The organism is Rossellomorea arthrocnemi (assembly GCF_904424705.1).
Classification (GTDB): domain Bacteria; phylum Bacillota; class Bacilli; order Bacillales; family Bacillaceae_B; genus Rossellomorea; species Rossellomorea arthrocnemi.
On the sequence record NZ_CAJGBF010000026.1, the window covers coordinates 1 to 47,538 of the forward strand.

Below are 47,538 nucleotides of genomic sequence, written 5' to 3' on the forward strand. Positions count from 1 at the left end.
TTATTTTGAACAAATGATAAAAAAAGGAAGATATTTAGCCGAGATGATTTTTAAAAAATTTTAATAGAGAAATAAAACGGTTGTAAGACCTGATATTATAACTTTTCCCGAGGGAGTCGAGCACCTTGCGCTCCAATCAACTCTGCTTATTCATGAGTTACTTCTGTACCAACCAATAAACAGAACACTCTTAAAATATTTAAATAAAGATAATGAACATTTTTTCTTGTTTCTGGCACTTCTATTTCAATTTCTCAACCAATTCCTTGGCTACGGCTTCCGGTATACCTATTTCAATAAACTCCTCCACGGTTGCTTCTTTCATCTTCTTCATGGATCCGAAATGTTTTAGAAGCTGTTTCTTCCTTTTCGGACCGATGCCGTCGATATCGTCAAGGGTCGACTGGAATGCGCTCTTTCCTCGGAGCTGACGGTGGAAGGTGATGGCGAACCTGTGGACTTCATCCTGGATACGCTGGAGGAGATAGAATTCCTGGCTGCGCTTTTCAAGGGGGATGATCTCCAACGGATTCCCGTAAAGCAATTCAGACGTCTGATGCTTATCGTCTTTCGCCAGGCCGCCAATCGGGATGTCGAGACCCAATTCGTTCTCGATGACATCCCTTGCCGCTTCAATCTGCCCCTTCCCCCCATCGATAATGATGAGGTCCGGTAAAGGAAGTCCGTCTTTCAAGACTCTCGTATATCTTCTGCGGACAACCTCCCTCATGGAGTCATAATCGTCAGGACCCTTCACGGTTTTAATCTTGTATTTACGGTACTCCTTCTTTTCAGGTTTCCCGTCTACAAAGACGATCATCGCCGATACAGGATCCGACCCTTGAATATTTGAATTATCAAAGGCTTCAATTCTGAAAGGAGTATAAATGCCCATGTGATCCCCGAGGCGCTCAATGGCTTTAATCGTCCGTTCTTCATCTCTTTCGATCAGGGCGAATTTCTCTCCGAGTGCCTGTTTCGCATTTTTCTCGGCAAGCTTTACAAGCTCTTTCTTTTTCCCCCGTTTCGGCTGGATCATTTTTACCTCCAGAAGCTTTTCAGCCAGATCCATATCAATCTCTTCTGGCAATAAGATTTCTTTCGGCTTAAAGTGATTGGATTTTAAGTAGAACTGACCTAAAAACGTCAGGAACTCTTCCTCAGGTTCATGATAGAGAGGAAATAAGGACACATCCCTCTCAATGAGCTTTCCTTGTCGGACAAAGAATACTTGTACACACATCCAGCCTTTATCAACTGAATATCCGAACACATCTCGGTCGGTGAAATCGGTCATGGTCATTTTCTGCTTTTCCATCGTCGCTTCTATATGAAGAATTTGATCGCGGAATTCCTTCGCCCTTTCAAATTCCAAATTTTCCGAGGCTTCATTCATTTTCGTCGTAAGCTGCTTCTTGATGTCTTTGTATCCACCGTTCAGAAATCTGGCTATTTCATCTGTCATTTCACGGTACGTGTCTTTGCTCACTTCTTTGATACAGGGAGCTAGACATTGGCCCATATGATAGTAAAGGCAGGCACGGTCAGGGAGGGTCGAGCATTTCCGTAAAGGATACAAACGATCGAGAAGCTTCTTCGTTTCATTTGCAGCTCCTACATTTGGGTAAGGACCGAAGTACTTTCCTTTTCCCCGTTGGACTTTACGGGTGGTAATGAGCCTTGGATGCCTTTCATTCGTTAATTTAATGAACGGATAGCTTTTATCATCCTTTAACATGACATTATATTTAGGATCATATTTTTTGATTAAATTCATTTCGAGGACAAGTGCTTCCAGGTCAGATGACGTCATGATGTATTCGAAGTCTTCTATTTCTCCTACCAGGCGCTGTGTTTTTGCATCATGAGAACCGGTGAAATAAGAACGCACCCGGTTTTTCAACACCTTTGCTTTTCCCACATAGATGATTGTACCCTGCCTGTCTTTCATTAAATAACATCCAGGTTGGTCAGGCAGCAGTGCCAGCTTATTCGAGATATTTTGATTCATCCATTTTTCCCCTCCCTCGGTTTCTCCCAAATTTAGTGTGTAAGGTCATATATTAGCGGTACTATAAGTTCACCGGGATAATAATTATTCGCCTGAACTTTCTATTTACATACCTGCGACTTCTTTATACATCAGGCAGTTCTCCCGGTCAGATTAATATTCCGTTTCAGTGGCAAATCTCATTTCTATATTGTACCTTACCTTTAAGAGAAGTAAAAAAGGATTGACCCCGTTGTGTTAAAGGAAGGACTTTACACAATTGGACAGGGTCAACCCCAAAGATTATTCATTCATTTTGTCCTCAATTTAAATCATTTCAATTACATATAAATTTTATCGAGAATGATTTCAGCAGTCAACGTATTTGAACATGTGTGTTTTCTGGTATGAATTCGCCACACTGTGAACTACAATACCTAAGTGTCCCAAGATATATAGTTCGTCGTTCCGGCTTTCAAATCCAGACAAAAAAAGACCGCGGAAACCGCGGTCTTTCATCAGCATTTCTTATACGTGTTTATTTAATAATTCAGCAAGTGCTTCCTTAGGTTGGAAACCGATTACTTTATCTACCACTTCGCCGTCTTTAAGGACCACTAAAGTCGGGATACTCATAACCCCGTATTTACCTGCTGTTTCCTGGTTCTCATCAACGTCCACTTTAACGATTTTTACTTTATCGCCCATTTCACTGTCCAGTTCTTCAAGCACTGGAGCGATCATTTTACAAGGTCCACACCAAGGTGCCCAGAAATCCGCCAGTACCAGTCCGGAATTTGTATCAGTTGAAAATGATTGGTCAGTTGCATGTGTAATTGCCATATATATGCGCCTCCTAAAATCTTTGAATGTAACGTAAGTATATCACCGTTTTTTTGCGTATGCTATAAATCTGCTCGTAGGTAATATTCCCTTCATAAAACGGAATATACAACGGAAGAAAAAATAAGGAGCAGCCCATGTTGCAGCTGCGCCCTTATTTGTATTCTATATTATGTTCATACCCTCTGTCCGTGACTGCTAAACGTCAGCAAGGATCAAGAAGAGGATACTTTAAGCTTTTTAAACTCTTCTGTCAGCATCGGTACCACTTCAAACAGGTCTCCAACGATTCCGTAATCCGCTACGTTAAAAATATTCGCCTCAGGATCTTTGTTGATCGCAACGATGACTTTTGAATTCGACATACCCGCTAAATGCTGGATAGCCCCAGAAATACCACATGCAATATAGAGGTCAGGCGTTACGACTTTACCCGTTTGACCAATTTGCAGAGAATAGTCACAATAGTCGGCATCACATGCTCCACGTGATGCTCCTACAGCTCCACCAAGAACATCCGCCAGTTCTTGAAGAGGGTTGAATCCGTCTTCACTTTTCACTCCTCGTCCGCCGGCGATGATGACTTTCGCTTCAGACAGGTCCACCCCTTCGCTTGCCTTACGTACGACTTCTTTAATGATTGTACGTAAGTCTTTAATATCAACGGAAAGGGAAGAAACTTCTCCTGTACGTGACTCATCTTTCGCTAACGGCTCGATGTTATTAGGACGGATTGTGGCAAAAATCACTCCGTCAGTCACGATTTTCTTCTCAAATGCTTTCCCTGAATAAATCGGTCTTGTGAAAACAAGGTTACCGCCGGCTTCCTCAAGATCCGTTGCATCGGAAATCAGTCCTGAGCTGAGTTTACTTGCCACTTTAGGAGACAGGTCTTTTCCAAGTGCCGTATGGCCAAAAATGATTCCTTCAGGCTTCTCTTCATCGATGACTGAAAGGATGGCTTGTGAATAACCATCTGACGTATACTGTTCCAGTTTATCATCTTCTACGACCACTACTTTGTCCGCGCCATATTGTATCATCTCTTGTCCTAAAGCGCTTACACTTTTGCCGATTAAAACACCGACAACTTCTCCGCCTTCAGATACCGTTTTACCTGCCGCAATCGCTTCAAAGGAAACATTACGTAATGATCCGTCTCGAACTTCTCCAAGTACTAATACTTTTCTCGCCATGTTAAATTACCCCCTGAATGTTAGTTATTACTATGACTTTGCCTTATATAACTTTCGCTTCATTGCGAAGAAGTGAAACAAGCTCGGATACTTGAGCATCCAATTCGCCTTCTAATACTTTTCCGGCTTCCTTCTTCGGTGGAAGGTAAATTTCAATTGTTTTGGTTTTCGCTTCTACTTCATCTTCGTCTAAGTCGATATCATCCAATTCCACTTCATCCAAAGGCTTTTTCTTTGCCTTCATGATTCCTGGAAGGGATGGATAACGCGGTTCGTTCAATCCTTGTTGAGCTGTCACCAACAGTGGAAGAGATGTTTCGATTACCTCTGAATCCCCCTCTACATCACGGGTGACTGTTACAGTACCGCCATCGATTTCTAATTTAGTGATTGTTGTTACATAAGGGATATCAAGCTGCTCTGCCACACGTGGTCCTACTTGTCCAGATCCACCATCAATGGCAACATTACCTGCAAGGATCAAATCTACTTCCTGTTCTTTTAAGTATTGAGCAAGGATCTTAGCCGTAGTGAATTGGTCTCCATGGTCAAGGTCATCTTCCGTGTTGACCAGTACTGCTTTATCAGCACCCATTGCCAGAGCCGTTCTCAGCTGCTTTTCACTTTCTTCTCCACCGACTGTCACGACGGTCACTTCTCCACCATGTGCATCACGAACTTGAATCGCTTCTTCGACAGCATATTCATCGTAAGGATTTATGATAAATTCAGCTCCGTCTTCGGCAATTTGACCGTTTTGGATCGAAATTTTCTCCTCAGTATCAAACGTTCTTTTCAAAAGTACATAGATGTTCATTCGTAAGTCCCTCCTAATAATGTAAACATTCTTTCCCTTAAAAAGATTTCGACAATTTAACCCCTTTGAATGGGCAGCTTGAATGGAGATCATTCAATACTGCCCCTCAATAAGAGTTTACTATATTACAAGAATGTATTCTAGCCTTTAAAGTGCGGTTCTCTTTTTTCAACGAAAGCTGCAATGCCTTCTTTGGCATCAGTGGATACAAATATTTCACCGAATAGATCCGATTCTCTCATTACACCTTCATAGAAACGGTCATCTTTCGTATAGCTCAACAGCTCAATGGCAGCCTTCATGGCACCTGGGCTTTTCTTTGCAATTTTAACAGCCATTTCCTTTGCTTTATCGAAAAGCTCGTCTTCAGGGTAGGCCTTATTGGCGAGTCCCCACTGAACCGCTTCTGTGCCGCTGATTGGATCACTCGTTAACAACATTTCTGCTGCTTTCGCTCTTCCCACCAGCTTCGGAAGGCGTTGGGAACCGGCAAATCCAGGAACTAGCCCGAGTTGAAGCTCTGGTAAACCAAGTTTGGCATTTTCACTTACCAATCGAATGTGGCAACCCATTGCGAGCTCCAATCCTCCACCTAAAGCGGCTCCATGAATAGCTGCAATGATCGGTTTCGGGAAATTCTCCATCCGTTCAAAAACGTCCTGGCCTTTTTTGGCAAGCATTGAGAATTCCTCACCACTTTCTATCGTCGTGAATTCTTTAATATCGGCACCTGCGGAGAAGAAGCGTCCCTCTCCTTTCAATAAGATGACCCTGACATCGGAATTCGTTTCCAGCTCATCAAGAACCGCGTCGATTTCCTTGATAAGTCCACTTGCCAATGCATTTGCTGGAGGTCTTTGAATCAGAACCGTTGCTACCTGACCCTCTATGACCCATGATAAACTTTCCATCTCTCATCCCCCTAAACTAATTTAGTTCCTGCCGCCACATCCATGAAGTAATAGTTTGTGAATAGCAGGGACTTGAGCTACTAAATCATATTTCTGATCATTCATCACCCACGTTGTCACCATCTCATCCAGTGTACCAAAGATCATTTGGCGGGCGAGGCGAATATCCAGGTCTTTTGAAAATTCCCCAGATTCGATTCCGCTGACCAGGATTTTATCGACCAATTGGAGATAGCCCTTCAGAACATCATTGATCTTCAGACGGATATCTTTATTGGACTGCCTGAGCTCCAGCTGCGTGACGATGGCGAGGTGATGATCATCCGACAGAATCCTACAATGATTTTCAATCATCACTAATAATTTCTCTGAAACTGTCTGTTTTCCTGCTATCACTTCCTCGATTTTTTCGACAAAGAGAACCATTTTCTCTTCGAACAGTGAAATCAGGATGTCTTCTTTATTCTTAAAATAAAGATAGATGGTACCGTCAGCGACACCAGCCTGTTTCGCAATCTTTGAGACCTGGGCCTGATGGTAACCGTTTTCTGCTATAACAATAACAGCAGCATCAATAATTTGCATATATTTAGGTTTATTTCGTTTCATAAGTTCTTGACCTGCCTTAACAAAATATGAATGATCGTTCATTCATATTTTAATAATAAAAGGTTTCTCATTGATTGTCAAGAATGGATCCTTGTCCAATTTACAGTCAAAAAGAAAAAGCTCAATGGTGTTCATTTAACTTGTTTTCTGTTCATCCTCTATTTTTTGTCGCTCCTCTTCCACCAGGGCTCTCCGGAGGATTTTTCCTACAGCTGTTTTAGGGAGTACTTTCCTGAATTCATAAATCCTCGGCACCTTATATGCAGCCAGGAATTTTCGTGAGTATTCATTGAGCTCTTCCTCTGTCAGTGATTCTCCATCCTTCAATACCACGTATGCCTTGACGGTTTCCCCTCTATAAGCATCCGGTACGCCTGCTGCGACAACTTCCTGGATGGCAGGGTGTTCATACAGGACTTCTTCAATTTCACGTGGATAAATATTAAAGCCCCCTGCAATGATCATATCTTTCTTCCGATCTACTACGTAAAAATAGCCCTTCTCATCCATATACCCTAAATCTCCCGTTAATAGCCAGCCGTCCTTTAACGTTTGTTCCGTTTCTTCCGGACGGTTCCAATACCCCTTCATCACCTGGGGGCCTTTGACGACAATTTCACCGATTTCATTTGGGGGGAGGGGTTCTCCCGTCTCCAGAGAAAACACCGCACTGTCCGTACTGGGCCAAGGGACACCGATGCTTCCCTTTATCCTCGCTTTGTCCCAAAGGAAATTAGAGTGAGTGACAGGGGATGACTCAGTTAATCCGTATCCTTCAACGAGCTTCCCACCGGTTACTTCCTCAAATTGCTGCTGCACCTCTACCGGTAATGGGGCACTTCCACTTAGACAAGAATCAATGGATGACAGATCATATTTTTTTAATTCAGGATGATTCAAAAGGCCAATATAAATGGTAGGGGCACCTGGGAATAAGGTCGGCTTTTGTTTTTGTATCGTCTTCAACGTTGTTTCTGGATCAAACTTAGGGAGAAGGATCATCTTATATCCCTGCATGACAGAAAGAATCAGCACTGCAGTCATGCCATACACATGAAAGAACGGAAGAATTCCGAGCATTCTTTCCTCACCCTTTTTACACTTATAAAGCCAGGCATCACACATGGAGGCATTCGCTACCAGATTCTTATGGGTCAACATGACGCCTTTCGGGAAACCTGTCGTACCTCCGGTGTATTGAAGCAGGGCAAGATCATGTTCAAAATCAAAATCTTCAGGTGTTACTTCAACCTTCTCCATTTTCATGATTTCCGTGAATAAATGGTTCTGACCTCTATGATCCACTTTCACGACAATACCATATTGCTTCTTCTGGATAAATGGGTATATAAGATTCTTAGGAAAAGGAAGATAATCTTTGATAGCGGTTACAATGATGTGCTCAAGGTCGGTGCTTTTCATCACTTTTGACACCCTCGGATAAAGAATGTCCAATGTGAGGATCACCTTGGCGCCAGAGTCTTTCATTTGATATTCTATTTCTCTTTCCATATATAATGGATTGGTTTGTACCACCACTCCGCCTGCATAAAGAATACCATAATAGGCAATGACGGATTGAGGGGTATTTGGGAGCATGATGGCCACCCTGTCTCCTTTATTGATCCCCAATGTTTTAAGGTAGCCGGCGAATTTAAGAGCCGATTCATATAATTCGCGGTAACCGATCTCCTTGCCCTGGAAATGTATCGCTGCTTTGTCTCCATAAAGAGAAGAGGCTTCGGTCAGATAGGATTGTAAGGGTTTTTCGATTAGGTCGAGCTCCTTTGATATTTCCGCCGGGTATTCAGCAAGCCATGGTTTATTCATCGTAATCCCTCCTTTTTAATTTTTAGAAAATTTCTTCTATTCATTATTATAATATAAGGGGACTTCAGTTACAATTTGAAATACACGCCGCCAATACTTTATACCCATCTGGAAAGGATGACCTCCGTTAAGAATCATTTTGTTAAAAGAATCTTGTTTTTATTAGGTTTGCGAATGCTTTGACAACGGGAATGGACCCGGGGGAAAAGGGAACTGCTCCGCTTCCCGGATCTCGGCACGCTGTTTCTCCTCAGAATTCTACTCAGCAGTTCCCCTCACCATCCAAAGAAGTTTTTAGGAACGAGCAAAGGTTTGCGCGACTGGCTTTTAGAAAAGAAAAAAGACTGCCTATTCCACCATATGACAGTCAGTTTGTACAATATTATCATTTCGGGATTGTGTTTTCCCCTTCAATCTGTTTTTACTTCAAGTAAAGAACAGCATATAGATGATGCCAACGACAATAAAGCCCCCGCATAGGGTGAGCAGAACTTTCGCCAAAGTTTCCATATTCCCTCTCCTTATGATATACCGGCTCCTATGACATAGGATAATCCAACTGAAATGACCAGTGAAATGAAGCCTACCGCCCGGTTATCATTCTCAATTTCTTCATCGATCCTAAATTTGGGTGTTAGAAATTCATAAATGAAATATCCGATTAATAATAGAACAAAGCCAAACACACCCCATCCGATTGTCGTAATGATGGTATCATTATGACTGATGGAATGCCGAAAAATATTCGCTATCCCGAATATTTTTCCGCCTGTTGCCATGGCCACAGCCAAATTCCCCTTTTTGATTTCTTCCCAGTTCCGATACTTGGTTACCAGTTCGAAGATTGCTAAGAACAAAACCAGGCACAGAATAACCACACTATAATTCCCCGCCGTTTGAACAAATTCATTTTCCCAAAAGTTCTCCATCGTAAAGCTCCCTTTAATACGATTTTAAATACTCTCCAGTCCCAATGAGAGAAACTTACTTAAATTGAACGACCGTTACGCCCGTTCCACCTTCGCCTGCATCCCCGAAACGGATGTTTTTAACGGACCGGTGATTTTTCAAATATTCCTGAACTCCCTGTCTTAAAGCACCAGTCCCTTTTCCATGAATGATGGAAACACGTGGATAGCCTGCAAGGAGGGCGTCATCGATGTATTTCTCTACTCTTGATAATGCATTTTCAAAACGTTCTCCGCGCAAGTCAAGTTCGAGGCTAACATGAAAATCTTTCCCTCTCACTGTAGCCAGGGGTTTGGTTTCTACCTTTTGTTGGGATTGGATGAATTCCAGATCTGATTCTTTCACTTTCATCTTCATGATCCCCATCTGAACCTGCCACTCTTTGGATGATACCCGTTCGACTAAATGACCCTTTTGATCAAAGCTTAACACCTTGACTTCGTCACCTGGCTTTAACTCATGTTTAGTCTGACTCATTTTCTTCTTTTGACCTGTTTTTAACTTCGGCGTCGCATCTTCAAGCTGCTTTTTTGCCTGGATCAATTCATGTTCTTTGATCTGAGCTGATTTTTCCTGTTGCATTTTCCGTAAATCTTTTATTACCTGCTCAGCTTCCGCCTTCGCCTTTTCCACGACTTCACTGGCTTTTTGCTGGGCTTTTTCGTAAAGGGTATCCTTTTTATCATAATACTCCACCATTTGCTTCTGCATATCTTTATGCATCTTTTCAGCCTGCCTTAGAAGCTCATGGGCTTCCTCGAGCTCCCGTTCACCCTGGCGTCTGCTGTCTTCAAGTGAAGCGATCATATTCTCGATTTCTTTACTATCGGTACCAATATGGGATTTCGCCCGATGGATGACAGAATCCGACAGGCCGAGGCGCTTGGAAATGTCAAATGCATTACTTCTTCCCGGTACACCCAGCAATAGCTTATATGTGGGACTTAAGGTTTCTACATTAAATTCCACACTGGCATTCACGACTCCCTCACGATTGTATCCATACGCTTTCAACTCAGGATAATGGGTAGTCGCTACGACCCTCGCCCCTGTTCCATGGACTTCATCGAGGATGGAAATCGCTAATGCAGCACCTTCCTGAGGATCTGTACCGGCGCCAAGCTCATCAAACAGCACTAGACTTTCATAATCGACCTTTTTAAGGATGTCAACAATATTGACCATATGAGAAGAGAAAGTACTCAAGCTTTGTTCAATCGATTGTTCATCCCCGATATCAGCGTAAATAGTGCGGAATACACCGACTTCGGATCCATCAAGCGCAGGGATCGGGAGTCCGGCCTGTGCCATCAGGCTAGTTAAACCCAATGTCTTTAGAGTAACGGTTTTCCCCCCTGTATTTGGACCAGTGATCACAATGGAAGAAAACTCATTTCCAAGCTCGATATCATTCGCCACTGCCTCTTCTATGGGAAGCAGAGGATGACGGGCCTTATTCAGCTTCACCCGTCGTTCATTATTGATCGTCGGTTTAGACCCTTTGATGGATCGTCCGAACTTTGCCTTGGTAAACATGAAATCAATGTCTGAAAGAACATTGACAATCAGGAGCAGTTCTTCCCCGGATTCCTGGACACGTTCAGACAGTCCCTGAAGAATCTTCTCGATCTCTGTCTGCTCTTTTAAACGAAGCTCACGCAGCTGATTATTCAACTGAACAATCGCTTCAGGCTCGATGAATAGCGTCTGTCCCGAAGAGGATTGGTCATGAATGATCCCTCCATATTGACCCCTGTACTCCTGCTTAACAGGTATTACGTACCGATCATTCCGAATGGTGATGATCGCATCAGATAACATTTTCTGGGCGTTTGAAGAACGGATCATCCGTTCGAGCTTCTCCCGTATCCGTCCTTCATTGGCACGGAGCTGCGTTCGGATCATGCGCAAAGTTTCACTGGCTGAATCCAGAATCTCACCGTTATCGTCCACCACTTTTCGTATTTCCTGTTCCAGCTGAGGAAGGGGAATGACCGTCCCCATTTTTTCTTGTAAGAGGGGAATATCCACCTCTTCCTCCAAGAGCTCTTCTACGAAGAGGGTCAGCTTCCTGCTTGCCCTGATCGTGCTCGCCACCTGAACGAATTCAGATGGGGAAAGCATGCCGCCTATTTGAGCACGCTTAACGTGAGGACGAATATCAAAAATCCCGCCTAAAGGGGCATGTCCCTTTATTCTGAGAATGGTCATGGCTTCATCCGTCTCTTCATGGAGAGCTGTAATCTCTTCATAATCGATAGACGGCATGAGGGAGGATACCCGTGCATGACCAAGTGCAGATGCTGCAAATTGCTTTAATAATTCTTTGATTTTATCAAACTCTAACGTTTTTAATACTTTAGAATTCACGGAATGTATTCCACCTTTTATCAGTTTCGCTTAATAAATTGTAATAACTCATTTTTATCCCACGTATTGATGACCGTGTCTCTTTTGATCCAGCCTTTACGCGCTGTACCGACTCCGACTTCCATAAATTCCAGATGTTCGATACTGTGGGCATCGGTATTGATCACAAGCTTCACACCCTGCTCCTGTGCTTTTCGGATGTTTTCAGCAGACAGATCGAGACGATTTGGATTTGCATTCAGTTCTAAAGCCGTCCCTGTTTCTTTGGCCAATTGAATAAGAAGATCTATATCGACGTCATATCCTTCCCGTCTGCCGATGATCCTGCCCGTTGGATGTGCGATGATATCCACATGGGCACTTTCCAAGGCGGTTGTCAGCCTCTCCATAATTTTTTCACGAGGCTGGGAGAAGCTTGAATGGATGGAAGCAATGACAAGATCCACTTTTTCCAGAAGGTCGTCATCATAGTCCAGTGTACCATCAGGAAGGATATCCATCTCGATCCCTGAGAGGACTTCTATATCATCGTATTTCTTATTAATTTCCTTTATTTCATCAATCTGCCTCAATAACCGCTCAGGTGTGAGGCCATTCGCCACCCGTAAATAGTGGGAATGGTCTGTGATGGCCATATATTGATATCCTTTGGCACGGCACGCATCCACCATTTCTTCAATGGAATATGCGCCATCCGACCATGTGGAGTGCATGTGAAGGTCGCCCCTGATATCTTTCAATGAGAGTAGAGAATAGTCCTTACTGAACTCTTCCACTTCTCTTCCATCTTCCCTCAGTTCAGGCGGGATCAAAGGAAGCCCAAAGTGATGATAAAACTCCTCTTCGGAATGAAACGTTTTCACCACACCTGTTTCACTATTTTCCACGCCATATTCACTGATTTTCTCCCCTCGTTCTTTGGCAAGCTGGCGCATGCGGACATTATGGTCCTTTGAGCCTGTGAAATGATGAAGCGTCGTCGCAAACTCCTCGGGCTTTACAATTCGGAAATCAATGCTCACGTCCCAGTAGTATGACAAGGTCAAAGAAACTTTGGTGTCCCCTGCCGCAATGATTTCAACGATATTCGGCATTTTCAGCAGTTCTTCCTTCACCTTATGAGGACTTTCTGTTGAAAGAATGAAATCAAGATCCTTGATGGTTTCCCTCATTCTTCTTAAGCTTCCGGCTCTTGAATAGGTATGGATGCTATTGATTCCTGAAAGAAAACCTTCTATTTCTTGTGCAATCCCCATCATAAATCCAATCGGGAGGCGGTCAGGTCTCTTTCCTGCCTGGTCAATGGACGCAAGTATTTTTTCTTCGGTCTTTTTCCCAAAGCCTGCAAGTGCTTGTACTTTGTTGGCTTTACACGCTTCTTCCAGGTCTTCTATACATTCGACCCCGAGTTCACTGTAAAGCTTTGCGATTTTCTTCCCGCCAAGACCCGGCAATTGAAGGAGGGGGATCAATCCCTGAGGGACCTCTTCCTTCAATTCTTCAAGAACGGAAGAGGTTCCTTCGTTTATGTACTCTTCTATCACACTGGCAGTCCCCTTGCCGATCCCGCTCAGCTTCGTGAAGTCACGGATCTCCTGCAAGCTCCGGTCATCATTCTCAAGTGCCGCAGCCGCTTTTCGGTAGGCGGACGTTTTAAAAGAATTTTCGCCTTTCAATTCCATATATATCGCAATTTGTTCTAATAATTTTATAATATCCTTTTTATTCAAGAGATTCACCCACTATCTTAGAATTAACGATTAGGATCTTTTCAGATCCACGTTCTATTAAAAAGCAATACCTCTCCATCTATATAGTAGCAAAATTGATATAAAAAGAAAAAAGACTGACTTATAAGATGACCAAATCGTTATGGTTTCCCTAACGAATTTGAGTTGCATACTTATAGTCAGCCCTTTTTCAGGCTACATATTCAATCCACCAGGATTTCACCATATCGGAGAAAACAGGAGTATGTTTCACCATCGCTTCAGCAATAAATGAGTTATTAATAAATGTTTGAACCGACTCGATCGGCAATAATACCGCAATGTACAAGAGAATGAATATCATTAAATATGCTTCAATAAAACCTAAAATTCCTCCGCCAAGAACATTCAACTGCTTTAAAAGGGGAAGATGGGCGACAAAGTCCAACATCGATCCAATAATTTGAAGAATGATCCGCACTGCGAAGAATATCAACGCAAACGCGATTACACGATAATACGCCTGGTCTAAATGGGTTGATTCAAAAATCATATTCAACGTGGATTGCTCATCGAGTACAGGATACGGAATCCATAAAGTCAGCTTAGGTGCAAGCTGATCATAATATATGTATGCTACAATAAAAGAAACAATAAATCCAAATATGTGGATGACCTGCAAAATGAATCCACGTTTTAAACCTATTAAAAATCCTATCACCAGGATGACTAACAAAGCTAAGTCCAGCATCTTTTTTTCAATCCTTTAATCGTTTAATTTCCCGTTCAAGCTCTTCAAACTTTTCTTGAAGTTTGAGATAATCATTTACAGCATTCACCGCTGTCAGAACGGCAAGCCTGCTTGTGTCGAGAGATGGATTCATGGAGTTGATCTCTCTCATTTTGTCATCCACTTTCGAACAAACAAACCGAATTTGACTTGTTGATTCAGTTCCAACAATCGTATATTGTTGACCATATATGTCCACAGTGGTGCGATTTTTTTGTTCTTCAGACAACCTGAAAGCCCCCCATTCATAAGAATCCTACACATAATCATACCATGAAATCTTTTGATTTTGGAAGGAATTTGTCATATAAGCTCACAATTTTTATTAAATTAAAGATTCTTGTCAGAAGGAGAGAGAAATTTGGCCAATACAGTCATACAAGCAAATAAGCAAACAATAGACAAAATGAAAGACCATTACAAAAGGGTATTAACGGAAAAACTGCCACCGGGAGCCGTATTTGTAGCTAAGCCATCGGGATGTACAATAACCGCTTATAAATCCGGAAAAGTCCTATTCCAGGGAGCAAACGGAGAAGGAGAAGCAAGCCTTTGGGGAAGCAGTGCCCCAGTTAAGGTGAAATCACCTTCGAAAGGAAACACGACCCTCCCTGAAAATTTCCCCAATTGGTCTGTCATCGGCTCAGACGAAGTGGGTACTGGAGATTTCTTCGGTCCGATCACCGTAGTGAGTGCCTATGTGAAGAAAGAGCATATTCCACTTATGAAAGAACTCGGGGTCAAGGATTCAAAAAACTTATCCGACCCACAGATTATTAGCATTGCCAGGGATTTAATCTCAACCATCCCTTATTCTTTGCTTATTCTCCACAACCCGAAATACAATGAAATGCAGGCAAAAGGAATGACCCAGGGGAAGATGAAAGCACTCCTTCATAACAAAGCCATCCTGAATTTATTAGAAAAGATGGCACCGGAACAACCAGAAGGCATCTTAATCGATCAGTTCGTCGAAAAAAATACATATTTCAAACATATATCTGCTCAAAAGCACATTCAGAAGGAACGCGTCTACTTCAGTACTAAGGGGGAAAGCATCCACCTTGCCGTCGCGGCGGCATCGATCATTGCCCGCTACGCCTTCCTGAAGGAAATGGACAAGCTTAGTGCAAAAGCAGGTGTGGAAATACCGAAAGGCGCCGGAAATCACGTGGATGTAGCAGCCGCAAAAATCATCAAACGAAAAGGTGTCGAGGAGTTAAAATCCATGACAAAATGGCATTTCGCCAATAGTGAAAAGGCGATGAAGTTAGCAAGGAAATAAGAAAGAGCCGCATCGGATGTGCCGATGCGGCTTTTTGCTTGTATGGGGCGGGGGATATTTGTGTTCAGCTGATGATTTCTCTTCATATTTCACGAGCTGAAGCTCCCCGGATAGGTATTCACCTGTTGAATTTCAGGAATATTTCAACAGGTGATTTATACAATTTTTTCTCCTGTTGAATATAAGGCATTTTTCACCTGTTAAATTCAATGCGTAATTCTCCTGTCAAAATCCCAGCATTTTTCAACAGGCAAACCACCCAATCCCATATAAAAAAAGATGCCAGACCAATGTCTGACACCTTTCATCCAGTACCGGATTACCCTCTCAATTCGGCTCCTGCCTTTTCCTTCACTGTTGAAAGTACTTTATCATGTACTTTCACTACTTCTTCATCCGTTAACGTTTTGGCCGGATCGAAGTATTTCAATGAGAATGCAAGTGATTTCTTGCCTGACTCCATATGCTCACCTTCATAAAGATCGAAGACGGAAACTTCTTTCAGAAGCTTTCCTCCAGCCTCTTTAATGATGGATGCAAGTTCCCCTGCTTTCACCTCGGTGTCCACGACAAGGGCGATATCCCTTGTAATCGATGGGTGACGAGGGATTGGCGTGTAGCTTAATGCCGGTTTTTCATAATGGAAAATAGGTGAAGCCTTCAATTCAAAAACATACGTTTCGTTAAGGTCCAATTCTTTTTCTGCCTCGGGATGAATCGCTCCGACAAAACCGATTACATTTCTGTCCAAGAGAATCTCAGCTGTTCTTCCCGGATGCATCCCATCTACTGTAGCCTGACGGAATGAAATTGCTTCAGAAACACCGATTTCTTCAAACATCCCCTCAAGGATGCCTTTTGCCACATAGAAGTCGACCGGCTTTTTCTCTCCTTGCCAAGAATGCTGGTGCCATAGACCCGTTAGTGCTCCTGCAATATGCTCTTCTTCCTGAGGAAGCTCTTCCCCTGATTCATTTAAGAAGACGGATCCGACTTCATAAAAGGCAAGTGAGTCATTTTGACGTGCCTTGTTATATGAAACCACTTCCAGAAGTTGTGGAATGATACTTAAGCGAAGATTACTGCGTTCCTCACTCATCGGCATCAATAAACGGACAGGTTCTCTAACGTCAAGTGCATATTGGGTTGCTTTCTTGTCGTTTGTTAAGGAATACGTGATCGCCTGCAGGAGTCCTGCTCCTTCTAAATAACGGCGAACCGTACGGCGTTTTAACTGGTGAGTCGAAAGTCCGCCAGCCGTTGCTTCTCCCTCGGGAAGAGTCAATGGAAGGTTATCATATCCAAATAGGCGCGCAACTTCTTCAAGTAAATCTTCCGGTATGGTGATATCTCCCCTTCTTGTTGGGGCAGTTACGACAAACGTTTCACCATTTACTTCAACATCGAATTGAAGTCGGCGGAAGATATCTTCCACTGTTTCTACTGTTATGGATGTTCCTAATGAGGAATTGATTTTTTCAAGGGTAATTTCAACTTTAGCCGGCTCAACGTCCAATTCGTTAAATAATACAGTCCCCTCTAGAACTTCCCCACCGGCATATTCAGCCATCAGTTGAGCGGCTCTTTCTCCAGCTTTCAGGACACGATTAGGGTCCACACCTTTTTCATAACGTGTGCTCGCTTCGCTTCTGAGTCCGTGATCTTTGGAAGCACTTCTGACAATGGCACCAGTGAAGTAAGCTGCTTCAAGAAGGACCGTCGACGTATCATTCTGGACTTCTGAATTTGCTCCCCCCATCACTCCGGCAAGGGCGACGGGTTCAGTGCCATTTGTGATGACAAGCTGAGTGCCCGATAGTGTTCTTTCCGCGTCATCCAGGGTTACAAAGTTTTCTCCATCCTTTGCACGACGGACAAAGATTTCCTTTGAACCTAGACGATCATAGTCGAAAGCGTGTAGGGGCTGGCCGTATTCCAAAAGCACGTAGTTCGTAATGTCGACAACATTGTTATGGGGACGGATCCCGGCAGATATCAGTGCATTTTGCATCCAAAGTGGAGATGGACCGATTTTGACATTTTTGATGATTTTAGCACCGTAAAGGGGATTATCTTCTTTCGCCTCCACTTTCACCGACACATAATCCGATGCTTTTTCCCCGCCTTCAGATAGATCTGTTTGAGGGAGTTTCACCTCACGATCCAGGATGGCAGCCACTTCATACGCCACTCCCAACATACTTAAGCAGTCTGAACGGTTAGGTGTTAAGCCCAATTCCAGAATCGCATCATCAAGATTTAATAATTCAACGGCATTTTTGCCTACTTCAGCAGCATCCGTGAACACATAAATTCCCTCTGCATGTTCTTTCGGTACCAGCTTTCCTTCTACACCAAGCTCTTGCAGGGAGCAGATCATCCCGTGAGAAGCTTCGCCGCGAAGTTTTGCTTTCTTGATTTTGAAATTACCCGGCAGAACTGCTCCTACTTTCGCAACAGCCACTTTTTGACCCTTGGCCACGTTCGGGGCTCCGCAGATGATTTGGACGGGTTCTTCTTCACCAACATCCACCAGGCATTTATTTAATTTATCTGCATCGGGATGTGGCTCACATTGGAGTACATGGCCAACGACCACATTTTTGATTTCTTCCCCAATCCGTTCAACACCTTCGACTTCAATCCCGCTTCTTGTGATTTTCTCTGCTAACTCTTCAGGTGTGACGCCCGATAAGTCTACATAATTTTCTAACCATTTATATGAAACAAACATGTGTTAGTACCTCCTACCCGATTTTCTATTCTTGAGTTCCGAACTGTGTAACAAAACGCGTATCGTTTGTGTAGAAATGACGGATATCATCAATTCCGTATTTCAGCATGGCAATACGTTCCGGTCCCATACCGAATGCAAAACCTGTATACTTTTTCGAATCGAATCCAGCCATTTCAAGAACATTCGGATGAACCATCCCTGCTCCAAGAATTTCGATCCAACCTGTACCTTTACATACCCGACAGCCTTTTCCCCCACAGATCTTACATGAGATATCCATTTCAACAGAAGGCTCCGTGAATGGGAAGAAGCTCGGGCGCAACCGGATTTCACGGTCTTCGCCGAACATTTTCTTGGCAAACACCTGCAGCGTTCCTTTAAGATCACTCATACGGATATGTTCATCAATGACGAGACCCTCGATTTGTGTGAATTGATGAGAGTGCGTTGCGTCATCTGTATCACGGCGATACACTTTTCCGGGACAAATGATCTTAATAGGTCCTTTCCCCTTAGCCAGTTCCATCGTTCTTGCTTGAACCGGTGAAGTATGAGTGCGCAGCAGTGTTTCTTCTGTAATATAGAAGGAATCCTGCATGTCACGGGCCGGGTGTCCTTTCGGAAGGTTCAGAGCTTCAAAGTTGTAGTAGTCCTTCTCCACTTCCGGTCCTTCGGCAACAGTGTAGCCCATTCCGATGAACAGGTCTTCAATTTCTTCCACGATCATCGTGAGAGGGTGATGATTCCCTTTTTTCACAGGTCGCCCAGGTAGTGTCACATCGATGGTTTCAGATTGTAGCTTCTTTTCGACCGCCTCTTTTTCAAGAACAGCCTGCTTCGCTTCTATCATTTCAGTAATGGCTCCACGAACTTCATTGGCAAGTGCCCCCATTTTAGGACGCTCTTCTGCCGAAAGCTTCCCCATCCCTTTTAAGGCTTCGGTTACTGGCCCCTTTTTCCCCAAATAGGCAACACGGATGTTGTTCAATTCTTTCAGATCTTGTGCTTCGTTCACTTTTTCAATTGCTTCTTGTTGAAGGGATCGTAATTTGTCCTCCATTGTTCTTCCTCCTTTAATGTATATCGTCCGAACGGGTACCCGGGAATGGTTAATAAACAAATAAAAAAACCCCATCCCAAAAGGGACGAGGTTTATATCGCGGTACCACCCTTATAAGCATATCCCCGGGGGGTTATACTCACTTCATTCGGATAACGGCTTTTGCCGGAGCATCTTTACATTCACACTGGAATGGTCCCGATGCCAACTCGAGAGGTGAAATATTCACACCATGCATTCTTAAGAATGCTTACAGTCCAGGGCATCCTCTCCCTTGAAGAAGGTCATGTGTTACTTTCCTCTTTCAACGTTTTTTAAGTTATATGTGCATTATTATAGTGAACTTCCAAGGGAATTTCAAACCTTTTCAAGAAATTCACTGCCCATTTTTAAAAAAGTATAATAAAACCCCTGCCGCAATCGCTACGTTTAACGATTCACTCTTCCCGTATATAGGGATGTACAAGTTCTGATCCGTTTCAGTTAAGAGATCCTTCGACATACCATTCCCCTCGTTCCCTACGATGAGGGCATAAGATGACCCGGGTGTGATTGTCGTATACTCCACCCCCTTTTCAAGGGCAGTCCCATATATGGGGATGTCCCGCTCTTTCAGGGCTGAAATCGTTTCAGTGAGGTCCTTTCTGACGATGGGAATATGAAAATGGCTCCCTTGTGCAGAACGCAATACTTTAGGGTTATAAGGATCCACTGTCCCCTTGCCTAACACGACCATATCGATTCCAGCTGCATCGGCTGTTCGGATGATCGTTCCGATATTTCCCGGATCCTGCAGACCATCCAGAAGCATAAAGGTGGTGGCCCTCTTGATATCATGCTCGTCTTCTTTTTGCTTACAAATTGCAAAGATTCCTTGTGACGTTTCGGTAGCAGACAGGACTTTTCCTACTTCATCCGATACCATGGTAACGTGAACAGTGTCCACCGTCCATTTCTGAGGCAGATCGATTCCTTCTACAAGGATCAGTTCAAGGAGCGTATCCTCCTGCTTCAATGCTTCTTCCACGAGGTGAAATCCTTCAATGATATATGTACGGGTAAGATCCCGTTCTTTTTTGGTTAATAACTTTTTCCACTGCTTCACAACAGGATTTTTCGAGGATTGAATATACTTCAACCGTATCCGCTCCTTTAAATGACTATTCAAGGTCTCATTATACCTTAACTTTCGTACATAATAAATTCAATTTGAGACAAGATAACAATGAATTCCTCATCCTAGCAAAAAGGAGAAATGTGTGATGAATCTTAACTTAAGAAAAGCAATCATACACAACGTATCTGGTAACAACCAGGACGAACTGAGAGACACCATTGTTGATGCCATCCAGGGAGGAGAAGAGAAAACCCTTCCCGGTCTTGGTGTACTTCTTGAAGTCTTCTGGCAAAATGCAGATCCCCAGGAACAAAAAATGGTCCTTGAAACGTTAGAGGAATCATTACAGCAGCAACAAACGCAGTAAATGCATGGGCAATCCTGAAAAAGGGTTGCCCTTGTTTTATTATACGACCATTTTTCCTGATTTGGTTTTAAGACCATGCTTTCAGTGGTAATGGAGAATACATACAAACGGAAGGAGAAACGAATGATGAGTCAGGGGAAAAGCGCATTATTGATCATCGACATGATAAATACATTTGATTTCCAAGGTGGAGAGGATTTGTACGAAAACACAATGAAAATTGTTGACAATATCCGTGAATTGAAGAAGAAGGCTAAGGCAGCCCGGTTGCCTGTCATTTATGTGAATGACAACTATGGCCTTTGGCAGGACAATATGAATGACATCATTGAGGAGTGTAAAAAAGGAAAAGGAAAACACGTGATTAAAAAACTTCATCCGGATACAGACGATTATTTTATCATCAAACCGAAACATTCCTGCTTTTTCGGTACACAGCTTGATATCCTGCTTCATCAGCTTGATGTAAGACACCTCATCATAACAGGAATCGCCGGCGACATCTGTGTTCTGTACACCGCCAATGATGCCTATATGAGAGAATATGACATGTCGATCCCAATGGATTGCATGGCTTCAGAAACAAATGAAGACAATGAAAGTGCCATTCGTATCATCCAAAAAACGATTGGTGCGGACATGGCTTCATCGGAGGAAATGACTTTTTGAGATACAGTTATTTTAAAAGATGCCTTTGGTTCAAAATGAACCAAAGGCATCTATTTTAGTGTTGTCTATTAATCAAATGTAATGTTCGCCACTGTATCCTTATCGAGCTTCTTGATCACTTCAGTAATCAATTTAACGGCGTTCTCGTAATCATCACGATGCAACATGGCTGCATGAGAGTGGATATAGCGTGTGGCAATGGTAATCGAGAGAGCAGGGACTCCATTCGCGGTTAAATGAATCGCACCGGAATCCGTCCCTCCGCCTGCAATGGCATCGAATTGGTACGGGATGTTATGTTCATCTGCTGTATTTGTAACAAAATCACGAAGTCCTTTGTGAGAAACCATGGATGCATCATAAAGAATGATTTGTGGTCCATCTCCCATCTTACTTGATGCTTCTTTATCAGAAACACCCGGCGTGTCCCCTGCGATTCCAACATCCACACCAAAGCCTATATCAGGCTGAATCTTGGCAGCCGCCGTTCTTGCTCCACGAAGACCAACCTCTTCCTGAACTGTACCGACACCGTAAACGACGTTTGGATGCTGTTCATCCTTCAGGTTTCTAAGTACATCGATGGCAATCGCACATCCAATGCGGTTATCCCATGCTTTCGCCAAAAGCATCTTCTCGTTGTTCATCACCGTGAATTCGAAATGAGGGACAACCATATCTCCCGGCTTCACTCCCCATTCCAGTACTTGCTCACGGCTTGAGGCACCGATATCAATAAACATATCTTTAATTTCAACCGGCTTTTTCCGAGCTTCAGGAGGCAGAATATGCGGCGGCTTGGATCCGATCACACCCGTTACTTCTCCTTTGCCTGTTACGATCGTCACCCGCTGGGCAAGCATGACCTGTGACCACCAGCCTCCTACAGTTTGAAACCGGAGGAACCCTTTGCTGTCAATTTGAGTGATCATGAACCCGACTTCATCTAAATGTCCGGCCACCATGATCTTGGGTCCGTTTTCATCGCCTACTTTTTTCGCGATTAAACTCCCCAGATTATCTGTCGTCACTTCATCTGCAAACGGCTCTATGTATTTCTTCATGACTTCCCTTACTTCTCTCTCATTACCCGGTACACCTTTGGCATCGGTTAAATCCTTGAGCATTGTCAATGTTTCATCTAATTTCGCCATTGTTTCGACCCCCTAAATATTTATTCCCTTTCATTATACTAAAACCTGTCCGATTCATCAAAATTTCCTGAATCTTCTTTACCATCAAAGGGAATAATTCTTTGTTAATATCCTTCTTTTTGACGATTATAATTCACTTCATTTTTTTTCACATACGCATCAAAAACCTCTTCATGAGAAAATCCGAGAAGTTCCCCCAGGTACACGTAGTGTCTGAATAACTCCTGAAAATGTTCAACCGAGCGTTCGTTAGCAAAGTGGTTGGCATATTTGAATACGTCCATGAATTGCTTTGTCACATCTTCGTTCGTATAGTTTGTCTCACCTACATCGAATTGTTGTATGCCAATTTCGATTCCCAATGACAGGATAAAATGTACTCCATCCACAAATTCTTCAAGAATCACTTCCTTTGAAGAAGAGGGCTTTGTACTCCAGAACTTAAAGCTTCTCGTTTCATTGGCCAGTTCCCCGATTTCAACGAGGAGAGCAAGGATTTTCTTGTCGATCAAGTCCTCCTTCTCCAACCCGTGTTCCTCTTCAATATGCTGATCCAGCTTTTTCTGCATGTCCAATAACGTTTCAATATTCATATTAAACTCCCCTTACGATCGCCTTTATTTCTTATGTACTCTCCTAGTATGACAAATTTTTAAACAAATTTATAATAATATGAAACCTTTTTCTGTTTTAATCGTAAATAATAGTGGAAGAAATATGCCTATGGAGGTAATGGTTATGCTTTGGCTTATTCGGTTAGTGATTTTTTTCCTTATTATTTACCTTTTATACAGCAGCGTCAAATACATTATAAACCCAAAGCGAAAACTGGAGCTTGCCCAGGAGCAGAAACGTTTTTATTTTCTCGATAATCAGGAAAATGTCCGAAAGAATTTTCACATAACGTACAAAGGAGTACGATTTGAAGGGGAAAAATACCTTGGTGCCACTGAAAAGTCATTCGATGTGGTTTCCATCTTCGTATGGACTAAAAATGTCTCTTCATTAAAAGGTCTGACCCGGGAGGACTTCGAATACCTGCAGAACGAAATCAAGGAAAGATACCCCAATGCCAAACTCGACTGGAAAAGCCCGATCCACGAATTCCTTCAAAAAGCACAACAAAAAAACGACTAGCTCTGCTGGTCGTTTTTTACTTATTATTTACTAGGAAAAAACTCTCTCCACTGAATGACACGTACTTTCTCCCTTAGCAGGTAAAATAAGACGATGAGTGCGATGAAAATCATGACAAGAATAGGCGGGGAAAATTGTTTGATGTATTGGCCGAATACTGTGTAAAAAAATGCTAGGGGGGTGTTTGAAAGGACAGAAGCACGAATAAAAGGTTTCAACTCTTTCTTCCTCTCAAGGAGGCATAGGTTCAGCAGTTGATAATGAACAAAAGGGATCAATCTGAGCACCGCAATCTGCCCGGTGGTCAGGGTGGCATTTCGTCCAAACCACTTCTCTTTCAGCCTCAGGAGCTTTTCATAAAACGATTTGAACCCTTTTATGACAAAATAAAAAGTGACAGATAAGAGCGTTAATCCAATCAATGAGTACAGTGTACCGAAGAGGCTCCCGAACAGAATTCCTCCCGCCATACATACAAGAGCGACGGGAATGAATAGAAACTGCCTCAGAATATGAAATAAGATAAACAGAACAGGAGCCATATATCCGCTTGCTTCCATCAGGGCGAATGCAGCAACCAACCGTTCGTCCATGGTTAACGCGACCTCCTTCTGCTTTTCTAAGCTGTTAATCCACACTCTTTATATAGTATGTCATGCAGACGGGTTAAAGAATGAAAACTTTGGTTTCACAGGTTCGCGTTCAGCCAGATAAACAGCAGACAGTGAAGCATGACGAGTAAAGGGAATCCTATGGAAAACCGTTTGTGTTTCGTTTTATGACGGTACACCTTCATTCCCAAAAAGGCGCCGACACTGCCTCCCACGATCGCAACCTGCCACAGTACCCTTTCACTTATGCGGTATTGATGTCTCTCTGCTTTTCTCTTATCCCTTCCCATAATGATAAAGCCGATGAAATTGATGACGACGGCATATAAATATAAGATTCCGGTTAGTGCATCCATGAATGTTACCTGCTTTCTGAAGTATTTGATATAAGAAAGGACCGGCCAGGGGCCAGTCCTTTTTCCACTAACGAGTTAGCAGTTATTATTTGTTTAGTTGAGCTTTAGCAGCATCAGCTAATTGGTTGAATGCTTTTTCGTCAGAAATCGCAAGCTCAGCAAGCATTTTGCGGTTTACTTCGATACCAGCAAGTTTCAATCCGTGCATTAAACGGCTGTAAGAAAGACCGTTCATACGTGCAGCCGCATTGATACGTGTGATCCATAGTTTACGGAAGTCACGTTTCTTTTGGCGACGGTCACGATAAGCATACATGTATGATTTCATGACTTGTTGATTTGCTACTTTATATAAAGTATGTTTGGAACCGAAATAACCTTTGGCTAATTTAAGAACTTTTTTACGACGTCTGCGTGTTACTGTTCCGCCTTTTACGCGTGGCATAATAATTCCCTCCTGTTTCTATTACTTCTTATTTTAGGTTGTCAAGCATATGACGAATGCGTTTGAAATCTCCTTTAGAGACAACAGCCGCTTTACGTAGCTTACGCTTTGCTTTAGTAGATTTGTTTGCGAATAAGTGGCTTGTGTAAGCGTGTGAACGTTTAAGTTTACCAGAACCTGTTTTCTTGAAACGCTTAGCTGAGCCGCGGTGAGTTTTCATTTTTGGCATGTGCTTTTCCTCCTCGGGTCCTTTATTTTTCGTTAACTGGTGCAAGCACCAAGAACATACTGCGACCATCCATTTTCGGTTTTGATTCAACGGTTGCTACATCTTTACACTCATCACTGAAGCGATCCAGAACACGTTGACCAATTTCTTTGTGCGTAATCGCACGACCTTTAAATCGGATTGACGCTTTGACTTTGTCTCCTTTTTCAAGGAACTTACGAGCGTTACGAAGCTTAGTGTTGAAATCATGCTCATCAATCGTCGGGCTTAAACGAACCTCTTTAAGATTGATGATTTTCTGATTCTTACGTGCTTCTTTTTCTTTCTTCTGTTGTTCAAACTTAAACTTACCGTAGTCCATGATACGAGCAACGGGTGGTTTTGCATTTGGAGCAACAAGAACAAGATCAAGATTTACACGTTCAGCAATTTCAAGAGCTTCATTCTTGGATTTAATTCCAAGTTGCTCACCGTTTTGATCGATAAGACGTACTTCACGGGCACGAATCGTTTCGTTTAAGATCATGTCTTTGCTAATAATTAGCCACCTCCAAGGTTTATTAAAAGAATACACGGCTTTGGCCGGCGCACCCGCTTCCCTTTTTGCGTGAAACACACAAAAAAAGATGCGAGTGTCGAAACACCCGCACCTGATTATTAAGCATATATAAATGGCTTTAATAGTCAATCACATACCTGTAAACAGCTGTAATGCGTTATTCAGGTGAGAAGCGGGTAGCTTCTTCTTGTACCAAACTGTATTCAATTCACCTTAGATAATATATCACATGACAATACCGCTGTCAAATAATCATTTAATATCACAACGTATTTCATAATATCAGACATCTATGGAGAGTGCAATAGTTTTTTTGTAAAATAAGAGAGGGACGGACCTCAATTGGGACTCCGAATTCGAGACATAACGAACAATTGGAGGTCCGTCCCTCTTCTTTTTTAGCGATTCGCTTCTTTTGTGATGTGTGTGATGAATTCGTCAAGGGATATGGTTTCTGATTTTTGCTCTCCGTATTTACGGACGTTTACTGCTGTTTCCTTGATTTCATTGTCACCCACTACAAGCATGTAAGGGACTTTGCTCATCTGTGCTTCGCGTATCTTATAACCGATTTTTTCATTACGGTCATCGATGTCCACACGCAGCCCTGCAGCCTGAAGCTTTTCTTTCACTTCTTTCGCATAATCGAAGTGAACATCAGGAGAAACCGGAATCACCTGAACCTGCGTTGGAGCGAGCCATGTCGGAAATGCTCCTTTGTATTCTTCAATCAGGAAGGCCACAAAGCGTTCCATTGTGGATACGACTCCACGGTGGATGACAACCGGACGGTGCTGCTTCCCGTCTTCCCCAACGTAAGTTAAGTCAAAGCGCTCAGGAAGTAAGAAGTCCAACTGAACCGTGGATAATGTTTCTTCCTTACCCAGGGCGGTCTTCACTTGAACGTCCAGTTTAGGGCCGTAGAATGCCGCTTCCCCTTCTGCTTCAAAGTACTCCACATCCAGTTCATCCATAGCTTCTTTGATCATTCCTTGTGCACGGGTCCACATTTCATCATCATCAAAGTATTTCTCAGTATCCTCAGGATCACGGTAAGACAGGCGGAACGAATAGTCATTCAGATCAAAGTCTTTATACACTTCCTGAACCAGGCGCACCACACGCTTGAATTCTTCTTTGATCTGATCCGGGCGGACGAAGATATGTGCATCATTCAGAGTCATCCCGCGTACACGCTGAAGTCCTGACAGGGCACCTGATAATTCATAACGGTGCATGGTACCAAGCTCGGCGATACGGATCGGAAGCTCGCGGTAGCTGTGGATGCCGTTTTTATAAATCATCATATGATGAGGACAGTTCATCGGGCGAAGAACGAGATCTTCATTGTCCATTTCCATGACTGGGAACATATTCTCCTGGTAGTGATCCCAGTGACCGCTTGTTTTGTAAAGCTCGACACTACCCATGATAGGAGTGTACACGTGATCATAGCCCAAACGCTCTTCTTTATCAACGATGTAACGTTCGATGATACGACGGATCGTGGCACCTTTAGGCAGCCACATCGGCAGGCCTTGTCCCACTTTTTGTGAGTTCATGAATAGATTCAATTCTTTACCGATTTTACGGTGGTCACGCTCTTTTGCTTCTTCTAAAAGACGCAAATGCTCTTCCAGATCTTCTTTCTTGAAGAAAGCCGTACCGTAAATACGTTGAAGCATTTTATTATCGCTGTTTCCACGCCAGTAAGCACCGGCAATGCTCAACAGCTTGAATTCTTTAATTTTATTTGTAGAAGGGATATGGACTCCACGGCACAGGTCGAAAAATTCACCCTGTTCATAGATGGAAACCTGTTCTCCTTCAGGAATGGCTTCAAGCAGTTCAAGCTTGTACTCGTCACCGATTTCTTCATACATTTTTTGAGCTTCATCACGACTTACTTCTTTCCGTACCACTTCCAGATTTTCTCCTGTGATCTTCTTCATTTCCTTCTCGATCAACGGTAGGTCTTCCGGAGTGAACGTGTGCTCTGAATCGATATCGTAGTAGAATCCGCCTTCAATGACCGGACCGATTCCAAGCTTCGTTTCAGGATATAGACGTTTGATGGCCTGTGCCATTAAATGGGCCGTACTGTGACGAAGGACTTCAAGGGCATCCGCTGAAGGAGGTGTAACAATTTCAATCGCTCCATCTTCCTGAATCCCTGTACGCAGGTCGATCATTCCACCATTTATTTTACCAGCCAACGCCTTCTTCTTCAGTCCGGGACTGATGGACGCAGCAATTTCTTCTGTTGTTGACCCTTTGGGAAACTCCTTGACATTTCCATCAGGGAACTGCATTTTCACTACTTCTGACATGTGATTTCACTCCTTAAAGTATCTTTATAAAACATAAAAAACCCCGCCCCTTCACGTTTGAAGGGACGAGGTTAATAAGTAAACTCGTGGTTCCACCCAACTTCTCATTGTGTGCAACAATACATACAATGACTTCATTGAAAACGAATAACGACATTTAGCCGTCAATCATTACTGTGAATCCATTATTGATTCCGTTCATGATTGAAGTTCCGAGGTGGTAAATATCACTATCGAATTAGGAAGCTTGCAGCCGGGAGACTTCCCTCTCTGTGAATGAATAGGAATATTATTGTCCTCATCATAACCTTTATTTATTGACTTATTATGTAGGTATTATAATCGGTTATGTTTTGAAAAGCAAGAGCTCCTAGAAAAAACCCTATTCATTCGCAATATCCCAGGAAGGATAAAGAAGCGTATCAGGAAAATAACTAAGCGGCAAAACATCCATTCGTTCTTCAAAAATGTTCTGAAGCGTCCTGATCAATTGGTGGTCACTGTTCCCGTATACATGTATCTTCTCAGGAGCAAGAGATAATAACGGAGCAATGGTGTATGAATCAACATATAACGGGTGATTCGTCAAAAGGCGCTTATCTATCACCTTCGTCAATTCCTGCCGCGTTACCTCTTTCATGTCTTCATCAAAGAAACGAAAGCCATACCCTGTTGAGTAAAGATGGATTGTGGACATTTTCTGCTCCCTGGATGCAAGATACTCCCGAAGCATATGAACGAACATTTGATATTCCTGCTCCATCTTATATTCATCTATGGCAAGATCCAGCATCAGGATCAGCCTTTCCTGCAGCTTCTTAAGCCTGAATTTGCTAAAGGAGTCGAATGATATTGGCGTCTTCCCTTCCAGCAAAGATTCCAAACTTTCACGGACATAACTTGCTTCGTCCCACCCTCCGATCAACTCCATCAGTTCCGGTCGTTCCCCCATCCTCATCTCTGACACGATTTCTAGTATTTGATTGATTTCATCAACATCTTCATAGAAGTAATTTTCTCTCAGGGCTGATTCGGACCAGTCCATGCATTTATCATTCATGACGAATTTGGAAACCCCGTTAAGCAGCTTTTCACTCTCTTTAAAGAAGGGGGAAACCTCTATTGTCAGATTGTAGTGAGTTGTATGTTGAAAGAGCGTTTCATGAAACCACGATTGGATGAATTCTTTATTGAGGTATTCTTGAAGCTTTATCGCATCATTTTTTTGCTTGAAAATAAATTCAATCAAACTTTCTCGCCTCCTTAAACCCAATTCCCTGATTTATATATATGGGAGGCTTGTATAAATTAGAAGTTGATGAGTGAATTTCTTTTCCGCGAGCCGGGATAGAGGTGGAAGCGGTGGTAAGGGTTTCGATTTCGTTTCCGTTACATATTTGGTGGGAATGGGTGTTGGCGAGGTCATTACCTATGGGCTGGTTGCGGCCGTTTGGTGAGCAATCTTACCTAGATTGGTGTCCGATTAACAATATATATATAAATCGCCGTGTGTACACACTTGCCCACCTAAAAAAAGAAAGGAAACCGCATTCGATTTCCTCTCCATCAAACTATTCCCTTCGATTCCGCCCATCAATCAACACAGGCTTAGACAAATATTTAATCCGCTCCATAATCCGTGCAGCCTTCAGCTTTTCTTCTTCCCCGCGCTGGCTATACGTTAAATGGTGGGTCAGCTCGTTGAAGTTAAAGTTGGAAGTGAAGAATGTCGGCAGGTTTTCAAGCATCCGGTACTGCAGGATCGTACCGAGGATTTCATCTCTCCCCCAGCTGGACATGGTTTCTGCACCAATATCATCAAGCATGAGGATTCGTGCTGATTTTACCATCTCAAGCTTTTCATTCACTGAATTATCACCGAGTGATTGTTTGATTTCCCTGAAGAACTCGGGAACGTAAACGATAAGAGACGCTATTTTTTTCTGAGCGAGTTCATTGGCCATGGCTCCAAGTAAATAGGACTTGCCCACTCCGAACTTTCCGTAAAAATAGAGACCTTTCATTTTAGTCCCTTCTGTATAGGTCTCCACGAAATTCTTCGCAAGGCGTACTGCTTCCAGACGGCTCTTCGAATCAAGATCCAGTGTCTGGAAGGATGCCTGTAAAATATCCTTTGGTACATACAGACTTTTGATTAGACGTTGAGCACTTGTTCTTTCATCATGGATGACTTTCCGGGGACAGCGATGGTAATCGATGTCGATGGTGTTCCCCCTGATGACTAAATGAGGATCATATCCCTCCATCATATTTTTACATTCCTGCAAAGAAGGACAGTACCGGCATTCCTTGCTTTGAGAGATATACTCGTATAACTTCATCAGACTTTCATTGACCATTTCACCCGTTACGCGGCCATCATTCTTTCGGATAAAATCTTTCACATCATTGTTTTCAAGAATCTCTTTTTTCATTTGTTCATATCGTTGTTGAAACGAACCAGAAGTCGCCAACCTTTTTAAGGTGTTATTGATTCTCTCCATCGTTATGTTCACCTACTTCCGAAAATTTTTAAGCTCTTCTTCGAGTTTTTTCTTTTCTGCTTCGAAATCGTATCCTTCTGCAGGAGTATCGGATTCTTCCGATACTTCGTCTTCTTTGAACCAGTCCGGCAGTTTCTCTGTACGAATCGGTTTTCTCCGCCTGTTCGATTTGGATTCTTTTTTACCTTCAGCCCACTCAAGATATTGCTTATGTTCCTTTTTCGCTAACTCCATTGCTTCATTTGCCGATGTCACTTTTTTTCTCGACCAGTGAGACGCAATTTTTTCCATATAACCCTTTGTCAGCTTCATGTCCGTTTTTAATAGCACATATTGTACCAGCACATTCATGACGCCGATCGGCAACTTCTGTGACATGAGTACTTCCTCGACGGCTTGCAGATCTGCTTTGGAAGGAGAGCCGCCATTGGATATGTCCGATAATACGTCCTTCGGTGATGTGGTTTCCAGGTATTCAATGAGCTCTTCTTCCTGAGAAAGCGGTTTATCCCGTGCGACAGGCTTCTTCGTTTCCATTCGCGTCGTCAAATCCGGCAGTTGATCCCCTGTCTGCATACCGTACCAGTCACGGGCAGTCTTACGCAGCAATTCAATATCAATCGTATCGTCCGCATCCAGTGAACTTAAGACAATATTCTTCATTTGAAGAGGATCGATCCCATACAGATAACTCAGCTTTAAAACGGTTTCCTTCACTTTCGGCGTAAAGGCTTTACGCGGGACCATGGATTCGGATAATCCGGCAAGTAGCAGTTGAAAATCAAAATCAACTTCGTCCAATGCAAGTCCATCATTCTTTCCGTATTTCATATATTGTTCACCTGATCCGGTTTCCGAATCCACATTTGCATCATGGTGAAGAAAATTGATTTGTTCAGATGTAAAGACATCTTGAAAGGAACGGGTAATATTGGTGTACTGTTTTTTATCAACGGACACATCCGTGAAAAATTTCTTCAAACGTAAATAATGAGTCCGGCCGATCTTACGGTAAAGATAGACATTCAACATTCCATCGTGAAAAAATTCCTCTGCTGACAGAGGAGGCTGCAGCTCATAGAGAAAACTCCGTGCCTCACCGTCCTTGTTTTCATAAGCCTTTAATAACCCTATTCCCTCAAGCTTCATCCTAGCCTCATACACATCCTGAAGATTGACAGAAAGAACGTTCATTAGATGATAATGGGTTGAATCTGTCGACCAAAGGCGGTTCTCTTCAACCTCTCCCCATAAACTCATATAGAGACTATAGCAAATGGAACCGATTAATGGCTGGTATAAAAATGTGATAATTTTCCTGTCGTATTCCTGAAGCATCCCGTTTGTCCCTACCGTGTAGTGATCGACTGGCTGTATTTCGTTCCAATGCTTCTTCATCATAGTTGGATTCTACCTTTCAAGAAATAAAGAGAAAAGAGCCAAAGAATACCATCTTCAGCTCATTCTTCTACTCTTTTTTTATTAATTCTTTTAATTCGTCTATAAATACATTAATATCTTTAAATTGTCGATATACAGATGCAAAACGGACGTATGCCACTTCATCTACTTTTGCAAGATGATCCATGACCATCTCACCGATTTTCACAGATTCCACTTCAGATGCTCCCTGATTTCGAAGGTCCTTTTCAATATCAGTGGAGATCCTTTCTAATCTTTCAAGAGGTACAGGGCGCTTCTCACATGCCTTGATCAGTCCTCTCAAAATCTTTTCTCGACTAAACTCTTCTCTTACCCCTTCTTTTTTCACCACAATTAAAGGAAGCTCTTCAACCTTCTCAAAGGTCGTGAAGCGAAAATTACATTCTTCACATTCTCTTCTTCTCCTGATTGAACGTCCTTCATCAGCAGGTCGGGAGTCCACTACTCGTGTACCATTATGCTGGCAAGACGGGCATTTCATAATATCAGCTCCGTTAAACATACTATTACCTTCATCATATAAAAAAGCTGCGACATACACAAGCTTCTATAGGATTTACCGTTATTTCACTTTCGTCAATTCGCTATCGAGCTGGTGATAATAATGGCTGATTTGCGCTTTTAATACTGTATATGTACCAAAGATCTTTCCTTTATCTGCACTGATCTTGAAATCGACCGCCGTTTCAAGGGGTCTCACCGTTATGACCGTGGCAACGATAAACAATTGAGGCGTCCCGTTTTTCCGGACCGTGATTTCCCCTCTGTCCTTGGACTGGGAGATCACCTCATACTCTGACGATGAGAATAATCCCAAAACTGCATTAAATGCCCCTTGATGCATGGATTTATAATAGCGTGATTGCAACTCTTTATCTTCATGCCGGTCGGATGTTTCACATTCCGATTGAAATCGCTTTAACAGGGTACGTATCCCACTCATATCAAGTTCCTCCCTTTAGTTACCCTTATTTTACACGAAAAGGCCCGATTGAAAAACCCAAAAGTGTACAATGAATCATCGCACAAAAAAAGAGATGCATAAATCACGCATCTCTTCTGAGTTATTATCGATTAAAGGGCTTGAGCCTGAGACTTTTTCACTTGTACCGGACCCATACCACGCGGCAATTCAATCGTTTCGCGTGTGTCAGCACCAAGAGCATCTGCAATATATTCAGCAGCGATATTAGGATCTAAATCACCGCAAGTATATACATCAATACTGGCATAGCCATGTTCAGGAAAGCTGTGGATGGTTAAGTGTGATTCTGAGATGATCACCACTCCACTCACACCTTGAGGAGCAAATTTATGGAAAGCTACCTCACGAACTTCTGCACCTGACTTAAGCGCAGCATCTACGAATGTTTTCTCAATTCCTACTACATCGTTTAATTTTTCAAAATCGCAACCCCATAATTCAGAGATTACATGACGACCCATTGTTTCCATTTTCGTATTTCCCCCTTTGACATGATTTTTTTCGTCAAAATGAACGAATCCTTTGGCAAAATCTTAACTACCACGGGGGAAAGTTAGTCCGAAGAGGTCCTAACCCTTTAAGTAGTTAAATCAGTATTCATTTGCTAATAAGAAGTTCACGAAAAATAGTATACTTTGTTTAAATCTCTTTTGCAATAAATTTTTATAAAGTTTTTCATATGGGTGGGTAATCGTTTGATTTGGCTATAGTGTAAAAACCATGACCGTTCCTTTCCGCTGCAGGCACTCGCTTTCCGCGGGGCTGGCGGTGAGCCTCCTCTGCATTTCGATCTGTCCAGCTTTTCCCGAGGGAGTCGAGTGCCTTCCGCTTCCATCCACTCTTTGGTACTACACTAGTTTCACATTTTTACAGATAGAGGAAATCAACTCTTTTAAAGGTTACAAACAGACTTTACACGATAGCATCTAGATTCCTTCACTTTAAGAGAACTTACCCTGCCCATTTATTAAAGTGTAATAAAAGAAAAGAACGCACCTGAAAAAGGCACGTTCTAATATGTCACTTTATGATTTATGTTGGTTCTTTCAAACGTTGACTTCTTGTTTAGCGTGCATTTTACTTGCGACGAATTTAGCCAGGTCGACGACGCGGCATGAGTAGCCCCATTCATTGTCGTACCAAGCCAGCACCTTCACTTTGCGGCTGCCCATAACCATCGTGGACAGTCCGTCAATGATGGCTGAATGAGGGTTTGTATTAAAGTCGATTGAAACCAATGGTTCTGTTGTATATTGAAGTACTCCATGGAGGGAACCAAGGGATGCCGTAATGAATGCTTCATTGATTTCTTCAACGGTTACGTCTCTTTTCACATCCACTACCAGATCGACTAATGAAACGTTGGGAGTCGGTACACGCAACGCCATTCCATGAAGCTTCCCGTTTAATTGCGGAAGTACCAGGGATAATGCTTTCGCTGCACCAGTAGTCGTCGGGATGATCGATTGTCCGCACGCTCTCGCTCTTCTTAAATCTTTATGTGGGTTATCGATATTCTTCTGATCATTCGTGTAAGCATGGACGGTCGTCATGAGACCGTTTTCAATTCCAAACTGCTCATCTAACACTTTCGCAACCGGAGCTAAACAGTTTGTCGTACAGGAAGCGTTGGAAATGACGCTGTGTTCTTCTATATTTAATGCGCTTTCATTTACACCCATCACAATCGTTACGTCTTCATTTTTACCAGGGGCCGTCACAATGACTTTTTTGGCTCCAGCTTCTAAATGAAGGCTCGCTTTGTCTTTTGAATTGAATTTTCCAGTCGCTTCAATCACGATATCGATGTTCAGTTCATTCCAAGGTAAAGCTTTAGGATCACGATTACTTAATAGTAGGACACGTTTCCCGTTGACGATGAGGGCGTCATCTTCTGTCACCACATCTGCCTGGAATGTACCATGATTTGTGTCATACTTTATTAAATGAGCTAATGTTTCAGCCGGGTAGCTTGCGTTAATGGCTACAACCTCTAAGTTATCCTCTAATATCGCTTTTCTGAAAACCATTCTTCCGATACGTCCAAAACCATTGATTGCAATTTTCGCCTTCATAAATCCGGCTCCCCTCTATATTAATGTTATACTTATATGTTTATTTGCTAAAAATAGTATAACATATTTAGAGAATTAGTTAATAAGTATTTTGCGGATTTTAAATGTTTTATTATTCTGATAAATAGGCTTATTGTATGTATATTTTTGTGGTGTGGATTCATACTTGATTTCAAATGTTACCGATTAATAACTTGACGGGTTTCATGTGCTGGTTGAGTTCCACTCCAGGTTCTCGCTTTCCGCGGGGCTGGCGGTGAGCCTCCACGGCTGCAGGTAGTGTCCTACCCTTGTCCAGCTCCGGCGGCTAGCCCCTCGAGGTCATAAGCTAAATGGGCCAAGAAGGCAAAAAACGCCTTCTTAGGCCCATTCATCTTATGCTTGTCGGGGCTGAGCAAGCCGCCTCCGCTTTTCGTTGTTTCCCGCAGGAGTCGAGCAACCTTCCGCTACACTCAACATGAATACCATGATGGTACCAATAATAAATATCAAATCATTCCATTCCAATTCCCCTTTTAGACAAAATAAAAAACCGACAAGGATTTCTTGTCGGTCATTTGTGATGCTATGGTTGTAAGTCCCACTCTGCTAATAGAGCCTCAAGTTGTTCTTTTGTCTCATGGAGTGATCCGTTGTTGTCGATGACTGCGTCGGCAAGGTTCACTTTATCCTTTAGGGGGAATTGGGAAGCGATGCGGGATGCTGCTTCTTCACGGTTGTAGTGATTCCGTTCCATTAAGCGAGATAGCTGGGTTTCTTCGTTCACATATACTACGAGTGTGCGATCGACCATCCACGTAAGGTCGCTTTCAAATAGTAAGGGAATATCCATGAAAATCGTGTGTTTGCCTGCCGCTATGGCTTCATCTTTATGCTGCAGCATCATGCTTCTGACGGCTGGGTGCACGATGGCATTCAGTTTTTTTCTTTTTTCTTCAGAGTTGAAGATGATTTGACCGAGTTTTTCCCGATTGATGGTTGATTCGTTTTCGTGAAGGATCCTTTCACCGAATTCCTCAACAATGGCAAGATAAGCCGGCTGACCAACTTCTACGACCATACGGGCAGCCAGGTCTGCATCGATGACGGTATATCCCTTTTCATTTAACATGGTTGAAACGGTACTTTTACCACTGGCAATTCCTCCAGTTAATCCAATAATGCTAGCCATGATCGTATCCTTTCCCATACTCGCCGGTTACTAAAACCGAAGGATACCGATCAGGATGAGCAGTACCCCCGGCAAGAAGGATACCCTGTGAATCCAGCGCAGATGAGAGAAGAATTCTCCCATTTTCAATCCGGAGAATAAAAACGCAAAGCTCATCATAAAGATCGCCAGGGTCAGTAATAGCGGCGAGAAGTGTAATAATGCAGCACCGATTCCGGCACCGAAGGCATCGAGTGACAGGGCAATTCCAAGCATGAATGCCTCGATCCCTGTAATCGTACCAGATTTATCAAAGTCCGCCGTGAGCGGTCTTCTTAATATTTGAATCACTAAACCTATGGATTTAATTTCAAAATTGATCAATGTTTTTTCGTGTGATAAAACTGTTTCCTTTTCCGGTCTGAAAAACTGATAAAGAACAGCTGCTCCGATCACGACAAGGATCAGTCCGCCGATTCTTCCTGCCCAGAGCGGGGTAATAATAGACCCGATGGTTTGACCGAGTAACATGGCGAGCAATAAAGAGCTCGCTGAACATATGGATATGATGCTGATTGATTTTGTAGGGATTTTTACTTTTCGCAATCCATAAGTTAAACCGGTGCTAAAACTATCGAGACTCACAGCAAACGCCAGCAGTAATAAGGAGATTGTTTCACTCATCTAATAGCCCTCCCGAAAATCATTACAATACTATATGGTAAGGGCTTATCAAATGTTAAACGTTCTTACTACCGTTGACATTGAGGGCAGTAATGGGTCCCTCTCCCGGCTGACACTTTTTTCTCGATTGGTATGCCGCAGTTTCGGCAAGGCTCTTCTTTCCTGCTATATACATAGAGGTTCTGTTGAAACATTCCCATTTGACCTTGTGAATTCACATAAGATCGAATCGTACTCCCGCCCATTTCCACGGCTTCGGTTAACGTATGAATGATCTCTATGTGCAACCGTTCGATTTCTTCCCGTGACAGGGACTTTGACTTCCGATCGGGATGGATGCCAGCACGGAATAACGCTTCATCCACATAGATGTTTCCAAGACCCACGAGGACCGTTTGATCCAATAAAGTGGCTTTCACGATCCTTTCCGTCCTGCCAAGCTTTTCTTCCAAATAGTCCACTGTGAACTCAGATTGAAACGGCTCCGGTCCCAACTGAAGGAGGGGGAGGTGGAGTAATTCCTCCCCCTTCTTGAACAGATGCATCGTTCCAAACTTCCGGACATCACGGTATCTGAGTTCCGTCCCGTCCATAAAGTGAAAAATGACATGAGTATGTTTTTCAATGGGATCCTGATGTTCAGCCAGATTATACTTTCCTTCCATCCTTAAATGAGAAACGAGGGCTACATCATTACAATAAAAGATTAAAAATTTCCCTCTTCTTCTCATTTCAACAATTTCCTGACCTCTCAAGCTATGAATAAATTCTTCTGTTTCAACTGGATTTTTAATCATTTTTGGCCAAAAGACACTTACATCTTTTATCTTTTTTCCCAGTACAAGAAGTTCTAATGTTTTTCTGACTGTTTCTACTTCAGGCAGCTCAGGCATTCTGCCACCTCCTTCTGCACGGCACTACTTCGCGTCGTACCACGTTTGTCCATATGAGTAATCAACCTTTAAAGGGACTTCTAGCTCCATCGCGTTCTCCATAACTTCAGGCACAATTTTCTTCAATACTTCTATTTCATCTTCAGGAGCTTCGAAGATTAGTTCATCATGCACCTGTAATAGCATTCTGGATTGAAGGTTCTCTTCCTTTAACCGGGCCGCCATATCGATCATGGCTTTCTTGATGATATCTGCTGCGCTTCCCTGAATCGGTGTATTCATCGCTGTCCGTTCAGCAAAGCTTCTTAAGTTAAAGTTACGGCTTGTGATTTCAGGAAGGTAACGTCGGCGATTCAGAAGAGTCGTCACATATCCCTTCTGTTTCGCATCCTGTACGATGTCATCCATGTATTCTTTTACTCCAGGGAAGCTTTCTAAGTACTTCTTAATGAATTCCCCAGCTTCTTTTCGTGTAATATCAAGGCTCTGTGACAGTCCGTAGTCACTGATTCCATATACGATACCGAAGTTAACGGCTTTCGCATGCCTTCTCATATTGGACGTGACCTCGTCCTTCTTCACTCCAAAAACGTCCATGGCTGTTTTCGTATGAATGTCCATATCATTACGGAAGGCTTCCACCAGTTTCTCATCACCCGCTATATGGGCAAGTACCCGTAGTTCGATCTGAGAATAATCGGCAGCGAACATGACCCATCCCTTTTCTGAAGGAATGAATGCCTGACGGATCTTCCTTCCCTCTTCCAGACGGATCGGGATGTTTTGAAGGTTGGGATCCGTTGAACTCAGACGGCCAGTTTGTGTAAGTGCCTGGTTGAAACGAGTATGGATCTTACTTGAGTCTTTATGAACAACTTTCAATAACCCTTCCAAGTATGTGGATTGTAACTTCCCTAACTGACGGTAATGAAGGATATGATCAATGATTTCATGCTTGGACTGCAGTTTTTCCAAAACGTCTGCAGAAGTAGAATAACCTGTTTTCGTCTTCTTTACTACCGGTAATCCGAGCTTTTCAAAGAGGATCACGCCCAGCTGCTTCGGTGAATTGATATTAAAGCTTTCCCCCGCCAGTTCATGAATGTTTTTCTCCAGTTCTTCCAGTCGGTGAGCAAGTTCTTCTTTCATGGAAAGCAGACGCTCCTGGTCCACTTTAACGCCGGTGAATTCCATCTCGGCCAAAATAAGTGCAAGGGGTAATTCTAATTCCATAAACAATTCATAAAGATCATTTTCCTCTAATTCTTTCATACACGTGTCCTTCAATTCATGAAGGATGAATGCCTTCCGTGCAAGATGCTCGGCTAAAACCTCATTGGAAGGAACTTTTTGCTTTGCCCCTTTTCCATAAACCGCTTCATCCGATTCAATTGAAGGCTGACCGTGCCCTTTCGCAATGGACGCAAAGTCTTCACTTGATTCAGCGGGATTAATGATATAGGAAGCTAATAACAAATCGAACTCGATTCCTTTGATGTCGATTCCTTGTCTTTTTAAGGCAACGACCGTTTCCTTCGAGTTGTAGACATACTTCGATGCGCCGGCATTTTCCGCCCATTCCTTAAAGTGTTCAGAGTCCAGCGCCGTTTCTAGGGTGAAGAATATCGTCCCATTCTCGTTGTGAAGACTCATGCCGATGACTTCTCCAAGGTGATAATTCTCTTCAAGCATTTCGATGTATAACGAGCTATCGCCTGAAAGATGTTCTTCTTTAATATTCTCCACTATTTCATAGGAGATATCATCCAGTTCCTTGGATTCTTCTTGAGTGGATTCACCCATTTTCTCAAGTAAAGAGTTGAATCCAAGATCCCGATATACTCCTTTCAGTTTCCCTTCATCCATACCATCATATTTCAGCTCTTCTACTGAAATCTCAATAGGAGCTTCCCTGAGGATTGTTGCAAGCTCCTTACTCATGATTGCCTGGTCCTTGTTCTCTTCCAGCTTTTCTATTAGTTTCTTCCCGCTCACTTTGTCAATGGACTCAAGGAGCCTTTCAAGGGAATCGAATTCCTTCAAGAGTTTAATCGCTGTTTTCTCACCGACACCGGGAACTCCTGGGATGTTATCAGAGCTATCCCCCATCAAGCCTTTCATATCAATGATCCGATCAGGTGTGATCTCCCACTTTTCTTTAATGTGCTCCGGGGTATACACTTCAATATCCGTTATCCCTTTTCTCGTGATGCACACCGTCGTACCTTTGGAGCTCAGCTGGGTTAAATCCTTATCTCCCGAGTACACCTTTACATCAAACCCGTCAGATTCTGCCTGCAGCGAAAGAGTACCGATAATATCATCCGCTTCATAGTTTTCTAATTCATAACGCTTGATTCCGTAAGCATCCAACAGTTCCCGTATATAAGGGAATTGCTCGGACAACTCTGGCGGGGTTTTCTGTCTGCCGCCTTTGTATTCCGTGAATGTCTTATGACGGAAAGTCGTTTTTCCTGCATCAAAGGCCACAAGGATATGAGATGGCTTTTCATCTTCCAGTATTTTTTGCAGCATGGTCGTAAAGCCATACACCGCGTTTGTATGTACACCCTTGTCGTTATTTAATAATGGAAGGGCAAAGAATGCACGGTAAGCAATACTGTTACCGTCAATCAAGACTAATTTTTTTGACATGTAAGTACCTCCTGTAAAGGCTTTTGTATCTATCTATTTATTCTATCATGTTGGGGAATGAAAGGAAAAACGGGGCACTTATTTGATCCAAAACACTGTATAATCAAAAAGAACTCTTGAAGAATGGGCCTCTCCCCTCTCCAAGAGTTTCTTTATATTATTCTGTATACCCCATCAACAGCCTTGCGTAAGGGGAATCGGATGGCAAGATGATAACCGTCTTATCGTCCACTGTTTTCTTATACGTTTCAAGTGTTTTATAAAGATCATAGAAACCGGGATCCTTTGAGAAGGATTTGTTATAGATTTGAGCAGCTTCTGCTTCTCCTTCGGCGCGGATCACATTAGCATCTGCCCCGGCCTTGGCAAGAAGCTCCTTCACTTCACGATCCGTCTCTGCGGTTACCCTTTGTTTCTGGGCATCTCCCATGGACAGGTATTCCTGTGCTTTCGATTCACGCTCTGAAATCATTCGTGTGTAGACAGAGTTTTCATTCGCTTCAGGCAGATCCGTTCGTTTCATGCGGACATCCTGAACGATGATTCCGTATCCATCCCGCTTCAACAGCTCATTTACCTTGTCTGTTACTTTATCATTCAGGCTTCCCCGTGAAGACTTCTCATCATTGATGATCTCATCATATTCCAGTCGCCCCAGTTCTGACCGGACAACCGAGTAGATGAACTCTTCCATCTTCGTCTCGGCATTGATCACCGTTCGGGCATTTTTGATCATCTTGAGTGGATCTTCGATCCGCCAAACGGCATAATTATCGATGAGCATCCGCTTTTTATCTTTTGTGTTGATCTCAGCTTCAGTTACATCATACGTCATTTGATGCTTCGGAAGAGTGGTGATCGACTGGATGAACGGGATCTTATATTTCAGACCCGGTTCTTTATCGATCCTGACCACCTCACCGAACTGACGGACGACTTTGTACTCCCCCTCTTTGACGATGAAGAGACTCGTGAACAGGAGAAGGATAGCAGCAATGAGAATCACGAGAAAGATACCTAATTTGGTATACCTCTTCCACTCGATTGGATCTTTTTTCTTCGTATTGAGGTCAAAAACGTTCTGATCACTCATTCTCATCACTTCCTTCCTGTTTCACCGGAGGATTCTGATTCTCCATTTGACGGATAGGGAAGTATTTCAACGTTTCCCCGCTATCCTTCATAATATAGATTTCTGCATTTGGCAGAACATTTTCAAGAGTCTCAAGTACGAGACGTTTTCTTGTAATCTCAGGATTCGACTTATACTCATTGTAGAGCTTATCAAATACAGCAACATCTCCACGTGCCTGCTCCACACGGGCGATTTTATCCCCTTTTGCCCTGGAAATGACCGCATCCTTTTCACCTTGTGCTTCATTCGATCGCTGATTACGATATTTCTTCGCTTCATTTATTTTCGTATTCATCGTTTCTCTTGCATCCGTTACGGCCGTAAAAGCAGAACGCACCTCTGCATTGGGCAGCTCAACATCTTGCAGTTTCACGGCAAGAATAGAGATTCCAATATCGTAGTCATCGATCAACCCAGTCAATAAATCTCTGACATCTGCCTCAATTTCTGCTTTTCCAGATGTTAAAGCATCATCGATCAATGAGCTCCCTATAATGCTTCTTAATGAAGATGAAGTCGCATCATACAGGATTTCCTTAGGATTATCCGAGTTGAATAAATAGCTTTCAGGGTCCGTAATCTTCCATTGAACTACTAGATCAGCGAGGACAATGTACTCATCTCCTGTGATCATTTTTGTTTCTTTCGGGAAGTCTTTGATTTTTCCGTCCTTCTCTTCATATCCAAATTGAAGACTGAACGTTTCCTTCGACAGCACTTCCACCGACTGTACCGGCCACGGCATCTTGAAATGCAGACCAGGCTCCACAACCGGTTCTCCTGCTTCCCCGAAGGTCAACACCAGTGCTTGTTCTGATTCGTCGACAGTATACCAGGATGTAAGTAGTACAACAATTAAAATAATGGCTGCAAGCACCATTCCTGCTACCACATATACACGCTTTAAACTCATATGCACCCTCCCTTTTCTATCTCTATATCTTATTTTCTGCTTACTAAGATATACGGACATAAGACAAAAAGGTTTCAATAATATTAAGAGAAGATGACAAAAAAGAATAATGATAGCGTTTTCATAAACAAAAAGCGAAAAGACGAGAACGGGGTTGGTTCTCGTCTTTTCTTAACACCTTGGATGAAGGGGTTTCACTTAGTATCGTAACACCTTATTGTTAATTGGGTTTTAACGCATTGTAAACCCAATGTAAAATAATCGCAAACATACTAAGTATTTCCTTTACCTTTATCGGATGAATGGACGGAAAGCTTTTTATTCAGGGTGACGGTGAAGGTTGTACCTTTATTTAATTCACTTTCCACGTCAACATTACCTTCATGTGCTTCGATAATATGCTTCACAATCGCCAAGCCTAAACCGGTTCCGCCTGAATTACGGCTTCTCGCTTTATCGACCCGGTAAAAACGTTCAAAGATGCGTGGAAGCTCTTCCTGATTGATCCCCATCCCGTTATCCTTTATTTTGACGTAGACCTTATGCGGATCTTCTTGTACCGTAATCGATACATTCCCGCCTTTAGGCGTATACACAATCCCGTTGCTGATCAAGTTGATGAACACTTGTTTTAACCGGTAGGAATCGACTTCTGCCATCCCCCTTGAATCAAAGGACGTTTGAAGGGAAATGTCTTTCGATTTCGCTTTTTCTTGTAAAATCGGCATTACATCTTCGATCAGCCCTGCCACCTCTGTCTCATGAAGGGACAGCTCAAATCCTTGCCTCTCGATTTTGGACAATTCCAGGAGGTCCTGGATCAGGGATTGCAGTCTTTCACTTTCCATCAAAATAATGTCTAAAAACGATTTTAAAGTATCCGGATCATTCATCGCACCGTCCAACAACGTTTCGGAGAATCCCTTGATGGAGGTAATTGGCGTTTTCAGTTCATGGGACACATTCGCCACGAAGTCTTTTCTCATTTGTTCGAGCTTTTTGAGTTCCGTTATGTCATGGAAAACGACAACAATCCCTTTCCATTCATCATTTTTACCTATGATAGGGGCCCCGTACACTTCATAATGCTTTCGATCCAGTTTATAGGGGAGAAGAATTTGTCTCCTTAAACGCTCCTCCGTCATGAAGATTTCCTCCACAAGCTTATTCACTTCATGATAGTGAATAACCTCATGATATCGCACTTTCTTCAACTGACTTTCCTTAAGATCGAAGAAATCCCTGAACGTTTTGTTTGTCAGGACGACCAAGCCACGATGATCGATTAAAAGAAGGGCACTCCCCATGTTTTCTATCAGGGTCGTTAATCGATTTTGCTGCATGTCCTGAGCATTCACCATCTCTTGGAGGTTTCTGGCCAAAATATTAATGGAGGTACTTAACATACTTGTTTCATCCAGCCGGTCCTCGTATGTCCTGGCCCGGTAATTCCCCTTGGCTAGTTCGATTGCCACGTTGGTTGCGGATTCAATGGGTTTGGTATATCTCACAGTAATCCTCGAGCCGAGTATGATGATGAGAACCAGAGCAAGGCCAAGGGAAATGGACAAGACAAACCAGATTTGCTGCGTCCCCTTTTCAAGGGCTTCGACCTCAGTATTCATAATCAGAAGCCCCATCATTTTCCCATTGTCGTTTTTTAATGGGTACCAATAATATCGAAATTCATCCCCGGAAGTGACGAGTTTTTTATGCTTCTCTTTTACATCCCAATTTTTTTGGATTTCCTGTACGATCCTCTTTTGCTGAGGACCGACCATTGACTCCAATGCTTCTGTATCATGGACCACACTTCCGGCATTATCAAGAATCGTAATCCGGACATCCAATATGTCACTCAATTCTTGAATCATGTCCGGATCGATTTCTTTCGGCGTCCCGTTTTCTTCAATAGAGCTTGCCAGTAATCTTGCTTCTTTCTGGATCCTTGAGTTAAACGTATCTAAATAAAAGTTCTTGAAAATCTGTCCCAAAAGCAGACCAAGTCCTATTAATACAGCGATGATCAAACTAATTAGAGCAAAAAGGAGCTTCGTTCTAAATTTGGTCATCGATTTTTCGGCTCCTCCAGTTTATATCCGAGGCCACGGATGGTTTTGATATAGGTAGGTTTTTTCGTATTGGATTCTATTTTTTCCCGCAGATGGCTGATATGCACATCCACAATCCTCGTATCCCCGGCGAAATCATAGTTCCATACAGCACTCAGCAACTGATCTCTCGTCAACACTCTGCCCTTATTCTCAGTCAAATACAATAGAAGCTCGAATTCCTTAGGGGTTAATTCCAGCAACTCCCCCTGGAAATACGCCTCGTACTGTTCAGGATATACTTTTAACTCACCGACTTCCTTATAATCGGTCGGTTCTTGTGAAGCTGGGTTTGCCGCTTCCTGAATGGCCTGGCTGCGTCTTAGGATTGCCTTTACCCTCGCCACCACTTCCCGGGGGCTGAACGGCTTTGTCATATAATCGTCAGCTCCAAGCTCCAAGCCAAGTACCTTATCAAATTCATCATCCTTGGCCGTTAACATCAGGATAGGGATATTAATCTTTCGTTGCCGAAGTTCTTTACACACTTCGATTCCATCCATGGACGGAAGCATCAGGTCAAGAATGATAAGGTCCGGTAATAGTTCAATTGCCTGATCCCTGCCTTCTTCTCCATCGTGTGCCGTTGTGACCGAATAACCGGATTGCTCCAAATTATACTTTAACAGTGTTGCAATAGATTGTTCATCATCGACTACCAAGATTTTTTTGCTCATTTGTTGTGCCTCCATACAAAAGAAAATTAACCCCAACATCCAAATGCATATGTAATTGTACTCTCATTATAATATAAATCTGTGGGCTTACCATCATTTAAAGAGATTTAGCACTTTTTTGTTTTCTTCAACCTTTCACTCTATTTGTATATAATGCAGTTGTCCGTCTTGATTTATCATTTGGGTGTATAAAAAAAAGAGCTATGGCAACATAGCTCCTCCAAGTCATCAGAAGTTTTCCAATGCATGACTATTCATTTTTTCTAAGCGGTGAGGCGGACACACCTTGATGGTTCCGTTAATCACCTTTTCATCCTCTTCGTTGGTGGCCGATACCTGAATGGTTACCAAATGGTTACTTGGATTTACTTCTGTCACTTCGAACAGGAATTGTACCGTTGCGTAGTGATAGACAGGTTTGGGAAATTCTATGTTTTGCTCAACGATATGGGATCCCGGACCCGGCAGGTATTTCGAAACGGCCGATGTAATGATCCCTGTCAGCATGATGGATGGAACGATCGGTTTTTTAAAAGGTGTTTGTGAAGCATAATCATGTTGGATATATAATGGATTGGCATCGTTGGTGAGCCCAAGATATAGAAGCAGTTCGTTGTCTTCTATTTTTTCTGTCAGAGTCAGCTTTTCGCCAACCGTCATTTCTTCGATTTTTCTTCCTAGTTTTCTCTTTTTCCCTAATAACATAAGAAGCACCTCCACGTATGTAAACGATTACAATTTTTATTATTAAAAATTGTTTTTATTGTCTGTCTTTTAATATTTTATCATTTTTAGGGTTTCCATACAAAGAGTTTTTACGCATGTGGGAGTTATTTTATAAGGTGGAGCAGGTTTCATTTATTATTTTACAATTGATTGTATGCCTGTGCTGATGTAGTGATTAAGATATTCTCTCCACATTTGACAAACCAATTTTCTTCAACGAAACTCCCATTAATGGAATAAAGAAATAGCCGAAGATCTGCTACCCGTTCTTCAGCTATCGCGCCATTTATTGGAAAATGTTTCAAATAATCATTAAGGGTACGGCTCAGAGAACCCGAAAAGCACTGTTAGTCTCTTATGGTTTAGAAATTTTTTTTAAAGCTTTACTTCTACCATTGTTCCATCCTTCAATTTCGTGTCAACCAGGATAACTCCACGGTGTTTAGATAGTCCCTGCAGCAACGGCTTCAAATCTTTTCTTTCTATTTCCGGGAAAATGAATTTGCTGCCATCTTTTTCAATTGCTTTATTTATTATGCGATTAATCCTTTTTGATGTAATAATAAAACTGATCAAATTTAAAATCGCATAGGGAACGGGAATGGAGAATCGTTTATCCTTTACTTTCAGTTTGACTTTTAACATAATCTACTCAATCACCACAAACACTTTATCACCATTGGCCGAGGTTATGTCAACAATCTGTCCGTCCAATTCGTTTTCAATTGCATCGATGAGCAGGTCAACATTAATATCTTTTACATATCTTTCTGCCTGAGGTATTTTTTCAGCAATATTTGTACCTACTTTTAAAACAGCCTTTACTAAATTTATCGGTAAATTCACATTCACATTATCACCTTCGTCGGAGTTAACACGAATTTTCAACATTTTATTTCCATATGGAACTTCTTTTTTTATTGTCGCTAGCTCTGGCTGATCTTTAACTTGTAAAATATTAATTAATTCACTTGCTTTTTCCTTATCAATCTTTCCTTCTTCCACCAGCGTTAAGACTCTCGATATTTCGTCCTTCATTATCCTTCCCCCTCTTTTAATAACTGAATGGCTTTCTCTGCTGTAATCTCGCCTTTTTCCAATAACGATACAATTTTTTTCTTATCCACTTCCGGTTTCTTTTGAGAGGAATATCCCATAGCAGAAATAATTTCATCTAATTTTCCTCTGACAGTCGGATAGGAAATTCCGAGCTCTTTCTCGACCTCTTTGATATTTCCACGGCATTTAAGAAAAATCTCAATAAAATGCAGTTGTTCCTGACCGAGAGCCGCCAGTCTTGAAACTTCAAATTCATTTTCTACGGTTGTGTGGCAATGGTTACACTGTAGCTTTGTAATTTTAAGTGCTTTCCTGCAAACAGGACAATTTGTGAGTAAAGGATACGCCATACTGTTCTCCTTTCTTTTATTAAACATATCATACACTATTTCTTTAAATATTAAAATTATATTTTAATATTAATTATAAATATTTATA

General features: G+C 42.5%; 46 protein-coding genes and 3 other annotated features. Of the genes, 4 read left to right on the plus strand and 42 right to left on the minus strand.

What is annotated here, in order from left to right:
• Positions 1-241: 241 nt before the first annotated feature.
• The 12 genes from uvrC to zapA all read right to left on the minus strand — a co-directional run bounded on the left by uvrC (position 242) and on the right by zapA (position 14,263).
• Positions 242-2,011 carry an excinuclease ABC subunit UvrC gene (gene uvrC, locus BAA9072_RS21290; protein ID WP_201716624.1) on the minus strand — a complete coding sequence of 590 codons (1,770 nt, stop codon included), beginning with the start codon at positions 2,009-2,011 and terminating at the stop codon, positions 242-244.
• Positions 2,012-2,518: 507 nt separating this feature from the next.
• A complete protein-coding gene (gene trxA, locus BAA9072_RS21295) occupies positions 2,519-2,833 on the minus strand; it encodes a thioredoxin (protein WP_201716625.1) in 315 nt (104 codons plus the stop codon).
• A gap of 215 nt (positions 2,834-3,048) precedes the next feature.
• On the minus strand, positions 3,049-4,029 hold the full coding sequence (locus tag BAA9072_RS21300; protein ID WP_201716626.1) for an electron transfer flavoprotein subunit alpha/FixB family protein: 981 nt from the start codon (positions 4,027-4,029) through the stop codon (positions 3,049-3,051).
• A gap of 43 nt (positions 4,030-4,072) precedes the next feature.
• On the minus strand, positions 4,073-4,846 hold the full coding sequence (locus tag BAA9072_RS21305; RefSeq protein WP_201716627.1) for an electron transfer flavoprotein subunit beta/FixA family protein: 774 nt from the start codon (positions 4,844-4,846) through the stop codon (positions 4,073-4,075).
• A gap of 140 nt (positions 4,847-4,986) precedes the next feature.
• Positions 4,987-5,757 (minus strand): enoyl-CoA hydratase, encoded by a 771-nt coding sequence (locus BAA9072_RS21310; protein ID WP_201716628.1) that lies wholly within the window; start codon positions 5,755-5,757, stop codon positions 4,987-4,989.
• A 21-nt stretch (positions 5,758-5,778) separates the two neighbouring features.
• Positions 5,779-6,366, minus strand: coding sequence for a TetR/AcrR family transcriptional regulator (locus BAA9072_RS21315; protein ID WP_201716629.1), 588 nt, complete (start codon positions 6,364-6,366; stop codon positions 5,779-5,781).
• Positions 6,367-6,501: 135 nt separating this feature from the next.
• Complete coding sequence (locus tag BAA9072_RS21320) at positions 6,502-8,196, minus strand: AMP-binding protein (protein WP_330999326.1); 1,695 nt, start codon at positions 8,194-8,196, stop codon at positions 6,502-6,504.
• A gap of 521 nt (positions 8,197-8,717) precedes the next feature.
• On the minus strand, positions 8,718-9,125 hold the full coding sequence (locus tag BAA9072_RS21325) for a DUF350 domain-containing protein (RefSeq protein WP_201716630.1): 408 nt from the start codon (positions 9,123-9,125) through the stop codon (positions 8,718-8,720).
• A 55-nt stretch (positions 9,126-9,180) separates the two neighbouring features.
• The gene (locus BAA9072_RS21330; RefSeq protein ID WP_201716631.1) at positions 9,181-11,535 is read right to left on the minus strand and encodes an endonuclease MutS2; all 2,355 of its coding nucleotides are present in this window, start codon (positions 11,533-11,535) and stop codon (positions 9,181-9,183) included.
• Positions 11,536-11,555: 20 nt separating this feature from the next.
• Entirely contained in the window at positions 11,556-13,265 is a 1,710-nt protein-coding gene (polX, locus tag BAA9072_RS21335) for a DNA polymerase/3'-5' exonuclease PolX (protein WP_201716632.1), read from the minus strand.
• 190 nt (positions 13,266-13,455) lie between these two features.
• The gene (locus BAA9072_RS21340) at positions 13,456-13,995 is read right to left on the minus strand and encodes a CvpA family protein (protein ID WP_201716633.1); all 540 of its coding nucleotides are present in this window, start codon (positions 13,993-13,995) and stop codon (positions 13,456-13,458) included.
• A gap of 7 nt (positions 13,996-14,002) precedes the next feature.
• Positions 14,003-14,263, minus strand: coding sequence for a cell division protein ZapA (zapA, locus tag BAA9072_RS21345; RefSeq protein WP_201716634.1), 261 nt, complete (start codon positions 14,261-14,263; stop codon positions 14,003-14,005).
• Between the two features lie 132 nt (positions 14,264-14,395).
• Here zapA and rnhC point away from each other — a divergent pair, with 132 nt between their 5' ends.
• Entirely contained in the window at positions 14,396-15,319 is a 924-nt protein-coding gene (gene rnhC / locus BAA9072_RS21350) for a ribonuclease HIII (protein ID WP_201716635.1), read from the plus strand.
• A gap of 319 nt (positions 15,320-15,638) precedes the next feature.
• Here the strand turns inward: rnhC and pheT are convergent, their stop codons facing one another.
• The 3 genes from pheT to BAA9072_RS21365 all read right to left on the minus strand — a co-directional run bounded on the left by pheT (position 15,639) and on the right by BAA9072_RS21365 (position 20,254).
• Positions 15,639-18,053 (minus strand): phenylalanine--tRNA ligase subunit beta, encoded by a 2,415-nt coding sequence (gene pheT, locus BAA9072_RS21355; RefSeq protein ID WP_201716636.1) that lies wholly within the window; start codon positions 18,051-18,053, stop codon positions 15,639-15,641.
• A gap of 25 nt (positions 18,054-18,078) precedes the next feature.
• On the minus strand, positions 18,079-19,116 hold the full coding sequence (gene pheS, locus BAA9072_RS21360) for a phenylalanine--tRNA ligase subunit alpha (RefSeq protein WP_201716637.1): 1,038 nt from the start codon (positions 19,114-19,116) through the stop codon (positions 18,079-18,081).
• 78 nt (positions 19,117-19,194) lie between these two features.
• Positions 19,195-19,433 (minus strand) — a binding site (T-box leader).
• 59 nt (positions 19,434-19,492) lie between these two features.
• Positions 19,493-20,254 carry a TrmH family RNA methyltransferase gene (locus BAA9072_RS21365; protein ID WP_201716638.1) on the minus strand — a complete coding sequence of 254 codons (762 nt, stop codon included), beginning with the start codon at positions 20,252-20,254 and terminating at the stop codon, positions 19,493-19,495.
• 124 nt (positions 20,255-20,378) lie between these two features.
• Between BAA9072_RS21365 and sspI the strand changes: the two genes are divergently transcribed.
• Together sspI and BAA9072_RS21375 are read left to right on the plus strand one after the other, a co-directional pair.
• Positions 20,379-20,600 (plus strand): small acid-soluble spore protein SspI, encoded by a 222-nt coding sequence (gene sspI / locus BAA9072_RS21370; protein ID WP_113969566.1) that lies wholly within the window; start codon positions 20,379-20,381, stop codon positions 20,598-20,600.
• A 126-nt stretch (positions 20,601-20,726) separates the two neighbouring features.
• A complete protein-coding gene (locus tag BAA9072_RS21375; protein ID WP_201716663.1) occupies positions 20,727-21,269 on the plus strand; it encodes a cysteine hydrolase family protein in 543 nt (180 codons plus the stop codon).
• A gap of 68 nt (positions 21,270-21,337) precedes the next feature.
• Here the strand turns inward: BAA9072_RS21375 and BAA9072_RS21380 are convergent, their stop codons facing one another.
• Positions 21,338-22,423, minus strand: a complete 1,086-nt coding sequence (locus BAA9072_RS21380) for a M42 family metallopeptidase (RefSeq protein WP_201716639.1) — start codon at positions 22,421-22,423, stop codon at positions 21,338-21,340.
• A 104-nt stretch (positions 22,424-22,527) separates the two neighbouring features.
• Positions 22,528-23,016 (minus strand): dUTP diphosphatase, encoded by a 489-nt coding sequence (locus BAA9072_RS21385; protein ID WP_201716640.1) that lies wholly within the window; start codon positions 23,014-23,016, stop codon positions 22,528-22,530.
• A gap of 145 nt (positions 23,017-23,161) precedes the next feature.
• On the opposite strand from BAA9072_RS21385, the gene BAA9072_RS21390 reads away from it, so the two are divergent.
• On the plus strand, positions 23,162-23,560 hold the full coding sequence (locus BAA9072_RS21390) for a sigma-w pathway protein ysdB (RefSeq protein WP_201716641.1): 399 nt from the start codon (positions 23,162-23,164) through the stop codon (positions 23,558-23,560).
• Between the two features lie 23 nt (positions 23,561-23,583).
• Here the strand turns inward: BAA9072_RS21390 and BAA9072_RS21395 are convergent, their stop codons facing one another.
• The 25 genes from BAA9072_RS21395 to BAA9072_RS21515 all read right to left on the minus strand — a co-directional run bounded on the left by BAA9072_RS21395 (position 23,584) and on the right by BAA9072_RS21515 (position 47,450).
• A complete protein-coding gene (locus tag BAA9072_RS21395; protein ID WP_201716642.1) occupies positions 23,584-24,153 on the minus strand; it encodes a TVP38/TMEM64 family protein in 570 nt (189 codons plus the stop codon).
• Between the two features lie 95 nt (positions 24,154-24,248).
• Positions 24,249-24,527, minus strand: coding sequence for a DUF1294 domain-containing protein (locus BAA9072_RS21400; RefSeq protein ID WP_201716643.1), 279 nt, complete (start codon positions 24,525-24,527; stop codon positions 24,249-24,251).
• Between the two features lie 85 nt (positions 24,528-24,612).
• Entirely contained in the window at positions 24,613-24,972 is a 360-nt protein-coding gene (gene rplT / locus BAA9072_RS21405; protein ID WP_034757014.1) for a 50S ribosomal protein L20, read from the minus strand.
• 28 nt (positions 24,973-25,000) lie between these two features.
• Entirely contained in the window at positions 25,001-25,201 is a 201-nt protein-coding gene (rpmI, locus tag BAA9072_RS21410) for a 50S ribosomal protein L35 (protein WP_032087387.1), read from the minus strand.
• 22 nt (positions 25,202-25,223) lie between these two features.
• A complete protein-coding gene (gene infC, locus BAA9072_RS21415) occupies positions 25,224-25,727 on the minus strand; it encodes a translation initiation factor IF-3 (protein ID WP_034757009.1) in 504 nt (167 codons plus the stop codon).
• A gap of 88 nt (positions 25,728-25,815) precedes the next feature.
• Positions 25,816-25,955, minus strand: a sequence feature (ribosomal protein L20 leader region).
• A gap of 203 nt (positions 25,956-26,158) precedes the next feature.
• The gene (gene thrS / locus BAA9072_RS21420) at positions 26,159-28,090 is read right to left on the minus strand and encodes a threonine--tRNA ligase (RefSeq protein WP_201716644.1); all 1,932 of its coding nucleotides are present in this window, start codon (positions 28,088-28,090) and stop codon (positions 26,159-26,161) included.
• A 58-nt stretch (positions 28,091-28,148) separates the two neighbouring features.
• Positions 28,149-28,404, minus strand: a binding site (T-box leader).
• Between the two features lie 68 nt (positions 28,405-28,472).
• A complete protein-coding gene (gene ytxC / locus BAA9072_RS21425; RefSeq protein WP_201716645.1) occupies positions 28,473-29,339 on the minus strand; it encodes a sporulation protein YtxC in 867 nt (288 codons plus the stop codon).
• Between the two features lie 322 nt (positions 29,340-29,661).
• A complete protein-coding gene (dnaI, locus tag BAA9072_RS21430; RefSeq protein ID WP_201716646.1) occupies positions 29,662-30,594 on the minus strand; it encodes a primosomal protein DnaI in 933 nt (310 codons plus the stop codon).
• A gap of 12 nt (positions 30,595-30,606) precedes the next feature.
• Entirely contained in the window at positions 30,607-31,995 is a 1,389-nt protein-coding gene (locus BAA9072_RS21435) for a replication initiation and membrane attachment family protein (protein WP_408015257.1), read from the minus strand.
• 67 nt (positions 31,996-32,062) lie between these two features.
• A complete protein-coding gene (gene nrdR, locus BAA9072_RS21440; protein WP_201716647.1) occupies positions 32,063-32,518 on the minus strand; it encodes a transcriptional regulator NrdR in 456 nt (151 codons plus the stop codon).
• Between the two features lie 81 nt (positions 32,519-32,599).
• Positions 32,600-32,980, minus strand: a complete 381-nt coding sequence (locus BAA9072_RS21445; protein ID WP_201716648.1) for a cytosolic protein — start codon at positions 32,978-32,980, stop codon at positions 32,600-32,602.
• A 131-nt stretch (positions 32,981-33,111) separates the two neighbouring features.
• Positions 33,112-33,492, minus strand: a complete 381-nt coding sequence (speD, locus tag BAA9072_RS21450; RefSeq protein ID WP_034756998.1) for an adenosylmethionine decarboxylase — start codon at positions 33,490-33,492, stop codon at positions 33,112-33,114.
• A 576-nt stretch (positions 33,493-34,068) separates the two neighbouring features.
• Entirely contained in the window at positions 34,069-35,097 is a 1,029-nt protein-coding gene (locus tag BAA9072_RS21455; RefSeq protein WP_201716649.1) for a glyceraldehyde-3-phosphate dehydrogenase, read from the minus strand.
• Between the two features lie 565 nt (positions 35,098-35,662).
• On the minus strand, positions 35,663-36,268 hold the full coding sequence (gene coaE / locus BAA9072_RS21460; protein WP_201716650.1) for a dephospho-CoA kinase: 606 nt from the start codon (positions 36,266-36,268) through the stop codon (positions 35,663-35,665).
• A gap of 30 nt (positions 36,269-36,298) precedes the next feature.
• The gene (gene ytaF / locus BAA9072_RS21465; RefSeq protein ID WP_201716651.1) at positions 36,299-36,931 is read right to left on the minus strand and encodes a sporulation membrane protein YtaF; all 633 of its coding nucleotides are present in this window, start codon (positions 36,929-36,931) and stop codon (positions 36,299-36,301) included.
• A gap of 68 nt (positions 36,932-36,999) precedes the next feature.
• A complete protein-coding gene (gene mutM, locus BAA9072_RS21470) occupies positions 37,000-37,824 on the minus strand; it encodes a DNA-formamidopyrimidine glycosylase (protein WP_201716652.1) in 825 nt (274 codons plus the stop codon).
• A 24-nt stretch (positions 37,825-37,848) separates the two neighbouring features.
• Entirely contained in the window at positions 37,849-40,479 is a 2,631-nt protein-coding gene (gene polA / locus BAA9072_RS21475; protein ID WP_201716653.1) for a DNA polymerase I, read from the minus strand.
• 157 nt (positions 40,480-40,636) lie between these two features.
• Positions 40,637-41,572 (minus strand): protease modulator HflC, encoded by a 936-nt coding sequence (hflC, locus tag BAA9072_RS21480; RefSeq protein ID WP_201716654.1) that lies wholly within the window; start codon positions 41,570-41,572, stop codon positions 40,637-40,639.
• A complete protein-coding gene (gene hflK / locus BAA9072_RS21485; protein ID WP_201716655.1) occupies positions 41,565-42,527 on the minus strand; it encodes an FtsH protease activity modulator HflK in 963 nt (320 codons plus the stop codon). Before hflK ends, hflC begins: the two co-directional genes overlap by 8 nt.
• A gap of 272 nt (positions 42,528-42,799) precedes the next feature.
• Positions 42,800-44,599, minus strand: a complete 1,800-nt coding sequence (gene pnpS / locus BAA9072_RS21490) for a two-component system histidine kinase PnpS (RefSeq protein WP_201716656.1) — start codon at positions 44,597-44,599, stop codon at positions 42,800-42,802.
• Positions 44,596-45,315: a response regulator transcription factor gene (locus BAA9072_RS21495; RefSeq protein ID WP_201716657.1), complete on the minus strand. Its 720-nt coding sequence runs from the start codon at positions 45,313-45,315 to the stop codon at positions 44,596-44,598. The genes pnpS and BAA9072_RS21495 overlap by 4 nt, the downstream gene beginning before the upstream one ends.
• Before the next feature lie 228 nt (positions 45,316-45,543).
• The gene (locus BAA9072_RS21500; protein ID WP_201716658.1) at positions 45,544-46,020 is read right to left on the minus strand and encodes a MaoC family dehydratase; all 477 of its coding nucleotides are present in this window, start codon (positions 46,018-46,020) and stop codon (positions 45,544-45,546) included.
• A gap of 396 nt (positions 46,021-46,416) precedes the next feature.
• Complete coding sequence (locus tag BAA9072_RS21505) at positions 46,417-46,686, minus strand: hypothetical protein (protein ID WP_201716659.1); 270 nt, start codon at positions 46,684-46,686, stop codon at positions 46,417-46,419.
• 3 nt (positions 46,687-46,689) lie between these two features.
• Entirely contained in the window at positions 46,690-47,079 is a 390-nt protein-coding gene (locus tag BAA9072_RS21510; RefSeq protein WP_201716660.1) for an SHOCT-like domain-containing protein, read from the minus strand.
• Entirely contained in the window at positions 47,079-47,450 is a 372-nt protein-coding gene (locus BAA9072_RS21515) for a DUF2089 domain-containing protein (protein WP_201716661.1), read from the minus strand. The genes BAA9072_RS21510 and BAA9072_RS21515 overlap by 1 nt, the downstream gene beginning before the upstream one ends.
• Positions 47,451-47,538 lie beyond the last annotated feature (88 nt).

Excerpts from the sequence above, each read along its gene's own strand:
- thrS (WP_201716644.1), bottom strand. The coding sequence starts at position 28,090 with ATGTCAGAAGTAGTGAAAATGCAGTTCCCTGATGGAAATGTCAAGGAG.
- hflC (WP_201716654.1), bottom strand. The coding sequence starts at position 41,572 with ATGAGTGATCAGAACGTTTTTGACCTCAATACGAAGAAAAAAGATCCA.
- BAA9072_RS21325 (WP_201716630.1), bottom strand. The coding sequence starts at position 9,125 with ATGGAGAACTTTTGGGAAAATGAATTTGTTCAAACGGCGGGGAATTAT.
- BAA9072_RS21505 (WP_201716659.1), bottom strand. The coding sequence starts at position 46,686 with ATGTTAAAAGTCAAACTGAAAGTAAAGGATAAACGATTCTCCATTCCC.
- nrdR (WP_201716647.1), bottom strand. The coding sequence starts at position 32,518 with ATGAAATGCCCGTCTTGCCAGCATAATGGTACACGAGTAGTGGACTCC.
- BAA9072_RS21310 (WP_201716628.1), bottom strand. The coding sequence starts at position 5,757 with ATGGAAAGTTTATCATGGGTCATAGAGGGTCAGGTAGCAACGGTTCTG.
- BAA9072_RS21300 (WP_201716626.1), bottom strand. The coding sequence starts at position 4,029 with ATGGCGAGAAAAGTATTAGTACTTGGAGAAGTTCGAGACGGATCATTA.
- BAA9072_RS21500 (WP_201716658.1), bottom strand. The coding sequence starts at position 46,020 with ATGTTATTAGGGAAAAAGAGAAAACTAGGAAGAAAAATCGAAGAAATG.
- BAA9072_RS21380 (WP_201716639.1), bottom strand. The coding sequence starts at position 22,423 with ATGGCGAAATTAGATGAAACATTGACAATGCTCAAGGATTTAACCGAT.
- rplT (WP_034757014.1), bottom strand. The coding sequence starts at position 24,972 with ATGCCACGCGTAAAAGGCGGAACAGTAACACGCAGACGTCGTAAAAAA.
- ytaF (WP_201716651.1), bottom strand. The coding sequence starts at position 36,931 with ATGAGTGAAACAATCTCCTTATTACTGCTGGCGTTTGCTGTGAGTCTC.
- speD (WP_034756998.1), bottom strand. The coding sequence starts at position 33,492 with ATGGAAACAATGGGTCGTCATGTAATCTCTGAATTATGGGGTTGCGAT.
- BAA9072_RS21510 (WP_201716660.1), bottom strand. The coding sequence starts at position 47,079 with ATGAAGGACGAAATATCGAGAGTCTTAACGCTGGTGGAAGAAGGAAAG.
- BAA9072_RS21390 (WP_201716641.1), top strand. The coding sequence starts at position 23,162 with ATGCTTTGGCTTATTCGGTTAGTGATTTTTTTCCTTATTATTTACCTT.
- BAA9072_RS21435 (WP_408015257.1), bottom strand. The coding sequence starts at position 31,995 with ATGATGAAGAAGCATTGGAACGAAATACAGCCAGTCGATCACTACACG.
- BAA9072_RS21455 (WP_201716649.1), bottom strand. The coding sequence starts at position 35,097 with ATGAAGGCGAAAATTGCAATCAATGGTTTTGGACGTATCGGAAGAATG.
- BAA9072_RS21445 (WP_201716648.1), bottom strand. The coding sequence starts at position 32,980 with ATGAGTGGGATACGTACCCTGTTAAAGCGATTTCAATCGGAATGTGAA.
- BAA9072_RS21320 (WP_330999326.1), bottom strand. The coding sequence starts at position 8,196 with ATGAATAAACCATGGCTTGCTGAATACCCGGCGGAAATATCAAAGGAG.
- trxA (WP_201716625.1), bottom strand. The coding sequence starts at position 2,833 with ATGGCAATTACACATGCAACTGACCAATCATTTTCAACTGATACAAAT.
- mutM (WP_201716652.1), bottom strand. The coding sequence starts at position 37,824 with ATGCCTGAGCTGCCTGAAGTAGAAACAGTCAGAAAAACATTAGAACTT.
- pheT (WP_201716636.1), bottom strand. The coding sequence starts at position 18,053 with ATGTTTGTTTCATATAAATGGTTAGAAAATTATGTAGACTTATCGGGC.
- rpmI (WP_032087387.1), bottom strand. The coding sequence starts at position 25,201 with ATGCCAAAAATGAAAACTCACCGCGGCTCAGCTAAGCGTTTCAAGAAA.
- BAA9072_RS21400 (WP_201716643.1), bottom strand. The coding sequence starts at position 24,527 with ATGGATGCACTAACCGGAATCTTATATTTATATGCCGTCGTCATCAAT.
- dnaI (WP_201716646.1), bottom strand. The coding sequence starts at position 30,594 with ATGGAGAGAATCAATAACACCTTAAAAAGGTTGGCGACTTCTGGTTCG.
- BAA9072_RS21495 (WP_201716657.1), bottom strand. The coding sequence starts at position 45,315 with ATGAGCAAAAAAATCTTGGTAGTCGATGATGAACAATCTATTGCAACA.
- pnpS (WP_201716656.1), bottom strand. The coding sequence starts at position 44,599 with ATGACCAAATTTAGAACGAAGCTCCTTTTTGCTCTAATTAGTTTGATC.
- BAA9072_RS21305 (WP_201716627.1), bottom strand. The coding sequence starts at position 4,846 with ATGAACATCTATGTACTTTTGAAAAGAACGTTTGATACTGAGGAGAAA.
- BAA9072_RS21385 (WP_201716640.1), bottom strand. The coding sequence starts at position 23,016 with ATGAATATTGAAACGTTATTGGACATGCAGAAAAAGCTGGATCAGCAT.
- hflK (WP_201716655.1), bottom strand. The coding sequence starts at position 42,527 with ATGAGTTTAAAGCGTGTATATGTGGTAGCAGGAATGGTGCTTGCAGCC.
- BAA9072_RS21315 (WP_201716629.1), bottom strand. The coding sequence starts at position 6,366 with ATGAAACGAAATAAACCTAAATATATGCAAATTATTGATGCTGCTGTT.
- coaE (WP_201716650.1), bottom strand. The coding sequence starts at position 36,268 with ATGGCTAGCATTATTGGATTAACTGGAGGAATTGCCAGTGGTAAAAGT.
- BAA9072_RS21375 (WP_201716663.1), top strand. The coding sequence starts at position 20,727 with ATGAGTCAGGGGAAAAGCGCATTATTGATCATCGACATGATAAATACA.
- BAA9072_RS21395 (WP_201716642.1), bottom strand. The coding sequence starts at position 24,153 with ATGGACGAACGGTTGGTTGCTGCATTCGCCCTGATGGAAGCAAGCGGA.
- polA (WP_201716653.1), bottom strand. The coding sequence starts at position 40,479 with ATGTCAAAAAAATTAGTCTTGATTGACGGTAACAGTATTGCTTACCGT.
- BAA9072_RS21340 (WP_201716633.1), bottom strand. The coding sequence starts at position 13,995 with ATGCTGGACTTAGCTTTGTTAGTCATCCTGGTGATAGGATTTTTAATA.
- BAA9072_RS21515 (WP_201716661.1), bottom strand. The coding sequence starts at position 47,450 with ATGGCGTATCCTTTACTCACAAATTGTCCTGTTTGCAGGAAAGCACTT.
- sspI (WP_113969566.1), top strand. The coding sequence starts at position 20,379 with ATGAATCTTAACTTAAGAAAAGCAATCATACACAACGTATCTGGTAAC.
- pheS (WP_201716637.1), bottom strand. The coding sequence starts at position 19,116 with ATGGAGGACAAATTACGATCCCTTCAACAAGAAGCAATTGAAAAAGTG.
- uvrC (WP_201716624.1), bottom strand. The coding sequence starts at position 2,011 with ATGAATCAAAATATCTCGAATAAGCTGGCACTGCTGCCTGACCAACCT.
- infC (WP_034757009.1), bottom strand. The coding sequence starts at position 25,727 with ATGATCTTAAACGAAACGATTCGTGCCCGTGAAGTACGTCTTATCGAT.